At 45.2% G+C, this 49,680-nt stretch carries 44 protein-coding genes, 1 tRNA gene and 1 pseudogene (1 of these 46 cut by a window edge); 11 read left to right on the top strand and 35 right to left on the bottom strand.

Annotation, left to right across the window (positions count from 1 at the left end):
* Positions 1–630: 630 nt before the first annotated feature.
* The 6 genes from ACK8P8_RS05320 to ACK8P8_RS05295 form a co-directional block, all read right to left on the bottom strand.
* The gene (locus ACK8P8_RS05320; RefSeq protein ID WP_186978580.1) at positions 631–1,257 is read right to left on the bottom strand and encodes a DUF6266 family protein; all 627 of its coding nucleotides are present in this window, start codon (positions 1,255–1,257) and stop codon (positions 631–633) included.
* 86 nt (positions 1,258–1,343) lie between these two features.
* Entirely contained in the window at positions 1,344–1,940 is a 597-nt protein-coding gene (locus ACK8P8_RS05315) for an N-acetylmuramoyl-L-alanine amidase (RefSeq protein WP_186978581.1), read from the bottom strand.
* Positions 1,941–1,957: 17 nt separating this feature from the next.
* Positions 1,958–2,329: a 3TM-type holin gene (locus ACK8P8_RS05310; RefSeq protein WP_099290412.1), complete on the bottom strand. Its 372-nt coding sequence runs from the start codon at positions 2,327–2,329 to the stop codon at positions 1,958–1,960.
* Positions 2,326–2,952, bottom strand: coding sequence for a DUF6266 family protein (locus ACK8P8_RS05305; protein ID WP_303182298.1), 627 nt, complete (start codon positions 2,950–2,952; stop codon positions 2,326–2,328). Before ACK8P8_RS05305 ends, ACK8P8_RS05310 begins: the two co-directional genes overlap by 4 nt.
* Positions 2,952–3,218 (bottom strand): hypothetical protein, encoded by a 267-nt coding sequence (locus ACK8P8_RS05300; protein ID WP_227217413.1) that lies wholly within the window; start codon positions 3,216–3,218, stop codon positions 2,952–2,954. The genes ACK8P8_RS05305 and ACK8P8_RS05300 overlap by 1 nt, the downstream gene beginning before the upstream one ends.
* Positions 3,219–3,234: 16 nt before the next feature.
* Positions 3,235–3,447, bottom strand: a complete 213-nt coding sequence (locus tag ACK8P8_RS05295; RefSeq protein WP_369859081.1) for a hypothetical protein — start codon at positions 3,445–3,447, stop codon at positions 3,235–3,237.
* Positions 3,448–3,480: 33 nt separating this feature from the next.
* Between ACK8P8_RS05295 and ACK8P8_RS05290 the strand changes: the two are divergent.
* The 5 genes and pseudogenes from ACK8P8_RS05290 (at position 3,481) to ACK8P8_RS05270 (ending at position 7,639) form a co-directional block, all read left to right on the top strand.
* A pseudogene (locus ACK8P8_RS05290) lies at positions 3,481–4,316 on the top strand (helix-turn-helix domain-containing protein).
* 115 nt (positions 4,317–4,431) lie between these two features.
* Positions 4,432–4,971, top strand: a complete 540-nt coding sequence (locus ACK8P8_RS05285) for a flavodoxin family protein (protein WP_369859082.1) — start codon at positions 4,432–4,434, stop codon at positions 4,969–4,971.
* Between the two features lie 165 nt (positions 4,972–5,136).
* Positions 5,137–6,327: an MFS transporter gene (locus tag ACK8P8_RS05280; RefSeq protein ID WP_369859083.1), complete on the top strand. Its 1,191-nt coding sequence runs from the start codon at positions 5,137–5,139 to the stop codon at positions 6,325–6,327.
* Positions 6,324–7,163: an aldo/keto reductase gene (locus tag ACK8P8_RS05275; RefSeq protein WP_369859084.1), complete on the top strand. Its 840-nt coding sequence runs from the start codon at positions 6,324–6,326 to the stop codon at positions 7,161–7,163. The genes ACK8P8_RS05280 and ACK8P8_RS05275 overlap by 4 nt, the downstream gene beginning before the upstream one ends.
* Before the next feature lie 125 nt (positions 7,164–7,288).
* The gene (locus tag ACK8P8_RS05270; RefSeq protein ID WP_369859085.1) at positions 7,289–7,639 is read left to right on the top strand and encodes an MBL fold metallo-hydrolase; all 351 of its coding nucleotides are present in this window, start codon (positions 7,289–7,291) and stop codon (positions 7,637–7,639) included.
* 212 nt (positions 7,640–7,851) lie between these two features.
* Here the strand turns inward: ACK8P8_RS05270 and ACK8P8_RS05265 are convergent, their stop codons facing one another.
* The 19 genes from ACK8P8_RS05265 to sufB all read right to left on the bottom strand — a co-directional run bounded on the left by ACK8P8_RS05265 (position 7,852) and on the right by sufB (position 32,670).
* Positions 7,852–8,295 (bottom strand): LytR/AlgR family response regulator transcription factor, encoded by a 444-nt coding sequence (locus tag ACK8P8_RS05265; protein WP_369859086.1) that lies wholly within the window; start codon positions 8,293–8,295, stop codon positions 7,852–7,854.
* Positions 8,296–8,364: 69 nt separating this feature from the next.
* A complete protein-coding gene (locus ACK8P8_RS05260) occupies positions 8,365–9,579 on the bottom strand; it encodes a redoxin domain-containing protein (RefSeq protein WP_369859087.1) in 1,215 nt (404 codons plus the stop codon).
* A gap of 1 nt (position 9,580) precedes the next feature.
* Positions 9,581–10,846 carry a thioredoxin family protein gene (locus ACK8P8_RS05255; RefSeq protein WP_369859088.1) on the bottom strand — a complete coding sequence of 422 codons (1,266 nt, stop codon included), beginning with the start codon at positions 10,844–10,846 and terminating at the stop codon, positions 9,581–9,583.
* 3 nt (positions 10,847–10,849) lie between these two features.
* The gene (locus ACK8P8_RS05250) at positions 10,850–13,246 is read right to left on the bottom strand and encodes a S9 family peptidase (protein WP_369859089.1); all 2,397 of its coding nucleotides are present in this window, start codon (positions 13,244–13,246) and stop codon (positions 10,850–10,852) included.
* Complete coding sequence (locus ACK8P8_RS05245) at positions 13,233–15,656, bottom strand: thioredoxin-like domain-containing protein (protein WP_410025590.1); 2,424 nt, start codon at positions 15,654–15,656, stop codon at positions 13,233–13,235. The genes ACK8P8_RS05250 and ACK8P8_RS05245 overlap by 14 nt, the downstream gene beginning before the upstream one ends.
* A gap of 98 nt (positions 15,657–15,754) precedes the next feature.
* On the bottom strand, positions 15,755–16,657 hold the full coding sequence (locus ACK8P8_RS05240) for a hypothetical protein (RefSeq protein ID WP_369859092.1): 903 nt from the start codon (positions 16,655–16,657) through the stop codon (positions 15,755–15,757).
* Complete coding sequence (locus ACK8P8_RS05235; protein WP_369859093.1) at positions 16,650–18,125, bottom strand: RagB/SusD family nutrient uptake outer membrane protein; 1,476 nt, start codon at positions 18,123–18,125, stop codon at positions 16,650–16,652. The genes ACK8P8_RS05240 and ACK8P8_RS05235 overlap by 8 nt, the downstream gene beginning before the upstream one ends.
* Positions 18,126–18,138: 13 nt before the next feature.
* Entirely contained in the window at positions 18,139–21,849 is a 3,711-nt protein-coding gene (locus tag ACK8P8_RS05230) for a SusC/RagA family TonB-linked outer membrane protein (protein WP_410025589.1), read from the bottom strand.
* A 142-nt stretch (positions 21,850–21,991) separates the two neighbouring features.
* Complete coding sequence (locus ACK8P8_RS05225) at positions 21,992–23,140, bottom strand: FecR domain-containing protein (protein ID WP_369859095.1); 1,149 nt, start codon at positions 23,138–23,140, stop codon at positions 21,992–21,994.
* Positions 23,141–23,323: 183 nt separating this feature from the next.
* Positions 23,324–24,400 (bottom strand): alpha/beta hydrolase, encoded by a 1,077-nt coding sequence (locus ACK8P8_RS05220; RefSeq protein WP_369859096.1) that lies wholly within the window; start codon positions 24,398–24,400, stop codon positions 23,324–23,326.
* A 120-nt stretch (positions 24,401–24,520) separates the two neighbouring features.
* A complete protein-coding gene (locus tag ACK8P8_RS05215; RefSeq protein WP_369859466.1) occupies positions 24,521–25,333 on the bottom strand; it encodes an AraC family transcriptional regulator in 813 nt (270 codons plus the stop codon).
* Between the two features lie 38 nt (positions 25,334–25,371).
* Positions 25,372–25,929 (bottom strand): RNA polymerase sigma-70 factor, encoded by a 558-nt coding sequence (locus tag ACK8P8_RS05210; protein ID WP_369859097.1) that lies wholly within the window; start codon positions 25,927–25,929, stop codon positions 25,372–25,374.
* A gap of 65 nt (positions 25,930–25,994) precedes the next feature.
* Complete coding sequence (queG, locus tag ACK8P8_RS05205; protein WP_369859098.1) at positions 25,995–26,912, bottom strand: tRNA epoxyqueuosine(34) reductase QueG; 918 nt, start codon at positions 26,910–26,912, stop codon at positions 25,995–25,997.
* An 85-nt stretch (positions 26,913–26,997) separates the two neighbouring features.
* Entirely contained in the window at positions 26,998–27,312 is a 315-nt protein-coding gene (locus ACK8P8_RS05200) for a metal-sulfur cluster assembly factor (RefSeq protein ID WP_099290428.1), read from the bottom strand.
* 6 nt (positions 27,313–27,318) lie between these two features.
* Positions 27,319–27,735, bottom strand: a complete 417-nt coding sequence (locus ACK8P8_RS05195) for a SufE family protein (protein ID WP_099290429.1) — start codon at positions 27,733–27,735, stop codon at positions 27,319–27,321.
* Positions 27,736–27,740: 5 nt separating this feature from the next.
* Positions 27,741–28,961, bottom strand: a complete 1,221-nt coding sequence (locus tag ACK8P8_RS05190; protein WP_099290430.1) for a cysteine desulfurase — start codon at positions 28,959–28,961, stop codon at positions 27,741–27,743.
* A gap of 3 nt (positions 28,962–28,964) precedes the next feature.
* The gene (gene sufD / locus ACK8P8_RS05185) at positions 28,965–30,326 is read right to left on the bottom strand and encodes a Fe-S cluster assembly protein SufD (RefSeq protein WP_369859099.1); all 1,362 of its coding nucleotides are present in this window, start codon (positions 30,324–30,326) and stop codon (positions 28,965–28,967) included.
* A 6-nt stretch (positions 30,327–30,332) separates the two neighbouring features.
* Entirely contained in the window at positions 30,333–31,100 is a 768-nt protein-coding gene (sufC, locus tag ACK8P8_RS05180; RefSeq protein ID WP_099290795.1) for a Fe-S cluster assembly ATPase SufC, read from the bottom strand.
* A 124-nt stretch (positions 31,101–31,224) separates the two neighbouring features.
* Positions 31,225–32,670, bottom strand: coding sequence for a Fe-S cluster assembly protein SufB (gene sufB / locus ACK8P8_RS05175; protein WP_099290432.1), 1,446 nt, complete (start codon positions 32,668–32,670; stop codon positions 31,225–31,227).
* Between the two features lie 508 nt (positions 32,671–33,178).
* Between sufB and thiL the strand changes: the two genes are divergently transcribed.
* Together thiL and ACK8P8_RS05165 are read left to right on the top strand one after the other, a co-directional pair.
* Positions 33,179–34,231 (top strand): thiamine-phosphate kinase, encoded by a 1,053-nt coding sequence (gene thiL / locus ACK8P8_RS05170; protein WP_369859100.1) that lies wholly within the window; start codon positions 33,179–33,181, stop codon positions 34,229–34,231.
* Between the two features lie 10 nt (positions 34,232–34,241).
* Positions 34,242–34,844 (top strand): hypothetical protein, encoded by a 603-nt coding sequence (locus tag ACK8P8_RS05165; protein ID WP_186978602.1) that lies wholly within the window; start codon positions 34,242–34,244, stop codon positions 34,842–34,844.
* A gap of 59 nt (positions 34,845–34,903) precedes the next feature.
* Here the strand turns inward: ACK8P8_RS05165 and rbp are convergent, their stop codons facing one another.
* Positions 34,904–35,272: an RNA-binding regulator gene (gene rbp, locus ACK8P8_RS05160; protein WP_222621225.1), complete on the bottom strand. Its 369-nt coding sequence runs from the start codon at positions 35,270–35,272 to the stop codon at positions 34,904–34,906.
* A 230-nt stretch (positions 35,273–35,502) separates the two neighbouring features.
* Here rbp and ACK8P8_RS05155 point away from each other — a divergent pair.
* A tRNA-Phe gene (locus ACK8P8_RS05155) sits at positions 35,503–35,575 on the top strand.
* A 254-nt stretch (positions 35,576–35,829) separates the two neighbouring features.
* On the opposite strand, the gene ACK8P8_RS05150 is transcribed toward ACK8P8_RS05155, so the two are convergent.
* A complete protein-coding gene (locus tag ACK8P8_RS05150; RefSeq protein WP_369859101.1) occupies positions 35,830–36,141 on the bottom strand; it encodes a hypothetical protein in 312 nt (103 codons plus the stop codon).
* A 96-nt stretch (positions 36,142–36,237) separates the two neighbouring features.
* A complete protein-coding gene (locus tag ACK8P8_RS05145) occupies positions 36,238–36,636 on the bottom strand; it encodes a hypothetical protein (RefSeq protein ID WP_369859102.1) in 399 nt (132 codons plus the stop codon).
* A 94-nt stretch (positions 36,637–36,730) separates the two neighbouring features.
* On the opposite strand from ACK8P8_RS05145, the gene ACK8P8_RS05140 reads away from it, so the two are divergent.
* Complete coding sequence (locus ACK8P8_RS05140; RefSeq protein ID WP_369859103.1) at positions 36,731–37,756, top strand: helix-turn-helix transcriptional regulator; 1,026 nt, start codon at positions 36,731–36,733, stop codon at positions 37,754–37,756.
* A 93-nt stretch (positions 37,757–37,849) separates the two neighbouring features.
* On the opposite strand, the gene ACK8P8_RS05135 is transcribed toward ACK8P8_RS05140, so the two are convergent.
* Genes ACK8P8_RS05135 through ACK8P8_RS05120 form a run of 4 tightly spaced genes read right to left on the bottom strand, consistent with a single transcriptional unit; the run spans position 37,850 to position 44,925 of the window.
* The gene (locus ACK8P8_RS05135) at positions 37,850–39,463 is read right to left on the bottom strand and encodes a PKD-like family lipoprotein (protein ID WP_369859104.1); all 1,614 of its coding nucleotides are present in this window, start codon (positions 39,461–39,463) and stop codon (positions 37,850–37,852) included.
* A gap of 17 nt (positions 39,464–39,480) precedes the next feature.
* On the bottom strand, positions 39,481–40,314 hold the full coding sequence (locus tag ACK8P8_RS05130) for a DUF4843 domain-containing protein (RefSeq protein WP_369859105.1): 834 nt from the start codon (positions 40,312–40,314) through the stop codon (positions 39,481–39,483).
* A gap of 12 nt (positions 40,315–40,326) precedes the next feature.
* Positions 40,327–41,802: a RagB/SusD family nutrient uptake outer membrane protein gene (locus ACK8P8_RS05125; protein ID WP_369859106.1), complete on the bottom strand. Its 1,476-nt coding sequence runs from the start codon at positions 41,800–41,802 to the stop codon at positions 40,327–40,329.
* 12 nt (positions 41,803–41,814) lie between these two features.
* Positions 41,815–44,925, bottom strand: a complete 3,111-nt coding sequence (locus ACK8P8_RS05120) for a SusC/RagA family TonB-linked outer membrane protein (RefSeq protein WP_369859107.1) — start codon at positions 44,923–44,925, stop codon at positions 41,815–41,817.
* Between the two features lie 410 nt (positions 44,926–45,335).
* On the opposite strand from ACK8P8_RS05120, the gene ACK8P8_RS05115 reads away from it, so the two are divergent.
* Together ACK8P8_RS05115 and ACK8P8_RS05110 are read left to right on the top strand one after the other, a co-directional pair.
* Positions 45,336–45,584, top strand: a complete 249-nt coding sequence (locus ACK8P8_RS05115; protein ID WP_099290451.1) for a helix-turn-helix transcriptional regulator — start codon at positions 45,336–45,338, stop codon at positions 45,582–45,584.
* 357 nt (positions 45,585–45,941) lie between these two features.
* Complete coding sequence (locus ACK8P8_RS05110; protein WP_227217385.1) at positions 45,942–46,259, top strand: helix-turn-helix domain-containing protein; 318 nt, start codon at positions 45,942–45,944, stop codon at positions 46,257–46,259.
* A 542-nt stretch (positions 46,260–46,801) separates the two neighbouring features.
* Here ACK8P8_RS05110 and ACK8P8_RS05105 read toward each other — a convergent pair.
* The 3 genes in view from ACK8P8_RS05105 to ACK8P8_RS05095 are tightly spaced (at most 6 nt apart) and all read right to left on the bottom strand, a layout consistent with a single transcriptional unit that may run on beyond the window.
* A complete protein-coding gene (locus tag ACK8P8_RS05105) occupies positions 46,802–47,368 on the bottom strand; it encodes a glycoside hydrolase family 15 (protein WP_369859108.1) in 567 nt (188 codons plus the stop codon).
* A gap of 6 nt (positions 47,369–47,374) precedes the next feature.
* Complete coding sequence (locus ACK8P8_RS05100; RefSeq protein WP_369859109.1) at positions 47,375–49,519, bottom strand: AAA family ATPase; 2,145 nt, start codon at positions 49,517–49,519, stop codon at positions 47,375–47,377.
* Positions 49,516–49,680, bottom strand: the 3' portion of a protein-coding gene (locus ACK8P8_RS05095) for a hypothetical protein (RefSeq protein WP_369859110.1). 69 nt of this gene lie beyond the right edge of the window; 165 of the gene's 234 nt are visible here — the last part of the coding sequence; its start codon lies beyond the right edge, outside the window — the gene reads right to left on this strand; its stop codon occupies positions 49,516–49,518. The genes ACK8P8_RS05100 and ACK8P8_RS05095 overlap by 4 nt, the downstream gene beginning before the upstream one ends.

The raw sequence follows: 49,680 nt of genomic DNA, 5'->3' as shown, positions 1-49,680 counted from the left end.
CTTGCATGTGTTAAGCCTGTCGCTAGCGTTCATCCTGAGCCAGGATCAAACTCTTCATTGTAAAATATTATTCAGAAATTTTGTTCTGGCAGGGTCATGTGTTTCATGAATCACGACTCTCGTCGTTCTTCGATTCACGCTCGCTACGTTGTTTTGTTCACGTCAATATTTTAAAGAACTCTTCTCTCTCTCGTCTTCACCCTCGCCCTTTTCTCGAGGCGAAAGCGGATGCAAAGATAAAACGTTTTTCCCTTCCCTTCCAAATCTTTTTCAAAGTTTTTTCAAACTTTTTTCGCGGGGTGTCGTTACAACTAACTTTTACCCCCTCGCTTCATCTCGACAGCATCTAAAGAACTTCGCCAACCTCTCTCTTCACTCGCCCCCCCTTCCGGTTTAGCGGGTGCAAAGATAACAGCATAAAATCCCCTTTTCCAAATTTTTTACCCTCTTTTTTTTAACTTTTTTACAAGACACTAGAAAACAGAACCTTTCAGAAAACTACATGACACATGAGCTAAATAAAAAAACGACGTAACACACGAGAGGGAGTATTTCGACACTCCCTCTCGTCCATAAAATCTGAAAGTCCCTAAGGTCGTAAAGTCAACGGACTTTATAGACTAATCAACTTCACGCTATCAACTTGCTATCCGACACTTCCTTTCCCCTCTTCAACATGGCAAAACAATACACTTTCACTTTCGTATTATCCCATTCTTCGGGAAGGGCATAACTTGTGCTACCGCTCTCGCCACGAGTTCTCAACTCCACCAATCTCGATCTGCCTCGCTCCGTTTCGTACAACACGGCATACACTTGGTCATCGACAAACGCGTAACCATCCTCTTCCGCTTGCTCCACTTGCGAGAACTGATATTTATTGTTTTCCTCGTCATACGTTACCGTCACCTTCGGCGGGTTCAATATTCCGGATGCTACCAACAATTGATCGAAATTAACGGTTGCCACGTTCTGTTCATTCACCTCTACCGCTTTCATATTCCGTGCCACAAAAGCATTCGATGTAGAACCGTTACCAATTCCCACGAATCCTTTTCGGATAACGGGCAAAAGATTTCGAGACAACTGCACCAACGCTTTCATCCTTGCCCGTTGAGCTAACATCTCCGGTGTAGGATTATCTTTTCTTGAAAAAATTTTCGCTTTCGCGATATTCTTTCTTCTCGTGTAACACAATGTGATGTTACCCACTGATTTTTTCGCTTTACCTAACAAATAAGAATTAAATTCTGCCATAATAATACAATTGAAAATTAATAATTGAAAATTGAAAATGAACTTTGCATCCCCGGTATGGATCCGAGTACCTCGGATGCATTTTTTTAGTACAACGTAATTTCAGGTAGCGCCGGTCCCGGATCAATCTTACGGGGAGTAATATCCGAATGACGCAGAATATGCCTAATAGGGTATTCCGACACCAACACCCGACACACATCACGCAACACTCGTATTTGCCTATCCGTGTACTTGTGCCAATAAGAGATATTCCCACCCGAATCGTCCGCATAAACATCTGATGCCGCTACCTCCGCACCACACTCTGCCACAAACCGTTTCCCGTCCCAACGCAACTTCCCGAGATTATCAAGCTCGATTCCAATCGAGAAATGATTGAACTCCGCACGTCCCCGGTAAAAACTCCTACCGGCATGCCACGCCTCGACATTAAACGACACCAGTTGAAACACCTTCCCGTCCCGCCCAATCACGACATGAGCGGATGCACCCACGTCCGGGCGAGTAAGGTAGAACGATGACGATTCGGCACTCCTGCCAGCCGTGTAATGTAACACGATAGTATCCGGATTTTTTAGCGGTCTGGTATTCTTCGAACAAACCAAATGCACCACCTCACCATCCACCAAACGATGGTTCACGATTGAAAATTGAGAATTAAAAATTGAAAATGAACTCATAAATCTAAAATCTAAAATTAAAAACGTCGTTTCCGCGCGAAGACTTGTAAGATTTTCTCCCCACTTCTCCCCATCACGTACCCGCCTATCCCCACCTCCAGCAAATCCCAGAACCGGGAGGTATCGGCAAGAATCGGCAAACTCGTGAATGTCCCCACGAGCACAATCAAGGCAAAAGTCAACATCACCAACGGTCGCCACGAACGTTGCAACCAATTACCCCGGGCCTCTTCCGCCAGCACCTCCGATCGGGCTTCCATCACCCGTTGCTCCCACTCGACAAAAACTTTCAATAAATCCGTCTCCAGTTGTTTCTTCTCCCTCGCCGGAAGCGTCAGCCGGTCAACCAATTCGCTGACCGCACCGACAATACCTTTCACCGGACTCATACCTTCAAGTGTTGCGAATCCGAAACATACTCACCCCCGGGGGACACGAAAAAGCAATACAAATGAACCTCCACGTCTTTGATTCGCGGCAACCGGAAGGTCACCGTTCCATCACGCCTCACGGCTTTCAAATCATCCACCACCTCCGGCGAGAACAACCGATCCCCGTAAAGCAAGGCCACCATCAAGCGATCATTCTCCCCTAGATAAAGGTCCTCGTCATCATCTCCCCACCGGAGCGTCACTTGCCCGGAATCATCAAGAGAAGCCTCAATATCGCGAGCGTCACAACGGTTTCCCACCGCCAAGCGTAACCCGTCAAAATCAACTATCCTGCCCTCGTGGTCGAACATATTCAAATTCTCCCTCATGAACAAAGTATAGCCCGTGAGTTTTGCCCTCTTCCCCGACAATCTCCAAATCTCCCCCAGCGGGGTATCCTTCAATCGCTGGTAAAAACGAAGTGCCACCCGAAACCTGGCACGCACCATTTGTTGCTTCGGCGTATTCGGGTTTGTCACCTTTGTCGCCACTGCCCGAGCGTAACATTTCCCGTTACGCCCGACAAAAATCGTGTTACCGATTCGTCCCCTGATCTTAAAAATACTGCTTACTTCTGCCATCACGCCACGTTTTTAAATGAACAATCCACGTTTCTCGTCCTATTTCCCCCGCGTACAAGAGGAAATGGAGATATAATAAAGATTCGCCAAGGACACTCAATCACGACAAGAATCGTATCACGATAGTCATGTCCGGTGTTAGTCAAATGGTTCTCGGGAGTATCTCTGGAGTTGTAGCCCGTTCTCTTCCTCTTCCCTCCCCGTTTTCTTCCCCTTCTCAACGGGAAACACGCCTGCTCCCCGGGGATGTCTGTCAATAATCTCATAACTTTATTTTTTTAATTACATCCCAAAAGTAACACGCTGTATAGCCGAACGCAAGTTTATTATCCGGTCATTGGAGAGCATCACTCCCGACAGAAGACTTTTTCCATTGAGCCTTACGCGGAACATACTTAAATTACCCGCCACGGTAGTTAGGACTGCATCTATTTTCCCGCAAAGAAACGAATAGAAAAACGAAATATGAGCCGCAGAGAAACGGAATAGTTTCATTATATTTGCACGCGGAAATAAAAACATAAAAATATGACAGATGAACAATTGTACCGGATGAAGCTCATATTCAATTATAACGATGTATTTTACAGTTTTTTTATGATGACATTAGCGGTTGCACACATCGTTCCCGTGAATATGCCATCAACTATGTCTATTCGGGTGAGATGATTCTCGACAACGGCAAAGAGCCTATCCATGTCGGAAAGGGAGAATGTGTCTTTATACCACGCGATCATCACATCACGATGTACAAGAAAACGAAAGACGGCGAGCGGTACTGCGGTATCTTCCTGATGTTCACACGCCGTTTCTTACGCGAAATGTACAGCAAGCAGGAACAACGTAAAATACCCGCTAACACCCCGAAACTTGATTCCGGCGTGATAAAACTACCGAAAACGGTAGAACTCGCCAGCCTTTTTGCTTCCATGACGCCCTATTTCGATCCCGAAGTAAAACCGAAAGATGACTTTATGAACTTGAAATTGCAGGAGGGGCTGCTTGCATTATTACATATCGACAAACGGTTTGCACCGACACTTTTCGATTTCAACGAACCATGGAAAATAGACATTCTGGAATTCATGAACGAGAACTACATGTACGAGTTCACGATGGAGGAAATGGCGCACTACACGGGACGCAGCCTCGCCACGTTCAAGCGGGATTTCAAGAAAATCAGCGATCTGACACCCGAAAAATGGCTCATCCGCAAACGCCTTGAGGTGGCTTATGCCAACATGAAAAAGGGTGATAAAAAAGTCGTGGACGTATACGCGGAAGTCGGATTCAAAAACCCATCGCATTTCTCTACCGCATTCAAAAAACAATACGGCATATCCCCGACCGCTGTATTCGTGTAAACTCGGGCGAGAAATATTGAACTTTTGAGAAATTCTATTTGAGCCTCACAGCAACGTCGCCGTGAGGCTTTCTGTCTAACTTTGCAAATGAAAACAAATAATAAAAAACCAAACAATGAAAAAAGTATTAGTCATATCGTCAAGCCTTCGCTCGCAGAGCAACTCGGAGGCTTTGGCTGATGAATTTGCTCGCGGAGCTTCCGATGCCGGGAATAAGGTTGAAAAAATAACACTCAAAGAGAAGGACATCCGTTTCTGCAAAGGATGTCTTGCTTGCCAGAAAACAGAAAAATGCGTCATTCAGGACGATGCCCCTGCCATCGTGGCGAAGATGCACGATGTCGACGCAATCGTATTCGCCACGCCCATCTATTATTACGAGATGTGCGGTCAGCTCAAAACCTTGCTCGACCGTGCCAATCCGCTTTATCCGTCCGACTATCGTTTCCGCGACATTTACATGCTGACCAGTGCGGCCGAAGAGGAAGAATATGTACCGGAACGAGCCGTTGCGGGACTTACAGGATGGATTGATTGTTTCGAGAAAGCGCATCTCGCGGGAACGGTCTTCGCCGGAGGTGTCAGCAAGCCGGGGGAAACGGAGGGGCATCCTTCATTAGCGCACGCGTACGCAATGGGGAAATCTATCAAATAATGACAAATTAAATTCAAATTGAGCCTTTGAATAATTTCTTTTGAACTTGACAATAACGCTTCGGTTGTTTCATCGCCCTATCTTTGTATTGAAAGAATATAGTATCCAAAAGAACAGGCAGGCAAACACAAAGACCTGCCTATTTCTCAAAACATTAACTAAAAAATGAGTACATCGACTAAAAACAAGCATAATAATGTGCTGATGTTTATCCTCACGCTCGGCGTGTTCGAAATACTGAACACCGAAATGGGCGTGGTAGGTATCATTCCCATCATAGCCGAAACTTTCGGCGTCACTGTCCCGGATGCAGGCTGGACGGTCAGCCTCTTCGCACTTATCATCGCCTTCTCGGCTCCAGTCGTACCGTTATTGTTCTCACGGATAAACCGCAAAACGGTCATGGTGCTTGCCTTGTCCGTGTTCGTGATTTCCAACTTCGTTTCGATCTTCACGACGAATTTTACCGTGTTATTGATAACTCGTGCGATTCCTGCATTTTTTCATCCGTTGTACGTGTCCATAGCCTTCAGCACCGCAGCCTCTTCCGTCAGTCGGGAGAATGCCCCGAAAGCCGTTTCCAAAATTTTCGCCGGAGTATCGGCAGGCATGGTACTCGGGGTACCCGTGACAAGCTACATTGCCAGCGAATTTTCCTTTTCCGCGGCGATGGTATTTTTTACTATTGTCAACGCAATTGTACTGCTCGCCACTGTTTTTCTGCTACCAACTATGCCCGTCAAGGAGCGGTTGTCGTATGGCACACAACTTAGCGTGTTGAAAAAGCCCGTGCTATGGAACTCCTTCATTGCTGCGTTGCTGATGAATGCTGCCATGTTCGGTTTTTACAGCTACTTGTCCGATTACCTGATAACGATCACGGATGTTTCCTTCAAGGTAATCAGCATCCTGCTGTTCGTTTACGGCATAGCGAATATCGTCGGGAATATCGCTGCCGGAAAATTGTTGGCGCAACGTCCGTCCGCGACCTTGAAATATGCGCCTGCTATCATGGCGATACTTTATCTCGCGCTTTATTGGCTGGGGGAATCAACCGTACCGACAGCGGTCGTCATTCTGATACTGGGTATATTCGCGGGCATTGCTAACAACGGCAATCAATTCATGGTGTCCACCTCGGCGACTGAAGCTCCCGATTTTGCCAATGGATTGTTCCTGACTGCCGCAAACCTCGGCACAACGCTAGGCACAGCTGTATGCGGCATGTTCATTACCGCATGGGGTACACATTCGTCCCCGCTGGGAGCTGTGGCATTCCTGATTGCCGGTGTGATAAGCATCGTCATTAGGAACAGCTTAACGAATCACGGTAAACACATAACACGAACAATATGAAAAAAATAGAACAACCGATAATCGCTTTCCCGAACGGACAGACTGTTTGTCCGTTGGGACAAGGCACGTGGAAAATAGGGCAATCCGCCGCACGACGGGACGAAGAAAAACAGGCATTGCGGCATGGCATCGAACTAGGAATGAACCTCGTCGATACCGCCGAGATGTACGATAACGAGGAACTGGTAGGCGAAGTAATCCGTGATTGCCGTAAAAAAGTATTTCTCACGAGTAAGGTGTTACCCAATAACGCAAGCTATCAAGGTACAAAACTCGCCTGCGAACGTAGCCTGCGACGGCTCGGCACGGAGTACATTGACCTTTATTTGCTACATTGGAAGGGAGACCACCCTTACGAAGAAACAGTTCGAGCGATGACCGAATTGCAACAGGAGGGAAAAATCTGCATGTGGGGCGTCAGCAATCTGGACGTAGCCGACATGGATCGTATCATCTCGCTACCCGGAGGAAATGGCTGCACTACCGATCAAGTGCTTTACAACCTCGATGACCGGGGTGTGGAATTTGACCTCGTGCCGTGGCGCGCTGACCACCGAATGCCAATTATGGCTTATTCGCCCATCGGAGAAGGTCGTCTTCTACGCCATCGTACATTAGCGGAAATTGCCCGGCGACACAACGCTTCCCCCGCGCAAATTGCATTGGCATGGACGATGCGTAAACCCGGTATCATCGCCATTCCAAAAGCCGGGAACATAGCTCACGTGGAAGAGAATTTCCGTAGCCTCTCCATCAAACTGACAGACGAAGATCTGCATGATTTGGATACAGCATTTCCCAGACCGACTCGAAAAATACCGTTGGCAGGCTGGTAACAAGTAATCACTTAAAACAATGATAATGAAAAAAGATAACATTTATTACAGCAATTACATTCTGTTGGAATGCATGTTTGTTCGCTCAAGAGCGGATAAACTTGAATCGCATCGGCTTATATACAATGAACATCGGAGAAATCGAAGTTATTGTTATCAGCGATGGACACCTATGTGTAAATCCGGTGCAGGTCGAGTTCGCACAGCATATTGATTCTTCAGAAGTCGCCCGAACTCTTCAAAAGCATTTTGCACCGGGACATACGCCGGGGCATACCATAATTCGAATATACTCTGAAAACGAAGAACTCTACCACATTGCCGATATAGTGCATTCGCAAATTATTTCGTTTGAACATCCCGAATGGATTTATAACAGTGATACGGATTATAACGAGGGAATAAAAACACGCCAGAATGCACTGGAACGATTAAGTAATTCCGGTTCATTGTTTTTTGCCTATCATCTTCCTTGACCGGGATTAGGATATGTGAAATCCACAACAGACGGATATAAATGGGTACAGAAAAGAATTGTTATGCCGTATTAAAATTAAAAGAGAATGATTTTTTGTTATTTTTCACTTTGATTTAAAACAAAAATACGGATTTCTTCCCTAATAGAGCACACCAATCAGAATACACGAACCTGCCCGGGAGGTTGCCTCTCGGGACGGGTTATACATGTTTATTTATTATTTTTCACGAGTTTAGATTTATGCAATCCTTTCACTTTTCCTAAAAAACGGAAACGGGAGTGTAAATCTTCCCTGTAAGCGGGGCTCACCGGGAAATCTTGTTTGCCGATGTAAATCGTATTCCCGACCAATCGGTCCACGAGGTCCAAACAAACGGCATAACTCCGGTGAACACGGGCAAAATCTTCAGAAGGAAGCATCTCCAACACCTCTTTCAACGGATGAACTACGATTATTTTTGCACCGTCCTTGAAGTGAATGTAACAATAATCACGATCCGCTTGCAACCAAGCGATTCGAGAAAACAAGATTACGCGATACGCATCCTTGTACCAAACGAAAATTCGATCATTCCGATAACGATCACTTACCACGACGGCAGTATCTGCCGGGAGGTTGTTTTCAATCTTTACGTTATTTTGTTCTTGAGTCATAATATTTGAATATTATGTCCCGTGAAACAAGCCTCCCGGCAGTTTTTTTTCTATGCTATTGAAAATAAATCAATTCATCCCCAATACCTCTTTCACTTTTTCCCGCAACTCGTCACCTTTCAAACCTACACCTTGAACAACAATCTTCCCCTCTGTATCCACCACCACAACGTGAGGAATAGCAGTACCGTTAAGTTTTTCGCCAAACGCATTCTTGACATCCAGCAAATTAGGCCAAGGCATCTGTTCCTGCTCCAAGGCCTTCAACCAAGGTGTTTTTTTCAAATCAGTCGAGACACTGATGATCTCCAAGCCTTTATCGGCATAATCGGCATACAAGGCTTTCAATCCCGGGATCGCTTTTCTACAAGGAGCGCAGTAAGATGCCCAAAAATCGATGATCACGCATTTTTTTCCCTTGATCAACTCCCGGATCGCGAGTACATTTCCCTCCCGGTCTTCCCCCGTGAAATCGGGTAACTTATCCTCATCCACGCTTTCCGGGAAAATAACCTCTTTCAGATACTGCCCGTAATAGCTATTTTTAGCCTCTTCCGAGAATTGATTATACAGATTCTTGTTCTCCTCTTGCCGAGCGTAGGGGAAAAACTCTATATTGAGCGCCATCAAGAGCGGTCCCCAAAAGGAATCTTTATCCCGCAATACCGCCTCTTTTGCCATGCTCTCCATGTTAGTTGCATACTCCTCTTGCGCTTTCCGGATCGCTTCATTCATACGCACAATGTCCGGACGTTGATTTAGAGAATCCATCTTCTCTCGGCTCAATCTTTCCGTGAGTCCCCGAATGTAAAGTGCTCCAGCTTCTTGTTTCAGCTCTTTATATTGCTCTTCTACAGCACGCAACTTTTTCCCAGTTTCTACACGGAAAGCGATTTTCTCCCGAAAAGCTTTTTCCAATGAGGAGCCTTTTATTACAAAGTTATCCCATTGTTTCCCATCATTTGACACTTTCCCTTGAACGGTTATCTTCTCGTTCCGTATCACTAGGTCGTGCCCGATTTGATTTTTACCATGGATTACCAACGTGCAGTAACGAGGACCATTGTCCAATTCTCCTTCCAAAACGAATTTTCCATCCTTCAATTCCGTCAGGACTAAAACGCTTTTCAACTTATTCGTCCCACCCACGTTCAAACTCACGCTTGCTCCCTCTTCCACACCTTCGATTTCTCCGACAACGCGGAAGGTTTTAGACTCCGAGTATCCGCATGAAATCATCGCGTTCCCGATACATACCAATAATAAATAAACGAACTTTCTCATATCATTTCCAATTTGTTACATCATTATAAAACTGTTGTGCCCGCACATTTCCTGGCTTCAATTGACGGGCGTATTCCGCCCAACGGGCAAGATCAGGCAATTGCTTGGCACTCTTGCTATACGCCATGCATTGACGGGCGATGCTCTCCACGTAGTTAAAATAGAGGTCGCAGTACATCTCCTCGAAACGCTCCTGCCACTCCGCCTGAATACCCCAAACGGGCATCATGACTGCCTCCTCTTTACCCTTCACCAGTAAGAGTTCCTGGGACATGGTTTCTACCACCCGGTTCAGGAAGCGAGCAGCCTCTTTCACGTATTTTTTCGTTTCCCCAGTTGCTTGCAGAAACTCCAATTCCAACGCTTCGCGCTCTCCCACCCGGGTGCTCTCCGGTAATTGTTCCCACAGGGCAAGAGCGTAGTCGAAGAGTTCCCTGTTTTTGTTCCGCAAAGCATAATCCTTCATTTGGATGGCATTCCGTCCCTGCATCAATGTCAATATATTTTTCACGAGCGTATCGCCTGCCACCAGTATCGGGTAAGCTTTATCAACCAACGGTCTTTTCGGACCACTGAATCTTCTTTCAGCCTCGTACAGGTCATCTTCTTTTTGTTTTCTCTTGTCTATCTCATCAATGAAATCATTCGCGTTGACCGTCGCATGGCAGGTGTTATCCTCCCACTCTTTTATCCCCCTCGTGTTCATCAAATGCAGTTGCTGGGTCGCCCAATAACGTTCAAAGCCTTCTGCCAAACTTATACCTCGTTGCATCATGGCAATAGCAAATTCTCTTCCAAAAGTGGTTACAGATCCATTCAAAGCAAACCCCGCCATCCAGTGTTCGTAGGATTTTAGTTTAGCCTCATCCAGAGCCTTTTGCCCCTCGGCGATAAACTCGTCCACGGGGAAAAATCCTTTGGCTCGATATTTCAAATTGCCGGCTCCGTCAAAAAACAAATAGGTCGGGAAAAGCCCTACACGGTGCAAATCCATTAACTCTTGCTCCTGCGTTGTCGCGTCTATTTTCAAACACAAGAAGTGCTTGTTAAAGAACTCCCCGACTTTCGGATCTGGGAAAACCTCTTTTTCCATTCTCCGGCAAGGGGGACATTTCGGTCCGTAAGCATCAACGAATACCCACTTCCCTTGTTTTGCCGCCATTTTCACAACCTCTTCAAAGCTCTCCGTGCGAAATTCAATGCCTTGCGAAAAACCGCCTAACGAAAGCCCCACGAAAACCAATACCAGTAATAAATATTTTTTCATATGTTATCTATTTTCATTCATGTAAAACTTCATATCCCCTTGCCCGTCCGAGGAGTAATCCCCCAACAGGTATTTCCCGAAATGAAACCACATCTTGCGCTCGTAGTAAGTCCACGCGTCACCCATGTATTGATGGCGTGCCCCAGGGAGGATGACTAATTCGAAATTCTTCCCCGCATTCATCAAGGCACTCGCCATGCGCATCGTGTGGGCGGGATGCACGTTCTCGTCGGAACTTCCCGTCACTAACATCAAGTGACCTTTCAAACGAGGAGCCAAATCTGCGTTCAACGGTATATCCAACTCGAACACGGTTTTGTTTTCAACAACAACCGAATCTTTGCCCGAGGTTGTTTTTACCCGACGTTTCACGTCTTTCCGCACCTCGTTGATACCGTGGTGTGTTTCCACGAAACGCCGATTATACAGCCGGTTGTCGTGATTCCCGGAAGAGGATACCGCCGCCTTGTAAAAATTGGGATAAGTGCAAATCGCCGCCATCGACATAAAGCCGCCACCGGAATGCCCGTATATCCCGATCCGGCTGCTATCAATGAAGGAATGGCGAGCGATCAACTGTTCCAATCCGTGTTTATCGTCAGCCAAGGCATAATCCCGGAGATTGCCATGACCGTACGTGTGATATTTTGCCGAACGCACGGGGCTACCACCCCGGTGCCCGAATCCCACCACGATAAAACCGACTTGCGCTAATGCCGTGTTCTTCATATTCACGGCACCCGTGAACTCCAATGCCAGCTCCTCCGTCTGCGGTCCGGGATAGACGTACGAGATGATCGGGTAGCGTTTCGTGGAATCAAAATCAAAAGGTTTCCACATCATGCCGAACAAGTCCGTTTCGCCATCGGCAGCCTTCACCGTGAAGGGTTCCGGCATTTTCCATCCCGTGGCATACAAGGCGCTCAAATCGGGGCGTGCCAATTCCATGACAAACTTGCCCTCCTGATCGCGCAACACGCTCCTCGGTTCCAAATCCGCACGCGAATAGTTGTCCACCAAATAATTATCCCCGAAGAATAATATATCATGAGTTGCCATCTCGGGGGTCAGCATCTTTACTTTTCCCCCATCGAGCGACACTTTACTGTAACGCTTGTAATAGGGATTCTCTCCCGCCACCTGACCGTAACTCTCGAAGTAAAGCTCCCGCTTTTTTTCATCCAGAAACACGTTCTTCCCAGCAGTCCACTCTCCCGAGGTCAAGACCCGCTTCAATTTACCATCCTGATCATACAAGTAATAATGCCCGTGCCCCGAGCGTTCCGACCACCACAAAATCTCTTTCCCGTCATCGAGTATCCAATATAAAGGATTGTTTAACTCCACGTTGAAATAGGGTTTGCAAACCTCGTTTACGAGTACCGTCACTTTTCCCGTGGAATCCACCCGGCACAGTTCCATTTCGTCGTGCGTGCGCCGCTCACGAGTAAAGTAGTAATATTGTCCCCGCAACTTGCTACCCGCAGTCACGAATGCCTGGTCCTGCCACTTATCCACCGGAACCACCGTGCGCTCACCCGTTCGGGCGTTGAAAACGTACAATTCATGCCGCCCCACCTTGGAAAGTCCCGCTTGTTCGTAAGCATACTTTTCCGCCTCGGGAGTGTCATTAAAGTATCTTATCAAAGTGTACGACTTCGACTCGGAAGCCTCCACCACGCGGGCTACACAAAAACAATCGGATTCTTTAAACCACACGGCCTCGTAATCCTCTCGCTGATTCGTGTCCCGGGTAAAAGAATGCGTGTAAGGAAACTCTCTGCTGCCATCGCTCGTCAAGCGCCGTTCCGTGGAATCCCGCAAATCCAGCACATACAAATTGTAGGCTCGGCTGAATATCTTATACGGGGGAACATACCCCGATGTCTTCTTTTTCTTCCGCTCTGCCTGATATTCTTGCATGCGTTGTTGTTCTCGTTCAGCCATCTTCCGGTATTCTTCCTCCCGATTCCATTTCACAGCGATTAATGTTTTTGTTTTCAAGGTGTATTCCAAGCGGAAGGTATCTATTGAGAACTGGAACTTCTTACCGTCATCTACAAATTGCAACCCGATTTCCAGCTCTTTCTCATTCATCTTCTTCGAGGTGATGCGCTCGATTTCCCGGGCCATATAAGCAGGATCAAACAACAACTCTTTTCTCTTTGCTTTCGGGTCCACGAGATAGTAACGAAGCCCCTCGCCCGTCGTGTAGCGGAACCAGAACTTATCGCTATTTTCCAAAAAAATCGGTTCCACGCGAAGCGACAACAAAGTACGGGAAGCCTCGCCCCCCCGTGCAAATTTCTCCGCCTCCCGGTAGTTCGCTTTTTGGCCATGGCTCATCCCGAAAGAAAGCCACGCCAAAAACAAACTAAAAACAAATTTACTTCTTGCCATCTGACAATAACGCTTTAATCAAGGAACGCAACTGTTTCACATCTCTCACGCGGGCCAATACCCGCAAATTCTCGTCCACCAATATGGCACAAGGCAATCCTTCCAAATAGAAAGTTCTCACGAACACGTTATTTTCCCAAGTAGCGGGTTCATGAATCTGCGGCCATGTCATCTGGTTTTGTTCTATAGCAGATATCAACACACCCCGATCCTGATCAAATGAAATACTCACGACATTTAATCCCTTTTTGTGGAAATCCTTGTATAATGCAACCAACTCAGTCCGGTTACCCGTGTAATCCGTGTTCCCGGCAGCCCAAATGTCAATGATCTTCAACTTACCTTCCATCGCCGCCAAATCAAACGCCTGTCCGTCGAGGGTCTGTCCTCCTGAAATATTCTGCAACTGATACCCCACGTACATCCGTGTTTCGCCATCGTTGTCAATAGCCGGGGCTTTCTCCAATTTCGCGGCAATCACTGGATCCGTCACCTCGCATAAGCGTACATTCGTGATGCACAACCCTGTATCCTCTTCATTTTCACTGGTAAAAGTCTGGAAACCGAAATAATATCCTCCCCGGGTAGCCACTCTCGGGATATCCACCTCGTACGTGCGATATACTCGAAGTTTCAACGAATCCAACGCCAATATTTCCTTCTGCCCCTCGGCTGTCGGTTTATCTCCAAAAGTGACGTGCAAGGATGGATTACCATTATAAACTTTCACGTCAAACTTCAAACGATAGCAATGTCCCTCTTTCAAGAAAATAGCCGGAGATACCACTAAATCATCTTCTTGGAATACTTTGCGCAGGCTCTGGTGAAACAAACAAAAATCATCCGTCATATTCCGGTCCCCCCAAGTCTTCCCATCTCCCGATTTATCTATTGTCTTCCACAGTTTCGCGTCCTCCGCCCAAAAATTCGTGGCATACGGTACCATCAACGGTGTTCCGACTACCACCTCTTCCGAATAAGCAATTTCTCCCTTCCCGGCTGCAATTTCTGCCTGAATACCATAATAATAACGATTTTGGTTCCCTACCGACAAACCTTTCATTTCCGTGTTTTTCGTGGTTCCCACTTTTCGGTTATCGGGATAACGATAAACATGATAGCGCAAAAATGCCGTATCTAAATGTCCCCCGTTCTTTCCTCGTGTCACCGGGCTCCACTTCAAGTTCACCACCTCTCTCCGTGCCTTTGCCGAATATTCCGTGCTTATCTCCACGTCTGTTACAGCCTCCGGTATATCTTTGCCCACGAACACGCGCACGTATGCCGACTGTCCCTCGCCTGCTTTATTGCAAGCTGTCACACGGTACACGTGCTCCCCGAAAGGAATAACCATATCTTCATACTCCTGAACGCTCCCTTTTAACGAAGTTACCAATTTTCCATCACGATAAATATTCACCTTATTGCCTTTTGATGAAACGGGAGTGCTCCAACGCAACACGCCACGACCTGCTCCATTCGGATCACCCTCAAACGTCAGGTTCTCGATCGCTCCCGGAACTCCGGCAACCCGCGGCTGGGGAATAACCAAAGCTGCCCATTCCGCACCATTCGCCATATCAGCCACCCGGGTTACCTTTCCCGTTTCCAACTCCACTCGATATAAAGCCGGTTTCTCCTGATCGCTCCACATCGCCCAGTACAACTGCCCGTCATGAGGATCGAACGCCATCGACTGTAATCCCCAAGTCTTTATTCCCGTGAAACCTATTCTTCTGATAGCCCCCCGAGGATCTATCTCGCAAAAATTTCCTTCATAGTCAATACCATACCATATTCCTTCCGGTGAAATAGCAAATGTCAATAACGGGCTTTCCAATTGACCGAACGCATGAATCACTCCCGTTTGATGATCGATATGATACAATCCTCCCCCCACGCCTATAATTCTTCGACTCACCGGATCATAAGCCATCTGCAACACTACTGGTATCTCACCTGCCTTCTTATTTCTATAAGAACAAATCTCCGTCCGCCGCCCCGTCTTCAAATCCACGGAACAAAAAGCAACCGGCATATTCGGTCCGCCACCCAACATCAGGTAAGTATAATATTTTCCATCCACCATCACGCCGCAATTCACTTGATACCAACCTTCACTCACCAATTTATACTCCCGCAGGTTCTCCAAATTGATGGCATATATCCCCGGGCCGGAAAGCAACGAGTCATAAATTAAAAAGCCGTACCCAACCCGAGTTGCATTTTCGTCAAAACTGACTTCCCGGGGAGCAATACCCCGCCGTTGCCTTATCATTTCTATTTGCTTCAACATCGCCTTCTCCGTTCTATCCAGATGCGACGAATCCGCCACGTTTTCATACTGCCCTGCCTCTACCAACGACACCCAAAACAACATACATACAATTAAAACATTCCTTTTAAACATGTTATTCTTTTTTATTATTAAACATCCACCGAGGAACATACAATTCCTTTTCAGGGGAAAAAAATCCCCTGAAAAATGGAATCATACATGCAATTTGATTACTGTGCTTTTGCTTTATTCCACAAATTCAAAATAATTTCGTATTTCTCCAGTACAAGAGGATAATCGGCATATTCCGCGTAAACGTCTTCTCGCGTTTTACTTAACGTCAATTTCACAAAATCTTCCAAATCATCTTCATGGAGTAATGTCTTCATTTCCCCAAAATAATCCGTGAATCGTAAAAAACCGAACTTCATGGGTTCATCCCCATCTTCATATATTCCCAAACCAGGCATATCATATTCGGGAAAACCTACACCTAAATCATAAATAACAAATTTATCATAGATATCTCCATAAACGTTCGGCGTAACCTCATAAAATGGAATTAATTCCATGCTGTAATAGGTTTTAAATCCTTCTGTCGCAATATCTCCCCGCAACTCTGCCGCACTCTCCGGGGTATTCTCTTTTTTGGCTATATTGACCATACCCGCTTCCATCGTATTATGATACGTACCCTTATTCATCCATTCAACCAAATAAAAACACTTCGGAAGAAATAACGTCGGAAAATCATCAAAAGTATAATTTAACAACATATTCATAACGGGACGCAATGTTTCCTTATCTTCCACCTCTCTCCAATCCAGACTACTATCCCATCCGCTAATCGAATAAGGCGGACGAATCACCCGGTAAAAAAGTTTGGTATTTCCCTCGCGGTCTTTCTCTCCCCGGTCATACACGCCAATGGTGTCATCATAATAAACGGCAATATTGTATTTCTTGAATATCTCGTACCGTAAGCTATCTATCGCATTATCGTAATCATCCGACACAACAAAGTAGTCCAAATCCAAATCCGTGGCACCCACGCCGTCATCATCGGTTCTGTCATTACACGCCACGCACAAATTCAGCACGCAACACACTATCCAATAATAGATTCTATTCATATTGTTCATGTTTTTCTTTATCGTAAGCCTCAAATTCACTCTCGTATCTCTCGTTTTGCACCATTAATTCCGTTAATTTTGTTTCATATCCCGGGATAGGTAAACACCATTTGCGATTATCGACGTCATAGGGGACTAAGCGGTACACCTCTCTCGGTTCGTTTACTGTCGAAAATCCCTTATTGTCATAAAAATTCACTACATGTACAATTTCTTTCGTGAAGGGGTATTTCGCATCCACAGCATAACGACGTAAATCAAACCAACGGTGTCCCTCGAAACACAGTTCTCTTCTGCGTTCATCCCGGATCCAGTCAATTAGTTCACGTCCGGCTTCTGGTACTACAGGTATTTTCGAATAGCGTCCCCGGAGCAAATTTTCCAATGTTTTCACGGCTTCACCTTCCTGTCCCACCAACGCCTGCGCCTCTGCCTTATTCAATATCACCTCACTTAAGCGGAGCATCCCGAAATCGGAAACCGCATAAGTATCATCGTAAGCCGTTTTGTAGCACTGGTATATGACACCTCTTTGCCTGAAAAAAGAAGCCATTCTCAAATCATTCACAGTATATCGCGAAAGCAAATCTTTAGAAGGTCGCATATAATAAGATGCCATATTCCAAGTTCCGACGCTGGTAATACCCGTTACCGGAGATGTGTAACCTCCTTGTGAAAAAATAATCTCGGGTCGAGCCAAAGTAGTAAAACAACTATCAACAGAAGCCCCCGCCAAACTAGTCACGCTATAATTCGGGGTTTCCAACACGTAGTTACTTGAGGTGATCGCATTTTCATATTCACCCATGTACAAATACACTCGACTTAACAAAGCATGTGCTGCATATTCGTTTGCACGGAATATGGAGGGCTGGGCAACTCCTTTCAAGCAATTTGCCGCTGTTTGTAAGTCACGTACCACGGAATGATATACACTATCCAATGGAGTTCGACTCCATTCCCGTCCGGTCACGTAATTATTCAATTTCAAAGGTACCCCAAGTGTATTTGCGGCAGTTTCCCTCGTGTAAGGCAAGGCATACAGATTCGCCAACAAAAAATAACTTGCTCCCCGTATGAAATACGCCTCACCTTTCACTTTATTATACAAATCATCCCCGGTGAAATCCTCAATTTTCGTGATGATAGAATTTGCCACCCCAATAGACTTATAAATATCTTGCCACACTTTATCCTCCTCGCTATAATGTGGGAATTCCTGCCACGTGTAAAATCCGAAAATGGCAGGCGGAATCTCAAACTCGGTCCCCCGCACCTCTCTAACATCGTCGTTCAAACTATTCAATTCTCCGAATTTCAAATCTCCCCAGTAACCACTACCGATCAGCAATTCGTTCAAATCGATCACATTTTTAGGATGATATTGATCCTGCGAGTATTCCTCCAAAAAATCGGAACAAGCGGACAGGAACAGAACTAATACAAATATTAAACTTATTTTATTCATAACATATCACGTGTTAAAATGTTATATTAAAATTCAATGAATACGAAGGACGCTCACTCATGTTGATCTCGTTAGCCGATCCCCCGTTTTGAGTTGGGGATTGACCTTTCAACTCTTTACTACAAATAGTAAATAGGTTTGTAGCAGAGAAGCCCACGTAAGCTGTTTTCAAAAATATTTTCCGGCACAATTTTTCCGGCAATGAATAGCGGAAAGATAGTGACTGCAATTTCATGTAATTTCCACTCACCACGCGGATATCTGCATTATTATACATGTCCCAGATGGTAGCTCCAAACTCATAATTTTTATCACGCCAATAAGGAGTGGTGGTACGTTGGAACTCACTCCCGCTCAAAACTCCCGGGATATTCGTGTACTTCTCATCTCCCGGGTATCTCCAACGATTAAGAAATTCACGACGTACATTTTCCAAGGGTTGCGGGGCAATTGACGTGTTGGACTGCGCCACATCCTTGTATAGATTTAATAAACGTATTTTTGAACCTAAACTATATGACATATTAAATGACAATATCATACGTTTCCACGAGAATGTATTCACGATACCTCCCTGGATGACCGGCACTCGTCTTCCCGAGTAAGACATCACCTCTCCTAAAATCACATCCTCTCTCGTCATGTTGGCATACCGCTCCAAATTTTTTATTTTATTCCCACCAGCGTCTAACACCTCGTTACCATCCACCGTATAGTACTCTTCCGTTCCGTAAAACATTGGACGCCCGTCTTTCGGATCCAATCCTTTAAATCGGTAAGAGTAAAACGAGTTGAGCGAACGTCCCGGAATTTGCACGTTTCCGGTAAGATAATCCGTATATTCATACTCGTCATGCAGGGTTTTATCCTTTCTGCCGTTCCCGTTTATCGCCTTGTCGACCAAGGTATTTACGATCTGCCCCAACCCCGGGTCAAAATCCCAACGGAATCCCTCCGCATTTCCCTTGGACATAGCACCGAAGCCACTACCAATGACCCGCACCTTTAACGCTAACTCCACACCCTCGTTCGTCAATGTTCCGGCGTTCACCGTGTAAGAATCAACTCCTTCCACGCGAGAAGTGGACTTCGTCAGGAATGCATTTGTCGTTTTACGCTTGAAGTAAGAAAACGTACCGTTCAAATGTCCTTTCAAGAAAGAGAAATCAACCGACAGGTTAAACGAAGCTGTCTTTTCCCATTTCAAGAATGGATTCGCATATGTCTTTAAAGTGGATACAAATTCATTATACTTGTATTTATAAGAACCTCTTGACAAAATCATCTCGGGACTTTCTGTTTCAAGCATATTCCCCTGATACCCGAATGAACCTCGAACCGAAAGAGCATCCACGAAGCCGAAACTTCGTAATAATGAACTCTTGACATCCCAACGTCCGGACAGAGACCAAATCGGTAATATTTTACTATTACTTTTAGAACCGAATTTATTTGACGCATCCGCACGGGCATTCACGTTAAACGTGTAATCGTGAAATAATGTGTAAGATAAACTAGCATAACCGGAAACCGTATTCGTCAAACTATTGGTGTATTTTCCCACTGCCAATGGCTCATCCCGGTACCATTCTCTCAAACGAGGATATTCATTTAAGTCTACCTGAACGATTTGCTCACCCCTATCGGGCAGATATCCCCGAACTTGTTTCTTGGTTCCCAGATAGCGACTGGAAGACAACTCCCAACCGGCAGTAGCATTGATGTGATGATTTCTTTCCGAGTCTAAATATTTGTTATACGTACCTTGCAAACGAATAGTGTAAGAGTTATTCTGCTGATCTTCCTCGTCGAGTATTCCCCCGTAAGGAATTCTTGTCCTTGCTTTAAAATTATCCTCTGTTACCATGGCACTTGCTTCCCCGTCCGGGTACTTTTCCGTTCTCGTGAAATATGTATTTTCCCCATGATAAGTGTCTTGATAACTATTGGAAAAGCTATAAGAAAAGGTTCCGTTCAAATTCAAATCTTCTGATACCCGATAAGTAATCGACGTGTTGAATGACAATCTATTTGTGTTGACATTAAAATACGAATTAGCAATATCTTCCAATATATTAAAACGCACACCCGCTTTGGTCGCTTCGCCAACTCCAAATCCGCGGTAATAGTACCAATAACTGCCATCCTCGTTATAAGCCGGTACGGCTCGGCTCGTCTGGTAAGCATACGTCATGGCACCCACGTCGGAAGGTCTATATTTACGTTTCTCCACGCTACCGTTCAACCCGAAACGAATGGAGAAACGATTGTAGTTGGCATTAATATTAGTTGCCGTGGTGTAAGTCCGATTCAATTCGCCCAAGTTATTCCCTTGATTGTTTTGCATCCCGGCAGACACATAATACCTGAGTTGAGAGGATCCTCCTGACAAATTCAGCGTGTGGGAGTGCATGAAAGCATCGCGGGTCAGCAAATCAAACCAGTCTGTATTGACAGTTTCGTATTGATTAATCCTACGCTTCATTTCATCATAGGAAATCACCTTATTGTAATAATCCCGAATAACAGCCTCGTAGCCCACCCAAGAATCAATAGCCGGATATCGAATCCCCTGCTCTATCATCTCCCGGGAAAGAGCGATACGCTCCGTGGAATTCATCATGTCAACACTTTTCTCCCCGTAATTCGGGCGACGCATTAACGTAGTGGCGAAAGAATACCCCACGGAAGGTGGTCCCTGTTTACCTTTCTTCGTTGTAATCACGATCACACCGTTAGAAGCCTTCGTACCGTAAATAGCAGTGGCGGAAGCATCCTTCAACACATCAATCTGCTCGATATCCTCCGGGTTCAAACCGGAAATAGCGTTACCCAAAAGATTCACAAAGTCAAGGTCGTTCAATCGGGCGGGATCCACATTTACCGGGTCACGCTGCACTATACCGTCAACCACCCACAATGGCTCTTGATTTCCTAGCACCGTAGAAGTTCCCCGAATACGCAAACGAGGTACAGCACCAACCTGTCCGGAATTGGACATAAAAGTCATACCGGGAACACGTCCCTCCAGCATTTTATCAATGGAACCTAGTCCCGGTACCACAATATCTTCCGCACGAACAGAAGTAATCGCACTAGTCGTCGTACGTGGATCAATATCCCGGTAACCGTCGCTCACCACTGTAACTTCGTCGAGGGCAGCAACGTCTTCTTTCATTACCACATTGATCGTATCCCTCCCTGTGTACTTAATCGTTTGAGTTTCCATCCCAATAAAAGAAAAAATTAACGATAACTTTTCCATCTCCGGCAGGTTCAAAGAGTATTTACCATCCTTGTCCGTGACCGTTCCTAAAGACACCCCCTTCACGGTAATCGTTACCCCCGGAAGAGGCTGTTTACCTTCGTCCGTTACCTTTCCCACAACCCGAATTGACTTTTGTTGCGGAGCAACGGCACTCTCCTCAAGTCCTTTTCGTAATACCACCAAACGTTCTGTCACCTGAAAGCTGATACCTGTACCATTCAAGCATTTTTTTAACACGTCAAAAAGATCTGCATCATTCGCTTGTAAAGAAATTCCTTTTATTTCTTTTACATCCTCACTGGAAAATAAAAAGGTATATCCCGATTGTTCCTGCAAGATATCCAAAACATGCAGTAGTGTTTCATTTTTTACATCCAAACTCACTTTCTGTTGAGAAAATGTGGTCGCATGCACTGATGTCAAACTTAACACCAATAGGAAAAATCCAATTTTCATCACTCGTAACATTTTTTTTAGCCATTGCCTTCGGCAATAGCACGCATTAAACTTTTTTTTCATACATTTGTAATGACGTTAATATTATGGACTGTTTCCAGCAGTCCGTTTGATTAAACCCGAGGGATGTTTCCAGCATCCCTTATTTTTTTACAATAACTTTATTCCCTTGATATTTAAAACGCACTTTACCTGTTTTTTCAAATTGTTCCAACAAACTCTCCACTCGCTCAAAGCGACTGATTACACCATAGAAACACAGTGATTCCAATTCCGAATCGGTAAATTCATACTCCATCTCGTACCAACGTGCCAACGTTCGCATGATATCCCGTAAAGGAGTATCCCGGAAGACGAATTGTCCCTTTATCCATCGGGTATAAAGGTCTGTGCTCACTTGCTCCACATCCAATTGCCCACTTGCCCGGTCAAGTATAGCCTGTTCCCCGGGAATCAATATTCGCTGCAAATCATCCTTCACTGTTAATACCTCCACCTTTCCGTGAACCAAAGTAGTTCGTGTGGTAGCCTCATCGCCGTAGGCGTTCACGTTAAAAGCCGTTCCAAGCACCCGTACGTTCATGTCACCCGTTTCCACCACGAAACGTCCTTTCCCGGGTTCCACCTCAAAATAGGCTTCTCCCTCTAAACGCACCCGACGTTCGGATGCCCCGAACACCATGGGATAGGTCAAACGACTCTCGGCATTCAACCATACCCGTGAACCATCGCTCAACGTGAGGTGGTATTCTCCGCCCCGGGGAACTTCCACCGTGTGATAAAGCGTATCTTCCACGACGGGGTTATTCTCGTAAGAAAGCGACTCTTTTTTCAGATGCACGTTCACACCTTTATCTATAATAGTCTGCCCCGGCTCTTGGGTAGTTAAATCAATTCGCGTTCCGTCCGAAATAACCAATCGGACACTGTTATTCCCGAAAGCAATTGCCGAAATAGGTTTTCCGCTCGAAATTTCACGGGTATTCGATGCCCAGAACCAAGTCCCGGCAACCAAAAGAATCACGACCGCCGCACTCCACGTGCACAACGAGAGTATCCGCTTTCTCCGTTTCTCCTTGCGTCCATGCGAGAAACGTTGCCACGCTCTTGACACCCGAGCTTCATCGACCACGGGCAACTCCCGTTCATAATACCGACAAGCGTGTTCCACAAAACGCCGCCGTTGTTCATCCCCCGCTATCCAACGCTCCAAGCGCTCCCGCTCCTCATCGGTCAGGCAACCGTCCACTCGCTTCCGGATTAAAGTCCAATCTATCTGTTCCTGATTCATATCCTTTTCTTCAAATTTCCCCTAAAAGACATGAACTTCAATTTTGGGTGACACGAAAATGATTTTTTTTCGTTTTTTTTATCCCAGCAAACGGGGTTTGATGCATTCTTCTATTTCTTACAGAAACAGTGGCGCCTCGTGAAAGGCGCCACTGCATTTTTCAGTTCTCCAACTGACAATTCCTTATTTGAGATTTTCCCTGAAAAACTGCTCGATTTTATCGTAGGGTATCACTCCTGCACGATTGTCGTAAAGATCCACGTGAGAGGCCCCGGGGATAATCATCAGTTCCTTGTTATCGCCCTGCAGTTTCTTGAATGCATCCTCGCTGAAATAACGGGAGTGTGCTTTCTCCCCGTGGATTACCAGAACAGCACTACGGATTTCATCGCTATATGCAAGTAGAGGCATATTGATAAACGAAAGAGCCGATGTCTTGTTCCAACCACCGTTTGAATTAAGGGAACGCTTGTGATAGCCGCGTTCCGTCTTGTAGTAATTGTGGTAATCTTTCACAAACCAAGGGGCATCATCAGGCAGCGGATCCACCACGCCACCGCCGAGATCGTATGAACCGTTCTTCGCGTCAATTGTACGCTGGGCGTTGAGCTGTTTGCGGAGTTCGTAACGTTGATCGGCATCCATCGAGTCAAAATAACCATTGGCATTCACCCGGCTCATATCGTACATTGTAGAAGTAACGGTCGCTTTGATCCGGGTGTCGATGGCAGCCGCGTTAATTGCCATTCCGCCCCATCCGCAGATACCGATAATTCCGATACGTTCGGGATCTACGTCGTCACGCGTAGAGAGAAAATCTACCGCCGCACAGAAATCCTCCGTGTTGATATCGGGAGAAGCAACATAACGAGGTTCCCCTCCGCTCTCGCCCGTGTACGAGGGGTCAAAGGCAATAGTCAGAAAACCGCGTTCTGCCATCGTCTGGGCATAAAGTCCTGACGACTGTTCCTTCACGGCACCGAAGGGACCGCTTACTGCAATAGCGGGTAATTTCCCAACGGCATTTTTGGGTATATACATATCGGCGGCAAGCGTGATGCCGTAACGATTGCGGAAAGTCACTTTACTGTGATTCACCTTGTCACTTTTAGGAAACACTTTGTCCCACTCTTGAGTTAAATTCAAGTTTTCGTTCTCCATGGTATTAGTATTTAAATTATTGTTTGTTGCAAATAAGCTTCCCACGGTGCAAAAGCACACGATTAAAGCCGCGGATAGTTGTCTAATTGATTTTTTCATATCATTTATGGTTTTAATTGTTTTATCTTATAATGCAAAGATAAAGCAAAAGCCCCACGGCATAATTGCTGTGAGGCTCAAAGATTATTTCTCAAAAGCTCAATTTATCTTCCCGTGAAATCAAGAGAAAACGGCAGTCGGCGGTACCCCGTACTGCTTCTTGAACGCCGTAGAAAAATGCGACGGGTTCTTGAACCCGACCTCAGCGTAAACATCCGCAACCTTTCTCCCACCCTCTTTCATCTTGGCGTAAGCTATCTCAAGACGTTTGCGAATCAACCATTTTTCCGGCGTGAGGTCGCTTATCTTCTTGAAATCACGCTTGAACGTGGCAAGGCTTCTTCCCGTGTAGTGCGCCAATTCGTCCAACGTGAACTCATACATATAATTCTTGCTCATGAAGTCCAGAATATCAATCTTCCACGGCTCGTTGAAATCGAAAAGCATCGGTGCGAACCGTTCGTCAATATGTAATAGAGCGAGCAACCCTTCCTGCAACTTCAGGTTCATAAAATCATCTTTCGGCTTTACCTCCGGGTCGAAATAGGGCGTCATCGAGGCGAAAAGACTCGCGATTTCCGCGGTTTTAGGCAGCTTGATTACGCCGGCATCCAACTTGGACGTAGAGGCAGGAAGTTTGTAATGGTCTAACTTACCGTACATCTCCCGCAGGAAATTCCTTTTAAAATTCAAAAAGATACCGCAATAACGTTCGCCGTCACACGTCTTTTTATACATTGTAATATGGTGGTCACGGGGAATGAACACGCATTCGCCTTTTCCGACACGAATCTGTTCTTTACCATTATCAAGAATCATCTCGCCCGAATAGACATAATTCATCGCGTACTCGTGCGAACGATGGATACAACCGCTCTCGTCATCATAAAAGAAACTGAAAAACACGTCGTTATAAGCGAATATAACCTTCATTGGTCCTACTTGGTTAGCATTTTCTTGTTCCATAGTTCTTAAATAAAAATATCCAGAAAAAGACAGGAAAGATTTTCCCGCAAAATTTTATACGCCCGTTTCAAATGAGTGCGCACGGTGTTCTCGGACAACGCTAATTGCTCGGCGATTTCCAAGTATTTTTTACCTTCCATCACGTGCAACTCCACAATCTTACGCTGTTGCTCGGAAAGTTTTGACAAAGCCTGTTGTACCAAAGCAACTAATTCTTTGTCGTCTTCCACATCATCATCAGCGAAAGAAAGTACCAAAGCCTCCGCTTGTCGCTTTTTGTACTCGTCCAAAAGGCGGAGCCGTCTGAAATAACGTAAACAGGCATGTTTCACGGAAGAATAAAGATAGGCTTTCAAATTCAAGTTCTCCGGCAATCGCTTCCGGTTTTCCCACATCCCGGCAAAGACGGATTGAACGATATTCTCCGCCTCTTCTTCACTCATCACGTAACCGTACGCGAATAAAAACAAAGGACGGTAATAATAACGGAAAGCCTCTTCGAATTCTCTTTCCGATGACATCCGATTATTTACCCCTTCACTATTTTTATTCAATCTATCCATATTCATGACACACGTAATCCAATATTGTACAAATGTAGTAAAAAAAGGAAATAATGCAACCACGGTTACAGTAACGGCGGTTGCGATAGATTCCGCTTTACCTGTTCCAGACCGGGACGGGAGAGCGGGGAATCTTTGAAATGGCTTTTGAAAGTTTCCTCGTCCAATTCAAGCCAATCTTCACGGCTCATGTGCATCAGCCACTCGTCAGGCAAAAATTCTTTCACGCGGTGCATCACCGCCTTCCCGTTCCACGGGCATACTTCTTGACAAGCATCACACCCGAAAAAGCGCTGTCCCATCTTTTCTTTGATTTCCAGCGGAATTTCATCTTTACGCTCAATCGTGTTATAAGAAATACAAAGGTTGGCATTCACTTCGCGCGAAGACAAAGCTCCCGTGGGACAAGCCTCCACGCAACGGTTGCACGTCCCGCAAAAATCCCGCTCTTCCGGAAGAGAATAGCCGGAAGGTTCGAAATCGGATATAATCACCCCTATAAAGCAATACGAGCCCAACCGGGGATTCACTAGCAAGGTATTGCGTCCTATCCAACCTAACCCCGCCCGCCGTGCCCACTCGTGCTCGAACACCGGGGCGGAATCGACAAACACCCTCCCCCGAATATCACGTCCGGTCTTCTCCTTTAAAACAGAAAGCAACCGGAACAACCGTTCTTTCAGCACGATATGATAATCTTTCCCGTAAGCGTAACGGGCGATGACAGGTACATCCTTCTCCTGACGACGGGAGGTATAATAATTAGTCAATGTTACAATCACGGAACGGGCTCCTTCAACAAGTAAAGCGGGATTCTCCCGCTTCTCTATATTCTTCGCCATGTATCCCATTCCCGCGTGAAACCCTTTCTCTATCCAACGAAGCAAAACCTCTTTCTCCCGAGTCAGCGTATCGACCGGAGCCACCCCGCAGGCATCAAATCCCAAGAGCCGGGCTTCCTCTAAACAGTTTATAAGGTTCATAAGGTTTATAAAGTTATAAGGTTCAAAAGGTCCTATAAGGTCTACTAACTTTATGAACTTTATAAACCTTACAAACCTTATGAACTCAAATCCCGAATCCCAATTCCAACTTCGCCACCTCGCTCATCCGATCGGGAGTCCAAGCCGGTTCAAAAGTCAGATTAACGGTAACCTCGTCAATCCCGTCAAGCGTCAATACCACGTCGTGTACTTCCTGCACGATCTGATCGGCAATAGGGCATCCCGGAGCCGTAAGCGTCATCGTGACAATCACTTCGTTCTGCTTCGGGAACTCGATACCGTAGACAAGCCCCAACTCCCATATATTCACCGGCACCTCCGGATCGTACACCGTTGACAACTTCTCTATCACCAAATCTTCCATTAAACTTTTTCCCATATCACATCATTTTGCCTCGTAAGCCAAGGCGTAATACTTGATTTGCTTTATCATAGACAACAACCCGTTCGACCGCGTGGGCGACAAATGCTGGGTTAATCCAATCTTGTCAATAAAATCCAGATTAGCGTTCACGATGTCGTGAGGCGTCTGCCCGGAAAACACCCGAATCAACAACCCGGCAATCCCTTTCGTGATAATCGCGTCACTGTCAGCCTCAAAGTACAATTTACCGTCTTTCAGTCCGGCATGGAACCACACCCGCGACTGACACCCTTTTATCAAATTATCGTCCGTCTTGTGCGCCTCGTCCATAGCCTCCAAACCATTCCCGATCTCGATCAGGTAAGCGTATTTATCCATCCAATCGTCATACATGGAAAACTCTTCCACGATTTGATTCTGAATCTCTTCTATCGTCATTGTCTTTACATTTTGAAAATCTGTTCTATTTTCTTCAACCCGGCACAGAACACATCTATTTCCTCCCGGGTATTGTACATGGCTATCGACGCGCGAGCCATCGCGGTTACCCCGTAATGTTGCATCACCGGCTCGGCACAAAGCTGTCCCGTCCGCACGGCAATACCCATTTTATCCAACAGCGTCCCGAGGTCAAACGGGTGAATCCCCTCTATCCCGAAAGAAATCACGGAAGATTTTTCCGCCGCTTCCCCGTAAAGGATGATACCGGGAATCCGGCGAATCTGCTCCATCGCGTACCCCAACAACTCGTGCTCGTAACGGGCTATCCCGTCCAAGCCAATCCGGTTCACGTATTCCAACGCCTCGCCCAAGCCAATCACCCCGATAAAATCGGGTGTCCCCGCCTCGAACTTGAAGGGCAACTCGTTGTAAGTCGTTTTCTCGAAACGCACTTCCTTGATCATCTCGCCCCCCCCCTGCCACGGCGGCATCTGTTCCAACAGGCTTTTCTTCCCGTACAACACACCAATCCCCGTGGGACCGTAAATCTTATGACCGGAGAACGCGAAGAAATCACAATCCAATCCTTGCACGTCCACCGGAATATGTTGAATAGCCTGCGCCCCGTCCACCAAAACGTATGCCCCGCGGGCGTGGGCGGCATCTATAATCTGCTTCACGGGATTCACCGTTCCCAGTACATTCGACACGTAAGCCACGCCAACCAGTTTCACCCGCTCGTTCAACAACTTCCCGAACACCTCCATGTCCAACTCACCCTTGTCATTGAAAGGCACCACCTTCAACACCGCTTTCTTGCGGTCGCACAACATCTGCCACGGAACGATATTCGCGTGATGCTCCATCTCCGTCACGATAATCTCGTCCCCCTCGTTGATAAATGCCTCACCGAAAGAGTGCGCCACGAGATTGATACTCTCCGTGGTTCCCCGGGTAAAGATAATCTCCTCGGTGAACGCGGCGTTGATAAACTTCCGCACGATTTCCCGTGCCTCCTCGTTCGCGTCCGTACATTTATTACTCAGGTAATGTACTCCGCGATGCACGTTAGAGTTATAACGCAGGTAATATTCCGTCATCTTATCGATCACGGTCAGCGGACGTTGCGTGGTTGCCCCGTTATCCAGATACACCAGCGGTTTATCATAGATTTTTTCCTCCAGTATCGGAAAATCCTTCCTGACTTGACTTACATCGAACATAATTTATTGCTTACAGTGCATCACGCAATTGTGGCACTTCGTTAATTCTCCTCTTAAACGTTTATCCACCAGATTGTCGATCTCCTCCCGCAAAGGTTCCAGTTTCACCCGCCCGACAATCTCGTGCGCGAAGCCGAACATCATCATCAAGCGGGCTTCCGCCTCACCGATACCCCGGCTACGCAAGTAAAACATAGCCTCTTCGTCGATCTGTCCCACGGTAGCCCCGTGACTGCATTTCACGTCATCGGCATCAATCACCAGTTGCGGCTTCGTGTTCACCTGTGCCGTGTCAGTCAGCAACAAGTTATTATTCGCCTGAAAAGCCTCTGTCTTCTGGGCATCCGGTCGCACGGTAATCCGTCCGGCAAAATTCGCCAGAGCCGCGTCGTCCAACACGCCCTTGAAATGCTGGTTACTCGTGCAACGCGGGGCGATGTGGTCGATAAAGGTGAAATTATCCACCTGTTGTTTTTTGTCAGACAAGTACATCCCGTACAGGTTACACTCGCACCCCTCCTCGCTCAAGGCGGCGTACAAATTATTACGAATGAACCCGCCGTAAAGCGAGATCACGTTGGCATCATAACGCGAGTTCCGCTTCTGGCAAACAAACACGCTGTTAATCTGCGACGCCTCTATATGTTGATTCTGCACGTGATAGTATTCAAACGCGGCATTCTCACCGACGACCACCTCCGTGGCATTATTCGACAGGAAAACATCATCCGACAAGGTATGGTCACATACCAGAATCGTCGCTTTCGCGTTACGTCCCAGCACCACCATATTTCTCTGGAAAGACATCAAATCCGCGTTAGCCCGCATCAGATTCACTATTTGCAACGGACGCTCCATCACCACGTTATCGGGCACGTACACGAACACGCCGTCCTGCGCGAAAGCCGTGTTCAGCGCCACCAACCCGTCCGAGTCAGCCGGACGCGTGTATTGGTCATAGTGTTGCTCGAAAATCTCCTTGTACTTCACGCTCGCCTCGGCAAGACTGCAAATGATTACCCCTTCCGGAATCCCGGGAACACGGTTTTCCTGCACGAACCACCCGTTGATGGTCAGCATCAGATTAGTTTCCAGATTCGGCACATGGCACTTGAACAACTCGTTCAAATCAACACCCTGCTTGATATGTTTCAATACCACCTTGTAATCCCGGTCGAAAACAGGCAACGTATCCGCGTACAGGTAATCTTCCGTCTTGTACGGGACACCGCCCAGCGCCACGAAACGCCCGAACGCTTCATCCCGGTGACGGTTCATCACCTCGCCGCATCCCTCCCGGAGTAAGTGTTGTCCCTCCCGGAAAAGGGTGGCAAAATCGTTATTTATTTTCTCTAATCTCTCCATTGTCTATTACTTACCGGAATGTACTTCCTCTTTTATCCAATCATAACCGTGTTTCTCCAACTCCGCAACCAACTCCTTGCCGGCGGTTTTCACGATTCGACCGTCATACAGCACGTGCACCACGTCGGGCACGATATAATCCAACAACCTCTGGTAGTGCGTGATCACGATCGTGGAATTATCCGGACGCCGCAACTTGTTCACCCCGTTTGCCACGATGCGCAAGGCGTCGATATCCAAACCGGAATCCGTCTCGTCAAGAATAGACAATTTCGGCTCCAGCACCGCCATCTGGAAAATCTCGTTCTTCTTCTTCTCCCCGCCGGAAAAGCCCTCGTTCAACGAGCGGTTCAACAAACGGCTGTCGATGCTCACGAGTTCCATCTTCTCCCGGATCATCTTCAGAAACTCACCGGCAGGATAAGGCGGCAGCCCCTTGTATTTACGCTGTTCATTCACGGCAGTCTTCAAGAAATTGACCGTGCTTACACCGGGAATCTCCACCGGATACTGGAAACTCAGGAATATCCCTTCCCGCGCCCTGTCTTCCGCCGGCAACTCCAACAAGTTCTTACCGTTAAACCAAACCTCCCCTTCCGTCACCTCGAAACACTCCCGTCCCGTCAACACGGCGGAAAGTGTACTTTTCCCTGCCCCGTTCGGTCCCATAATCGCGTGTATCTCGCCCGCGTTCACCTCCAAGTCAATCCCCTTCAAAATCTCCTTCCCGTCTATCGAGGCGTGCAAATTCTTTATCTTTAGTAAACCCTTCATATTCATTTTAGATTTTAGATTTTAGATTTCAGATTCCAACCGCACCAACCGCCCTCGTCCAAAACCATAAATCATAATTTGTCATTCATAAATCGTAAATCTCAAATCATAAATCGCTTCCATATCATCCCACGCTTCCTTCCAAGCTAATCTGCAATAATTTCTGCGCTTCAACGGCAAACTCCATCGGCATTTTGTTGATAACATCTCCGGCGTACCCCTTGATGATCAAGCCGACAGCGTCCTCCGTGGATATTCCCCGCTGGTTGCAGTAAAATATCTGGTCTTCACCAATCTTGGAAGTCGTCGCCTCGTGTTCCACCTGTGCCGTGGGATTAGCCACCTCAAGATAAGGGAACGTGTGCGCGCCGCATTTATCTCCCAGTAATAACGAATCACACTGCGAGAAATTACGTGCCCCGTGACAACTTTTCACCACTTTCACCTTTCCCCGGTAGGAGTTGGAACTATACCCCGCCGAAATACCTTTCGACACGATACGGCTACGGGTATTATTCCCGATATGTATCATCTTGGTTCCCGTGTCCGCTTGCTGGTAATTATTCGTCACCGCCACGGAATAGAACTCGCTCACGGAACCGTCGCCCTTCAATATCGTGCTCGGGTACTTCCACGTGATAGCCGATCCGGTTTCCACTTGTGCCCAAATCAACTTGGCATTCTCCCCCTTGCAAATTCCCCGCTTCGTCACGAAATTATAGATACCGCCCTTCCCGTTCTTGTCACCCGGGTACCAGTTCTGCACGGTACTGTATTTCACCTCGGCATTCTTCTCGATCACGATCTCCACGATAGCGGCGTGCAGTTGATTCTCGTCCCGCTGCGGGGCGGTACACCCTTCAAGGTAACTCACGTAACTCTCCTCCTCCGCCACGATCAGCGTACGCTCGAACTGTCCCGTCTTCGCCGCATTGATACGGAAATAAGTCGACAACTCCATCGGGCATCGCACCCCTTTCGGGATATACACGAACGACCCGTCACTGAATACCGCCGAATTTAACGCAGCGAAATAATTATCGGAATAAGGCACCACGGAGCCCAAGTAACGTTTTATCAAATCCGGGTGATTCTTCACCGCCTCGGAGAAAGAACAGAAAATAACTCCCCGTTCAGCCAACGCCTCCTTGAACGTCGTTTTCACCGACACGCTATCCATGACCGCGTCAACGGCTACCCCGGAAAGCGTCTTCTGCTCGTCCAAGGGAATCCCCAATTTATCGAAAGTAGCTTTCAACTCGGGATCAACCTCATCCCAAGACTTTTTCACTTCCTGCTTCGGGGCAGCGTAATACACTATATCCTGATAATCAATCGGCGGTATCTCCAATTGCGCCCACGCGGGCATCTTCATGGTCAACCAATGCCGATACGCTTTCAACCGAAATTCCAGCAACCACTCGGGTTCCTCTTTCTTTTGTGAAATCAACCGGACAACAGACTCGTTCAATCCCTTGCCGATCATCTCAGTTTCCACGTCAGAAACAAAGCCGTATTTATACTCACCCTCGGTTACTTCATTCAATATATCGTCTTGTTCTTTAGCCATAACTCATTAATTGAAAATTGAAAATTGAAAATTGAAAATGACAAGGATATACCCCCTGACAAGACCTAATTATTCAATTTGTGCAAAAGTACAAAAAAATATCACCTACCCAATTATCTATGGGGTAGATAATATCTATTACGTGATAAACCAATATTATGATTCAACCGCCGAGGCATAAACCCGCGAACAAGAAAAACTTGCAACCAGCCAACCCGTAACCTGCAACGTGGCAAAGCCACAGGAGAAATGCGCCAAAACGCTTTTCATCCGGTCCATAAAGTCGAGCCTTCGGCTCTTAAAATTCATAAAGTCTATAAAGTCACGGGCGTCCTTCGGACTGTGTTCATCGGCAGCAAAGCTGCCGTAGGTTAAGCACCCGCAAGATCTACGGATTTTACGAACCTTATGGACTTTATGAACCTTTGACTTGAGCGAAGCGACTTCCCATTTGCGTCATTCGGCAATTTAGTGTATTTTTGTACACGAAATAAGAAAGACACGAAGCATGAGTGAAAACAAACCATTGACAAAACTATCCACGTTAGGGGAATTCGGGTTAATCCGTCACTTGACACAAGATATAAAATTAAAAAATACTTCTTCCGTGAAAGGAGTCGGCGACGATGCCGCGGTACTGGACTACAAGGATAAAAAAGTGCTCGTCAGCACGGACATGTTGATAGAAGGTGTACATTTCGACCTCGCGTATGCCCCATTGAAACATCTGGGATACAAGGCCGTGGCGACCAACGTCAGCGACATTTGCGCCATGAACGGCACGGCGAAACAGATTACCGTTTCGTTAGCCATATCCAACCGCTTTTCGCTGGAAGCCGTGGAAGAATTATACGAGGGGATTTACCTCGCCTGCGACCAATACGGGGTAGACCTCGTGGGCGGCGACACGACATCTTCCAAAACCGGCATGTGTATCAGCATCACCGTGCTCGGGGAAGCTGACGACGAAGAGATCACATACCGCAACACGGCAAAAGAAAACAACTTGATCTGCGTAAGCGGGGATTTGGGAGCCGCCTACATGGGTTTGCAATTACTGGAGCGGGAAAAAGTGGTATTTCAAGAAAACCAGAGTTCCCAACCGGACTTCTCCGGCTACGAGTACATACTGGAACGCCAGCTAAAACCGGAAGCCCGGCAGGATATCGTCCGCCTGTTGAAAGAAAAAGGCATCAAGCCCACGGCTATGATGGACGTTTCCGACGGCCTCTCTTCCGAGGTATTGCACATATGCCATGATTCCGGCCTGGGTTGTAAAATATACGAGGATAAACTCCCGATTGATTACCAGACTTACAAAATGGCGGAAGAACTGAACATGAACGCCACCGTGTGTGCCCTCTCCGGCGGCGAGGACTACGAACTGCTGTTTACCGCCCCGCTGGAAGATTTCGAGAAATTATCCGCCATGGAAGGAATCAGCATCATCGGGCATACCTGTGCCAAAAGCGAAGGATATAACTTGATCACGAAAGACGGCAATTCTTTCGAACTGAAAGCACAAGGCTGGGTAAATTTTAACCCCGATAACCAACAATAAACGATCGACCATGAGCAAACTGGACAATATATTGGACGAATCTTTACTGCACAGTGCCAGCGGCGACCGAAAAGCCCTCCGCCTGTTGTTGAGAAAAGTCATCCCCGACAGATTCCGCTATTATCACGAGAGCCGGACAATAACCCGCCAAGAGGAATTTTCCGATATGCTATACAAAATCCTCTTGCTCGAACTGGATGAGGAAGAAGAAGAGAGCATCGAACTGGCTGAACTGGCATACTTGGGCATCAGCGAAAGAATCACATGTTCCCCGGAAAACATCTACGATTGCGTGAAGAAACGAATCATATTGATGCATTATTTCGCAGACTATTTCACGGATAGCATGATCGAAGTATTTCTGAAAAAATACAGGGCGGACAATCTATTGGAAGCCCGGAAACTTGCGTTGGAATCCCTTGAACGGATGCAGTTATTCGATATTTTCTTCATGGAACAAAACTTCGGCAACCGTATCGACCGGGACGAACAACTCTCCGATGTCAGCAATGACATTGAACTCGCTCCCAACCTCTCGGACGAGGAACTGGAAGAAGCCGGACTGATGCATCGGGTGCTGTACGCCTATTTGAAAATGAAGTACAGGGAATAAATGCCCACAAAAAAATCGAGAGTTAATAGACTCTCGATTTTTTTCTTTAGCGATTGGGATTAGAATCTTCTTTCTCTCGGTGCTCTATAACCTCTATTATCGCCTCCTTCTTCTCTCGGTCTTGCTTTTTTCACAACAATTTTCCGTCCTTGAAAATCTGACTCGTTTAAAGCATTGATCGCGTTGAAACCTTCCGTCTCGTCTTCCATTTCAACAAAACCAAAACATTTAGAATTACCAGTTTCTTTGTCCATAATTACTTTGGCTGAAGAAACAGAACCGTGCTCCGCGAAAAGAGCTTGCAAGTCTTCACTCGTGGTGGCAGAACTTAGCTTTGCAACAAAAATATTCACAATAAAAATAATTAAAATTAATAATACATGTAGAAGGGTACGTAGATAGATATCTTTGGTTTCAACGATAAACAACTATTTAACTTCTACCGCAGCAAATATAACTAATTTATTAATAATCAAAAATTAATATCACTTTTTTTCGCTAATTCCTTAAAATTTATCTCACCCCCGAAAAACACTCGCCGGAAGCCACCTATTCTCCATCTCCCCTATTTTTTTTCATCCCGATTCTATTTTTTCTTTATAATCGCTTGCAATTTCAAAAAATTCCCCTACTTTTGCACCCGTTAAAACATAACGATGGTGCCATAGCTCAGTTGGTAGAGCAAAGGACTGAAAATCCTTGTGTCCCCGGTTCGATTCCTGGTGGCACCACTGAATAAGAGAGAGTTACAAAAGTGACTCTCTTTTCTTTTATCCTTATTTTGTGCGATTTTCAATGGTTTTGTCAACCAATTTGTCAACCGAAATATCAACCTATTTTTTGCCGCACACACCTCAACAACAAGACTTTATTAAAAAAGGACAATCGAAAAATCCATGAATGAAAGTTTGTTTCAATTACTGATTTTCCGATTGCCCCTTGTTTAAACCATGTTTAAACCGGAAACTAACCTAAGATTCCTACTTTAATCCCAAGAAGTAATCTCTCTCACTAAAAGAGGGTGATCCGATGAAGTTTTCACGTTCACGATAATTTTCATCTGCTCAAAAAAACGTCTTATCTTCTCGTCAATTCCAGAAACATAAATCATCTTTATCCCGCATTCCGCGAGCCATTGGACGAAATAATTCACGTTCCAGTTTTTCACCTCTCTGTTTTTTATAGAAACAACCTTATCATCCTCTGTCGTAATCGTTGACACCTTTATCGCTTTTCCTTCTATATTTCCACTAAGGTGGCAAAGTTGGTTATCTTCTAAAAACAATGCTGCTTTCATTCTTTCCTTTTAATAAATTGTATATGTTATGTTATAAAAATCACACCACTCTATACGGATAAAGGAGCAAAAAGGTTTATTCTTTACACGTTAATCTCATTTATCATTTGGCGTGAAAAGTATATAATTACAGGCAGAAATTATAGTTATTAATAATCCCGACACGAGTACGAACCAAGCAAACGGATTGTCAACCATAAAAATAACAGACACAATTCCATTGATAAGCACAAAAATACTTATCAATAAAATTGGGTAAGCAAGAAACGCATGCGTTACATTCTTGGGGAGTAATAGCAACAATAACCACCCACTCAAAACAAGGGAAGCCCCACACATCAAACTCATATATATCACGCTATTAAAATCACTTCTCGACAAGCACTCCAAACCGTCTTGTACAAGTGGCGTGAATGTCGCAATCTCGTGTATAACTCCCAAACAGACTATCATGATGGATAAAATCTTACTCGCGGGTACCAATTCTATTTTCATATTTCAAGTTTTAAAAATGATAGAACAAATGTATATCGTATATCACTTGCATTATTGACAATAAAGCCATAATTTTGTCCAAAAGCGACAAAGCATGTATATATCGGCAGGTTTATTGAATATACTCATCAAGCAATTTCAAACGCCCACAGCGGAATTTTCCAAGTTATTCGCACAAAGAAAGTTTAACCAAGATACATTGCTAAACCCGACAACAAAAATTGACGCGAACATACTGGGATTATACTTGGAACACGTGGTAAAACAAAGCGGCAATAACAGAATAGGCTTAGAAACAGGATTTTTATTACCCTTTGTCTTAATCGGCAGTATGTACAATATTTATAACCGCAGTAAAAATGTCCGGGAGATTTTCGAGAATCCCGCACCTCTCGACCTCACGGCTAATGATATTCTAACCTACACGAACAGGGAGGACAACGATTATTTCTTTTTTGAAATATCAATGAATCGTGAATTCGCTCAACTATACCCGATAGCTTCTAGGCAATGGATGGAGATGCAATACGGCATTTCGCTTCAATACGCGTATAGTTTCACGGGAAGATATTTATATCCCTCGCGGGCTCACTCGATATACCCCAAGGAAGGCTCGATTGACAAACTCGAAGAGTTTCTATATTGCCCGATAGAGTTTAATCGAGACAAGCTATCTCTCGCTTTCAAGCGTTCGGTACTGGATTTACCCATCATTACAGGAAACAAATCATTATATCCCGTCTTCGAGGACTACATGCACGAGATAAAACAAATGGATACGGAGCAAAGCAATAGTTTGGCAAGAACAGTTCGCCGCTATCTCATGCATAACCTTTCAAATACCGATTTATCTTTCAAACGCGTGGCTGAAAAATTCAACATGAGTGAAAGAAACATGCAACGCAAATTAAAATCGGAAGGCACATCATACCAACAGATATTAAATAACCTACGAATGGATTTAGCCCAAGAATACATCAGGGAAAAAGTACCTTTCACAGAGATTGCTTTTTTGCTAGGATTCGAGAGTCAAAGTGCATTCAACAAATTCTTTCATAAACAATTTCATACCACCCCCGGTCTTTACTCCGCCTCTTCCGTGTCCAGACAGAACGGATGACCTTCGGGGTCAAGCATCGTTCTGGAAGTTCTGAAAAACAGAGAGGGGAACGCACACGTTCCCCTCTCCCGAGCATAATAATCACCACGTCACCTATCGACGCTCACGATACACGACATCTTTTATTCGCGCGAAACCGTCATATTCCACCCGTTTCGTCACGGTATTATTCACCCCGTCAACCGGATAGAATCCTAACTTGCCCCCGTTATTATCCGGGGCATCCGTGTTATAGGAAGCAACCATCAGTTCATATTGCCGAGCCATAAACTCTTCGGACTGATTGTTCAACTGACCTAAAGAACATTGGCGATACAGGTTGAATTTCAACATCGTCACCACTTCACGATCCCCCAAAGCAATCGTACTCATCGGGTAAGTCGTGCTTGTTCCCAAGTTATGCAAATACACCTTATTCCCCACGGCATAAAACATATACGGGAATTGGGAATGAAAAGCGAAAGCCGTTGCCTTATCAAAATCGGGAGCATCCATATTCTCGTACTTGACTTCCTGCACGAAACCGTTACCGGACATATTAATCCCGTAAACGCGACGCCTTCCCCCGCCATCTTGCAAGACCGCGTACACCAATCCGTTAGAATAACGGGTACTCTCCATATGTACCAACTCCATGCCAGTCTTGAAACTGAACAAACCGCTTTCCGGATCAGGCAACGGGGTTAAAGTCTGCATCGCGTCATCATCACTGTAATTGTATTTCCACCCCACGAACCTCCGGTTATCCGTGTCATACAGCAAAGCTGTCGATGCGTTCCCCGGACGAGCCATACTCACGCCGACATACGGGGCAACCCTGTATTCCGGTGCTTTTCCCCGTTCAGAAGTATTCACGGGATACTCGAAAGCTGCCCCGGCAGAACCCAGCACTTGCGCGTAAGCATTCCCTGCATCCGTCACGCAAAAGCAAGCCAAGGCTCCCGCCGTACTGCTGTTATTCACCGACGTGTAGCACACGACACGCTCATCCGCGGGAGGAATGATAAAATCAATATTATTGATATCCCACGAAACATCCGTCTTGAAGGTTTCCCGATCCAACTTATACGTGCCCTCACCCGTCATCACGTATATCACGTCATTAGGACTCGCAAAAAGATTCGGGTAAAAACCGATACCTCTGGCATGCTTCAAATCCGGCAATCCCAACGGCGCCAACAGGTCATAAGCCGGGATAATCCGCTCCGCGGAAATAACCGAAATCATATCCATCCGCACACGTTCTTCCTCCCCCTCGTCACAAAGCACCATCCACCCCTCATAGGTCGGGGACGACACCTTTATGTCGAAAGTAGCGGAAGCCTGTATTCCCGAACGCTTGTCCGTCACGGTAAACCACCCGATATACGTGTCCGCCACGAAAGCTGCCAACGTATCCAACTCCAGTGTTTTCGAGGGGTTCAAATCCACCCATCTCTGCCCGGACACCATGACGCCCCCGGACTTTTTCTCGATCCTGTAACCGAATTCGAAATTAGTGTTATCCGCCCCGATCTCCCCTTCCAGCGAAGAAACGATCTTCGGTTTCACGACAATATGATCGGAATTTCCCAACACCTCAACCACCTCCGGGATATTCTCGATAGTTATTTCCGCCACCTCGTGGTACTCGTAATTTCCCTTATCATCAAAACAAGCACAAAGGGAAAAAGCAAACAAAAACAATATAATACGATTCATTTTCATAACATCATTTTTTAATATTATTCATACCGGGAATAATCCACCGCGTAGGAAGGAGCAAGCTGCATATACTTCCCGTCCGAATCCGATACCGGAGTTCCGGCATCCGCTTGTTCCTGCAAATACTTCTGCACGGTCATGGCAAAAAAACTAAAACGACCGTACTGCACCTTAGCCCCGGCATACCCCGCGTTACTCCAATCCGCGGGAGTCAAACCGCAAGCCGCGTTAACAACCAGATACTTCTTGGGAGTCCAGTCCCCGAAAAAGCTCCCCCCGAACATCGACCAGTAACTCGGCTCCGTGTACATCTCGCTCAACGAGAAAGCGAACACATCCCCGTGAATCATCTCACCTGTCGCCGTATAAGCACTCGTGTTCTTGTACTCCGGGAAATAACACTTGAAATACTCGTTATCCTCCAAGCGAAGAGCCAAACGCACCGTTCTCTCCATCAAATCATCCGTGCGGTAAAAACGCACCCGCACGGATGCCGTACTGGCTCCTGCCGGAACCACCACCGTATCCAGATCCAACTCGTAATGCTTCCCCTCCACGGCTGTCGTTCCCGCCTCGTCTACCACCACTTTGAAAGGACGGTCATAATCCACCACCTTTCCCATCGTCCGCACGGTAGCCGCAAGCATCACGCTCTCTGCCGAGGCTTGCGCCGACACGAACGAATAAGAAAGCGAATCCGCGTAAAACTCCGTGGTACTGCCGTAAATATAACTCGTCACCCGTTGGAAATAAATTCCGGCATCATCCGTGGTAAAAAACGGGATATCCTGCTTCTCGCAAGCGCTCAAAATAAAACACAATCCCGCACCCCATAATATATTTTTCCATTTCATAATCTTATCCTTTTAACGATTAGCAATTTCACCGGAAGGCACAGGCAACACGTAACGTTCCTCCCTTGCCCCGTAAGTACTGGTATCATACCCGTTCTCGTCACTGTTTATATTAATATACAAACGCTTGTACATGAAAAAGATTTGTCCTTCCCCGATAAACTCCCGCAAATACTCTCCCCGCAGCCGTTTCATGAAATCATCTTCCGAAACCGCCGTCAAATTCGGCAATCCCCTCCGCGCACGGGCTTGATTCAGCCACTCGTACCGTTCCGCCAACACGGGCTCACATTCCGCCGCGATATAATACACCTCACTCAAACGAATCAATGACATGAAAACAGCATAGAAATACTCCGTTTCCGTCGTCCCGCTAGGCTGATCGATTCCCTTGTACTTGATAAGCACGTGTCCGCTCTCTCCCACCCCGGAAGCAATCTGCCACCACGTCTGGAAACGGTAATCCTGTGTTTCTCCCGCGAAAAGATTCGTGTTCACGAAATCTTTCCGGGGATGCAGGTAATTATTCCCTGCTTGTTCCGCGCTGAAATAACCGGTATAAATATCCTTCCTGTCTTTCTTGTAAATACCCGCCAGCACCTCCGTCGAGAACACCCGATCGGGATTCGTCTGGTTTGCCAAAAGCTTGTTCGGGTCTACCGCGGGAAAATGTTCATCCACCCTCTTGTCCGTCAGCAACTTTCGGGCAGCAGCCAAAGCATTCGCCTGTTCTCCCGCGTACAAGTACACCCTTGCCTTCAACGCCTGAACGGCATAATAATTCATCCGCAACTGGCGATAACGCGAATACACGTCTTGATCTTCCTCGAGGGAAGCCATAGGCCCCTCCGCGATAACCGGATCACTATCCGACAACAAACCCTCCGCTTCGTCCAAATCCCGCAAAATCTTCTCGTGAATTACCGAATCGGCAGGCAACAATGGCAAGGCTACCACTTTCGACGACTCGTTATAAGGGATTGATTCCGCTTGCGGTTGGAGCTTATAGACCGGACCGAACAAACGCAACATATCAAAATGCAAAAAGGCTCGCACGGCAAGCATCTCCCCTTTCAGCACCCGCGATTCCACCGTCGACAACACCCCCTCGCTCTTGTCGATATTCTCCAGTACCACGTTACAATTCAATATCGTGTTATAAGCCGCCGTCCACGTGTTCGACAACTCCGTTTCCACCGAATTATCCGTGTAAGCGAACGTGCTCAACGCCGTCAGATACGTGTTCACCGACAGCGGCTGATAACGTTTCGATATCACATCCACCAACTCGTAAGAAAGATTCTTCCCGTAAAGAGCCGCGGACGCCATCTTATTGTAAATCCCGTTCACCGCTGTATAATACCCGCCTCTCGTGGCGAACAACTGTTTCTCCGATTGCTTGTCCTTGGGTTGCACGTCCAGAAAATCGGCACACCCGACACTGCACGCCAACATCAACCCACTCCAAATTATATTTCGTAATCTCATACTCATCTGTTATTAAAAATTAAACGAAAGTCCTGCCTCCATACTCCTCGCGAAGGGATACGCTATACCCCTCTCCGACCGAATCGTCGATGCCCGGAACACGTCACGCGCGGATGCCTGTATCTTCAAGCTACTCAACCCGAGCTTCTTGATCCACCCGTCATAGAACTCGTATCCCACGTAAACCGATTCCAGTGTCAACACGTTCTCCTTCTGCACGAAACGGGAAGACATCGGGGTACTCTCCGCGCTGGCGATATCCTTGAAACGCACCATATCCCCCACTTCCTGCCAACGCTCGTACAGCGCACGCTTGTCTTGATTCCGGTTCAAGGCACTCCTCGAGATATTCTCCACCTTGCTGTACAACGCCTCGTTGAACACGTCCGCCCCCATCTGGTAACGGAAATTCAGACTCACCGACAAACCTTTCCAGTTCAACGAGGTACCAAGCACCCCCTCCACGTCGGGACGGGTATTCCCGCAAATCACCTCGTCGTCATAGGAAAAATCATAAGTATAACTGCCATCCCTAGCATAAAACAACTCTTTCCCGTTCGAGGGATCAATCCCCGCGGACTTCACCGCCCAAATATCATCCGGGTCTGCCCCGTCATAATACCTCACCGTGTTCGCCCCCTTTCCACTGGCGTTCAACGTGGAAAGCTTATTCCCGATCTTGTCAATCTTGCTCTTCTGCGTCCTCACGTTAGCCCGAATCATCCACGAGAAGCGCTCCGCGAAATTCTGGAAAATATAGTACGACACCGAAGCCGTCAAACCTTGCGACACCTGCTCCCCGGCATTCGTCATGTACGTCGGCGTACCGGAAGAAAGCGGGGTACTCACCTTAATCAATAGCGGGTCTGTCACCTTGTAATAATAATCCGCCGTCAGGGAAAATCGCTTGTTGAACAACGTCACGTCCAACCCGATATTCTTGTCCACGGTAATCTGCCACTCCAAATCCGGGTTCCCGACCTGCGACAACACGGCTCCCAGCCCGAAATAGTTCATCGCCCCGTATTGAAACGAGTACGTCAGCAACGACTGTGCCGAATCAAAACTCTGGTTCCCCGGGTTTCCGATCGACGCCCTCAACTTCAACAAGTCTATCCATCCCACGTGATTCATGATAAACTTCTCCTTGTGCAAATTCCATCCCAGTCCCACCGACCACGTCGTGTTATACTTCCGGGAGGTACCGAAAACCGACGACCCGCTCGCGCGCAAACTGAAATCCATCAAATAGCGGTCGTCAAAAGAATACCCCGTGTTGAAATACCCGTTCACCGAGCGGGACACGGACTCGTAATAAGTGGGCGTTCCGTTTTCGGGGTAACCGTTCGAGAACGAGGGATAAGAAAAATCACCCTCCGGGAACCCTTGCGCCGAATACCCTTGCGTGAGCGACTTATTGCTAAAAACATTTCCACCCGCCACCAGATTCACCCGGTGTTTTCCCAACAACTTCGCGTAAGTAACACTCAATTCCCCCTCCACCTGATTCGTCCGGGTATTTGCCGAGCGGTATTCCCCCTTCTTGATGGCCTCCACGTCCTCGTACCGGGTATCATTCCGGGAATAAAACTTCTCCGTGTCGTCATTCCCGTAAGTAATCCCCAACCGGGCACGCACCCGCCACTCCGCCGTGGGGAAATATTCCGCCATGAAATAATTACTCAACGAGAGGTTCTTCCCCTCGTCCCGGCTATTCTGACTGGCGTTCCATAACGGGTTTGATGCCTTAAAGAAATCATTTTTCTCCAACCATTTATCCACCGTCCCCGAATCATTATACTTCTTGTAATAAGGATTCGCCGCCGCGTACTCACTGAATGCCACGATTGGGTTCTTGTAGTCGGTCGATGTCAACGAGAATTTATTCGAGAACTGGAATTTCGACACCCGGTAAATCAAATCGATATTACCGCTGATCACACTCCGGTCGGACTTTTCCATCACACCGGAAATCCCGTTATATCCCGCTCCCAGCCCGAACAGGAAATTTCCTTCACCTCCCTGCACGTACAGGGAATGTTTTTGGTTTACCCCCACCCGCAAAGGCTCTGCCAACCAATAGGTATCCACGCCACTCTCGATAGCCCTCAACTTCTCGTTATACAACTCGTTCATCTCCACCTCGCTTACCGCCGACCAAGACGCAGGTTCATACCTTCCCGCCAATCGTTCGAACTCCAACTTCTCCCTAGCGTTCATCAAATTATAACTCGACAAATCCGGCATCGACAGATTCATGTTCCCGTTATAACTTACCTGCAATTTCCCCGCTTCCGGCTTCACGGTTTCCACCACGATCACCCCGTTTGCCGCCTTCGACCCGTAAATGGCTGTCGAAGCCGCATCTTTCAGAATCGTGATCGACGCCACCCGGTTAATATCCAAATCATTAATTGCCACCAACGTCGACTCGAAACCGTCCAGTATAAAAAGCGGCTGATTCGGGTCGGCATCCAATTCATCCCTCAACCCCAACATACTCGACTTCCCCCGAATCTCCATGTTCGGCAACCTGTTCGGGTCTGAGCCGAACTGGTTATCCTCGATAATCGCGAAAGCCGGGTCTAACGTCTTCAGGCTTTGCAGCACATTCTGCGTTCCCATCGTCTTCAATTCTGCTGCCGAGTACGTGGACGCCGATCCCGTGAAACTCTCCTTCTTGCGGGTAAAGATTCCCGTCACCACCACGTCCGCCAGTTCCACCTCGTCCGCCTGCATCACGATCGAAAGTTCCTTCCACACCTCCCCACTCTTTAACCGTGGCAACTTCACGCTCACCGTCTTCATCCCGACAAAAGAAACCACCAGAGTAGCCGTGTCCACGGGCAGTAACAACTTGAACTTCCCATCCACATCCGTGGCAGTCCCCACCAGCGTCCCCGCCAAACGTACCGTGACTCCCGGCAAAGGCACACCTTTATCATCCGTCACTTTCCCCTTTACCTCCTTACTCTCCACGCCGGTTGAATCCCTCCCCCCGGCATTAGCCAACAGCGGGAATCCCAACAGCAAAACCATAAATAACCGGATAATCACGATTACCGCCATCTTCCGAGGTAGTAACTTTCGCTTAAAAACTTTCCTGTCATAAGTTTTTTTCATAACTTTGATTGTTAATTAATTAATAAAATTGATTTACACAAGGGGGTGATATTCAACGTTTCTCAGGCATAGAATACACCCTCTATTTTATTTTTCCGTTTGCACGATAGCAACATTCCATTCAAGAAGAATCTTTTAATCTACAATCATTCATAATTTCGTAATTTTTTTTCATTTCATTTGTTATTAGTTAAATCACTACCCACCTCTTTTCTATACAAAAAGGATAAAAAACTTACTTAAATTATTTCTCATTTCATTTTATCATATATTTATAATTAATTCGGAGAATTATTTAATTTATAATCCCCAACAACACCCACTTTAGTTCTTGTTTTTACCTCAAGTGAAGATATATATATCCTCACTTGAAAGCCGATTTATTCTTTTCTTTATAAAAAATTGAAACCATGAAATCGGAAATAGAGTTATATACTGCTCAAAAAGTAAAAGAACGCAGATTAAAACTAAAAATTAGCCAACGTTATCTAGCGGATTGCCTCAATATCAATCAACGATATATTAGCAAAATTGAAAATCCAGAATATGACGAAGCCTATAACGTTGATCATTTAAATGACATTGCCGTCATTCTTGAATGTTCCACACGAGATTTTTTCCCAGAGAAACCATTTAGAAGTAACAAAAGAAAACAATAAATATTTTTTCTACAATTCACATTTACTAGTAGTAAATAAGTTATAAGAAATTGTCCTTTTTTCATTGTCTTGATTTAATTAGAATTTTTAGAATAATGTCCATATCTATTTTGTCTATTACCAATACCTCAAATCATATTAAGTTCACCTCTCCCACTAACATATTACTTCAAACCCATTCTTTTGCACTTTTCCGCAAGTAACACAATTACACAACCTAGAACTCTCAAATTCTTCAACAAGAATACCACGAAGATATAGTTTAGAAAAATCACCTCCAAATAATTTAACAAAAATCTTCGTCGTGACGAAGTATGTCGATTCTGTTTATAACCTTTCTTTATAAAAAATTATACCATGAGAACAACAATAGATAAATACATTATCCAACGAGTAAAAGAAATCAGAAAAGCTAAAGGAATAAAACAAGAACAAATTATGGATCGCATGGGCTTAAGTTCCACATCTACATTTGTTTCCCAAGTCGAATCAGAAGATTATGAAGAAAAGTACAACATTTATCATTTAAACGAACTTGCCAAAATTCTTGACTGCGACATCGCAGACTTTTTCCCCCGCCCTTACCAAGAAGCAAACAGCTTACAGGAATATCGAAATGCAAAAGAAGAAGCAAAAAGAAAAGCAAAAGAAAAACGAGAAAAAGAAAAGAAATAAGAGTTTGTTTGAACCCCAAATCCTTTACACAATGCTACCCTTGTAATTCCCCAATGGAAATTTACCAAATACCCCGATAAAATCAATCACCTACAGAGAACCCAATAAAGATATACCCAAATAATACCGTAATCATACCCTACCTTCGGTCTTCCTCCGTTTATCTTGTAGAGATCCTATTATCTCCAATATAGAAACCCCGGAGTAAAACGATTCATTCGCCGCACACAAGAACTGTCTTCCTTAGGACTTCGGTAGGATTACTATGGGATTTCTGTAGTAACCAGTCATACTTTTCCTTTAATAATATCCGTTACTAATTCAAGCATAAGTGCATTCTTCCCAATCAACAAGGATGATAAATAGCTCGCAAAATTAACTTACATTATCACAAACTACGTCTATATTCTCCTAATACGTCCAATTTACCAACCATTTTCGACCATTTTTGCAACAAGTTCACAGGTATGCTACTAATAGTGTAAACAAATACATTCATATTACTGTCTTTAGAAAGTATTTGATTTCTATTTCAGATATACTTACAATTCTTCTACTTCAATCTCTCTAGTATTGGGCAATGTAACTAACAAATCTAAAAGCATATCCAAGAAGCCAGTATTTTTATAGAAATAACTTGGATTAGTTTCCAATTTCTCTTTCATTAAATAAAACCCAAAATTTGTATATTGTTCCATTGTGTCAATAAGCAAATCAACAACTTTTCTTTCCGTAATATCACCTCTTTCAAGTGCAATTAAATCCACATCGGTTTTTGCAACCACGGCTGTGAAAATATACTCTCTAATTTTCGGGTATGCCTTTCTAAATTTTTTTGAATCTACATTTCCCCAAAACTGAATAGGTTGTCCAAGCACATCCGTTTCACCGACCAAAGGTCTTTTGCCTTTTTCACCTGAATACAAACCAAGAAAGAAAGCATAAATATACAATTCATAACCTGCTCCAAACACTTTCCCCTTTGCAGAGGTCAATTCAGAAGCACCTACACCGTAATCAGCAAACTGCCGTAATAACGATTCTTTAAAGTGAACTTCAAACTTTGGGTTTCGTCTAGCCCAAATATCATATAATGTCTCTTTTGCCATAATTTTCTATTTTATACACGTAATAACTGTTTGAATGGTTGATAAATCGTGTTTATCAAATGGCTTTTTCTTTTCCATCCGGTAAATTGTACAATGTAATGAATCAATTTTTGAAGTATCCAATACACCAGTATCAGTTAAAAAACTTTTCGAGAATATGATACATTGTTTTTTTATATCGGAAATAACATTAAAAAAATCACTTTCCTTTTGCGATGCAAAGGAACTTGTCGGTGCGTCAAAAATCAGCGGATAATCGTTTTCTCGTTTTATAGTTGTAAGCTCTGACACAGCAAACAAAACCGACATATACATTGTTGTTTTTAATGCTTGATTAGGATTTGCTATAAATGTGCCATTCTTATCTTGTAATATAATGCTTGCAGTCCCATTCGGATTTTTATTAATACGAATTATACCATAAAAGCCATCAATGTTAAGTTTTCCAAGATACTGATTTGCCTTTTCTTCCAAAAGATCAAGGAAATCTTGTGTGTTTTTTTCTTTAGCATTTTTAAAAGCATTTTGAATCTTAGTTAATGCAGTATGCACCTTACTATAAGTGCTTGCGATAGAAGTTTTTGCCAAATTGTTATATTCTTTTTGCGCTTCCTCTAATTTTTGTTCAAAATCTTTTTCTTCTCTTTCAAGAATCATAATTTGTTGTTCTGCAGTAGATTTATCCCGCCACCAATTAGAAATATTTTGGAAGTTCTTTAATAATTCTTCTTCTGTAAAATGATCGTTTTGAGCCAATATTTTTTTCTTATTTTCTTCTTCTATATCAATATTTTCTTGGATTTTCTTTACATCTACTTTTCGAGCCTCATTAAATTCAATTCTCTCTCTAATCGTATTTTTCAAATTATTTAATTCTTCTTGATTATATCCTAAACTAATACTTTTTTGATCTAATTCTCTAATATAATTATTGGGAAATAAAGGCAGTTCTTCGTTTTTTGAAGGTTGCTGGCTTTTAAGCAATTCGTTGAGTTTATTGACCATAAAATTATAAGCATCTGTACCCCGCTCAGCTTTACGACCACAAACTTTACAAATTTCTTCCTCTATCATTTCTTTCATTGTATTTTCATCAGGAACATAAATTGGCAGAGGAATAATACCATTAGCGAAACAGTTAGAAATTTCTTGATAAGCTTCTTGCTTACCCTTTTGTACTTCATGTTCTTTTTCCAATTTCCTTTTTACCTTACTAATATTTTTTACCTTTTCTTGATATTCATTAAATACTGGCGGAAAACCACACAAAATCCACATTTCATCAAGTAGTTTTATTGTATAATCTTCATTAATAAATTTTTCTATATCTGTTTTTTTATTGTATAATGATTCAAGACGTTTATTTATGTTTTTCAATAGTGTACTTGCCTCTTTGCTATTCTCTATCTCATCTAATTTTGTTTTGTAAGTAGTAGCATTCTCTCTATTACTTCTCAATCTCTGTCGTATTATATTTAATTCTTTTCTATACGAATCCAATTTTGAACTTAATTCTCTTTCCTGTCTTTCGTTTTGAGAATCCGATTTCATAGCTCTTTGATATGCTTTAAACGACTGCATCTCAGCGAAATCCACAAAACCTTGATTATCATCATCGCCTGTATAATAAGGAGCAAATTGTCGTATATTAGAAAATGTATCAATTAGATACTTTAATGCTTCTGGATTGTTGAAAACATTAAGATTTTCCTCTCCTTTAAACATACAATACTTACGAATAGCCGCTTCAAAACAACGATCTAACAGCACACCACCTTGAATTGGTCTGCGTTCAACCCCTTCTACGGAAAAACCCTTGAATTGAAAATCGTCGGTTTTAACTACACCATTGGGATTTTTCGTAAATGTAAATGATTTCTCAACTATTTTTTCGCCATCATGGTCAAAAGTAACTGCAACACGCAATTTATCACACTCAAATTCAAATAGTTCAGCAATCCTTTTTTCAGACACAAGACGATAATCAGTATTTTGTTTTGAAGTATCAAACAACCATTCCAATGCTTCAAAAAATGTTGTTTTACCATCACCATTGTCTCCGACAAAAAGTACTAAACCATCATTGAAATTTATAGTATTTAGCCCGTAATAACTTCTAAAATTTTCTATTGTGATTTCTTTAATATTCATAACAAATTCTGATTTAGATAGTTAAATATCTCATTATAAACCTCTTTTTGAGTGCCTTTGTCCGTACTCCCATTAATACCCCGAATAATTTTAGCCACTACCACTACTATAGGATTATCAGAACGCAAAGCTTCATCAACGCTTGTAAAATCATCTGCACA

The sequence above is a fragment of the Butyricimonas muris genome, from assembly GCF_046365375.1.
In the GTDB taxonomy this organism is placed as follows: Bacteria; Bacteroidota; Bacteroidia; order Bacteroidales; family Marinifilaceae; genus Butyricimonas; species Butyricimonas muris.
The sequence above is the reverse complement of the archived record's forward strand: the minus strand, read 5'-3'. Positions and strand labels throughout refer to the sequence as shown.

What these genes read in the sequence shown, in the direction of transcription:
- ACK8P8_RS05315 (WP_186978581.1), bottom strand. Translation starts at nt 1,940, where the DNA reads ATGAGTTCATTTTCAATTTTTAATTCTCAATTTTCAATCGTGAACCAT.
- ACK8P8_RS05230 (WP_410025589.1), bottom strand. Translation starts at nt 21,849, where the DNA reads ATGAAAATTGGATTTTTCCTATTGGTGTTAAGTTTGACATCAGTGCAT.
- sufC (WP_099290795.1), bottom strand. Translation starts at nt 31,100, where the DNA reads ATGAAGGGTTTACTAAAGATAAAGAATTTGCACGCCTCGATAGACGGG.
- ACK8P8_RS05110 (WP_227217385.1), top strand. Translation starts at nt 45,942, where the DNA reads ATGAGAACAACAATAGATAAATACATTATCCAACGAGTAAAAGAAATC.
- ACK8P8_RS05245 (WP_410025590.1), bottom strand. Translation starts at nt 15,656, where the DNA reads ATGTTTAAAAGGAATGTTTTAATTGTATGTATGTTGTTTTGGGTGTCG.
- thiL (WP_369859100.1), top strand. Translation starts at nt 33,179, where the DNA reads ATGAGTGAAAACAAACCATTGACAAAACTATCCACGTTAGGGGAATTC.
- ACK8P8_RS05305 (WP_303182298.1), bottom strand. Translation starts at nt 2,952, where the DNA reads ATGGCAGAAGTAAGCAGTATTTTTAAGATCAGGGGACGAATCGGTAAC.
- ACK8P8_RS05190 (WP_099290430.1), bottom strand. Translation starts at nt 28,961, where the DNA reads ATGTTCGATGTAAGTCAAGTCAGGAAGGATTTTCCGATACTGGAGGAA.
- ACK8P8_RS05300 (WP_227217413.1), bottom strand. Translation starts at nt 3,218, where the DNA reads ATGAGATTATTGACAGACATCCCCGGGGAGCAGGCGTGTTTCCCGTTG.
- ACK8P8_RS05295 (WP_369859081.1), bottom strand. Translation starts at nt 3,447, where the DNA reads ATGAAACTATTCCGTTTCTCTGCGGCTCATATTTCGTTTTTCTATTCG.
- ACK8P8_RS05115 (WP_099290451.1), top strand. Translation starts at nt 45,336, where the DNA reads ATGAAATCGGAAATAGAGTTATATACTGCTCAAAAAGTAAAAGAACGC.
- ACK8P8_RS05135 (WP_369859104.1), bottom strand. Translation starts at nt 39,463, where the DNA reads ATGAAAATGAATCGTATTATATTGTTTTTGTTTGCTTTTTCCCTTTGT.
- queG (WP_369859098.1), bottom strand. Translation starts at nt 26,912, where the DNA reads ATGAACCTTATAAACTGTTTAGAGGAAGCCCGGCTCTTGGGATTTGAT.
- ACK8P8_RS05165 (WP_186978602.1), top strand. Translation starts at nt 34,242, where the DNA reads ATGAGCAAACTGGACAATATATTGGACGAATCTTTACTGCACAGTGCC.
- ACK8P8_RS05280 (WP_369859083.1), top strand. Translation starts at nt 5,137, where the DNA reads ATGAGTACATCGACTAAAAACAAGCATAATAATGTGCTGATGTTTATC.
- ACK8P8_RS05240 (WP_369859092.1), bottom strand. Translation starts at nt 16,657, where the DNA reads ATGAATAGAATCTATTATTGGATAGTGTGTTGCGTGCTGAATTTGTGC.
- sufB (WP_099290432.1), bottom strand. Translation starts at nt 32,670, where the DNA reads ATGGCTAAAGAACAAGACGATATATTGAATGAAGTAACCGAGGGTGAG.
- ACK8P8_RS05130 (WP_369859105.1), bottom strand. Translation starts at nt 40,314, where the DNA reads ATGAAATGGAAAAATATATTATGGGGTGCGGGATTGTGTTTTATTTTG.
- ACK8P8_RS05105 (WP_369859108.1), bottom strand. Translation starts at nt 47,368, where the DNA reads ATGGCAAAAGAGACATTATATGATATTTGGGCTAGACGAAACCCAAAG.
- ACK8P8_RS05320 (WP_186978580.1), bottom strand. Translation starts at nt 1,257, where the DNA reads ATGGCAGAATTTAATTCTTATTTGTTAGGTAAAGCGAAAAAATCAGTG.
- ACK8P8_RS05310 (WP_099290412.1), bottom strand. Translation starts at nt 2,329, where the DNA reads ATGAGTCCGGTGAAAGGTATTGTCGGTGCGGTCAGCGAATTGGTTGAC.
- ACK8P8_RS05270 (WP_369859085.1), top strand. Translation starts at nt 7,289, where the DNA reads ATGAACATCGGAGAAATCGAAGTTATTGTTATCAGCGATGGACACCTA.
- ACK8P8_RS05265 (WP_369859086.1), bottom strand. Translation starts at nt 8,295, where the DNA reads ATGACTCAAGAACAAAATAACGTAAAGATTGAAAACAACCTCCCGGCA.
- ACK8P8_RS05285 (WP_369859082.1), top strand. Translation starts at nt 4,432, where the DNA reads ATGAAAAAAGTATTAGTCATATCGTCAAGCCTTCGCTCGCAGAGCAAC.
- ACK8P8_RS05225 (WP_369859095.1), bottom strand. Translation starts at nt 23,140, where the DNA reads ATGAATCAGGAACAGATAGATTGGACTTTAATCCGGAAGCGAGTGGAC.
- ACK8P8_RS05200 (WP_099290428.1), bottom strand. Translation starts at nt 27,312, where the DNA reads ATGGGAAAAAGTTTAATGGAAGATTTGGTGATAGAGAAGTTGTCAACG.
- ACK8P8_RS05210 (WP_369859097.1), bottom strand. Translation starts at nt 25,929, where the DNA reads ATGGATAGATTGAATAAAAATAGTGAAGGGGTAAATAATCGGATGTCA.
- ACK8P8_RS05260 (WP_369859087.1), bottom strand. Translation starts at nt 9,579, where the DNA reads ATGAGAAAGTTCGTTTATTTATTATTGGTATGTATCGGGAACGCGATG.
- ACK8P8_RS05255 (WP_369859088.1), bottom strand. Translation starts at nt 10,846, where the DNA reads ATGAAAAAATATTTATTACTGGTATTGGTTTTCGTGGGGCTTTCGTTA.
- ACK8P8_RS05140 (WP_369859103.1), top strand. Translation starts at nt 36,731, where the DNA reads ATGTATATATCGGCAGGTTTATTGAATATACTCATCAAGCAATTTCAA.
- ACK8P8_RS05150 (WP_369859101.1), bottom strand. Translation starts at nt 36,141, where the DNA reads ATGAAAGCAGCATTGTTTTTAGAAGATAACCAACTTTGCCACCTTAGT.
- ACK8P8_RS05100 (WP_369859109.1), bottom strand. Translation starts at nt 49,519, where the DNA reads ATGAATATTAAAGAAATCACAATAGAAAATTTTAGAAGTTATTACGGG.
- ACK8P8_RS05235 (WP_369859093.1), bottom strand. Translation starts at nt 18,125, where the DNA reads ATGAATAAAATAAGTTTAATATTTGTATTAGTTCTGTTCCTGTCCGCT.
- ACK8P8_RS05120 (WP_369859107.1), bottom strand. Translation starts at nt 44,925, where the DNA reads ATGAAAAAAACTTATGACAGGAAAGTTTTTAAGCGAAAGTTACTACCT.
- ACK8P8_RS05125 (WP_369859106.1), bottom strand. Translation starts at nt 41,802, where the DNA reads ATGAGATTACGAAATATAATTTGGAGTGGGTTGATGTTGGCGTGCAGT.
- ACK8P8_RS05215 (WP_369859466.1), bottom strand. Translation starts at nt 25,333, where the DNA reads ATGAAGGTTATATTCGCTTATAACGACGTGTTTTTCAGTTTCTTTTAT.
- ACK8P8_RS05275 (WP_369859084.1), top strand. Translation starts at nt 6,324, where the DNA reads ATGAAAAAAATAGAACAACCGATAATCGCTTTCCCGAACGGACAGACT.
- ACK8P8_RS05250 (WP_369859089.1), bottom strand. Translation starts at nt 13,246, where the DNA reads ATGGCAAGAAGTAAATTTGTTTTTAGTTTGTTTTTGGCGTGGCTTTCT.
- sufD (WP_369859099.1), bottom strand. Translation starts at nt 30,326, where the DNA reads ATGGAGAGATTAGAGAAAATAAATAACGATTTTGCCACCCTTTTCCGG.
- ACK8P8_RS05145 (WP_369859102.1), bottom strand. Translation starts at nt 36,636, where the DNA reads ATGAAAATAGAATTGGTACCCGCGAGTAAGATTTTATCCATCATGATA.
- ACK8P8_RS05220 (WP_369859096.1), bottom strand. Translation starts at nt 24,400, where the DNA reads ATGAAAAAATCAATTAGACAACTATCCGCGGCTTTAATCGTGTGCTTT.
- ACK8P8_RS05195 (WP_099290429.1), bottom strand. Translation starts at nt 27,735, where the DNA reads ATGACGATAGAAGAGATTCAGAATCAAATCGTGGAAGAGTTTTCCATG.